Source organism: Pseudomonas extremorientalis (genome assembly GCF_001870465.1).
Classification (GTDB): Bacteria; Pseudomonadota; Gammaproteobacteria; order Pseudomonadales; family Pseudomonadaceae; genus Aquipseudomonas; species Aquipseudomonas extremorientalis.
On the sequence record NZ_MDGK01000017.1, the window covers coordinates 282,554 to 339,119 of the forward strand.

The following is a 56,566-nucleotide window of genomic DNA, read 5'->3' on the forward strand; positions in this document are numbered from 1 at the left end:
GCTCTGCCTGAGGGCGGGAGTCGGATTGAGCCGCCACGATGCTCTGCATGTGATGGATATGTTCGACCTGGAGTCGTTTGGTTTGGTGAGATGCTGCCAGAGGACGCTTGGAGTGCAGGAATCGCAGCAGCAGCGGAATGCGATGTCTTCCTGTCGATTGGTACGTCCGGGATTGTTTATCCGGCAGCAGAGCTTCCGCTACGCGCGTTGGGACGTGGCGCGACTGTTGTTCACATTAATCCTGCGCGGTTTGATATCAGCGGTCAGGAGCACTTTCTCGAAGGCCCTGCCTCTGTGATGATGCAGAGCCTGCTTCGCGAAGCCTTTGGCGACCATCCTGTCTCGTAGTCTATGACGATTGAAACTAAAAGAGCCGCGAACATAGAACTAATTCCGAACACGCTCACCCAAAATTGACATCCTGTAAACGTTGGCGAGGTATTGAGCATCGCTCGCGAATTGTCTCGCGTGCTTCTCCCAGCGTGGCTGGTCGGTGACTGTCAGAATTGAGGTGCCGTCGGGAAGATTATCACCAACGATTTGGCCTTGAACCCCATTAACGAACACCTTTAACGCGTCATAGAAGTCTTTCCCGGCCAAGAGAGAAGCTTTAATCTCTTCCGAGCCTTCCTGGTGTAACCAGCTTTTGATGTTGAAGCGGAGCGCGTCTTCTACTTGCTCGACGTCACGGTGAAGATCTCGAAATGCATCGAAAGCTAGCTCCGGGATCCATCCTAGGGTGAAGTCGTACTGCTCCAACCAATGCAGATCGGACACAGAGAGGCAGGTGGGGACGTAGCTGCGCAGCTTGGCGAGCGACACCATGTAGTCATCATTGGAGGGTGCTTGTGGGGTAACTGACAAACTGTAAGCGTTTGGGAAAATACGCTGCAGTACGTCTTGAGGTATGGACTTGAGATCATCCGCACTGTAATCGGCCCAGTGTTTCACATGAACGGAAAATGAGCTTCCGTCCGGACGCTTATGCCGATAGACAGAACCACTGTTTTGCTGATCCTGAATGGTGGTGTGCTTGTGAGCAGTCGTAAAAATCACGTAGCCTTGAATTTTTCCTGCATACCCATCAGTTTTTTCCAACTCATCCAGCACCTGCTTCCAAGTGAATGAGGTTTCGCGCAACTTGCATTGGCCGACCAGTGGAAAATCCGAGCTTTTGGGGACTAGATCAACCCCAAACTGGCTCTGACCTTTGTGACCGTAGCATTGGTATTTGATATGCGGGTCGTGCTTGTGGGCTATTTGCTCCATGAAGTAGCAGCAAAGTTCCTCCCAATGTTCCCAAATCTCAACCTTCAGTCCTAGCATTTCCAGCTCCCTTGGCGGCGGGAAGTTGTTGACGCGATGAGCGGGTGCAGCGGCCTAACGTTGGCAGGCATGATCATCGCACTAGAGGTCATGATATCGAGATCTGAAACGTAATGCGCCCAAGCTGAAGGCCGCGTAAGGTGATCGGCTTGAGGAGCTAATGAGCTCCATCTACATCGACTTGACCGAGACGACCTCCACGTACTTGTACTTTTTCCTAGCAGACTTCACAGCCTCCTGCTCAGCCAGCAGCGAGCTCAACGTGCCGGCTTCGTGAATTAGCTCGTACGTTTTTCCTTCGAATTCGTTTCCGACTCGGAGAGTGACCCTGAGCCTGGGCGTGAATGCTTTGCCCATTTTCTTCTTGGCTGCGGGAGCTGCTACCGGCTTCGTGAACACTACATCTGGCACTGGCTCCTGCAACGGAGCGGCGGGCAACTGATGTTCAGGCTGAGCCGTACCGAACAGGGCACGACGCATTTCTTCTTCAGTCAAATCAGCACTCATAAACATCTCAATGGGGTGGGGCAGTAAGCTTGAAAGCTACTGGGACAGCTACGGCAGGGGGCTGACTGCTGTATAAGTGAGGTCAGATGCCCAAGTCAATTTCGAGGCAGGAGCCTCTCCAGGATCGCGAAAGCTGCTGTTTCGGCAGTCGCGTAATGAGCCCGTCGGCAAGATCGCTCGCGTGACGAGCGTACAATGTTACGGCCCTGGAGCCGGCGTTCGACCAGGTACAAATGCCCCGACTCGCTCTTGGGCAATTTTCAGTATATTCAGGACTTGTTGGCTCTCAGATGCTCGACTAATCGCGTGGGTGGAGGAGACGCGCCTCCCCACAGCTCCACAACCAGCTCGAGTAGCCCATCATGGCCAAGATGCTGGAGGGCCATGTCCCATAGCTGTCCTTCCTGCGCCATATTTAGGCGGGCCCTAGTCATCACGGAGTTTTCGTAACATGAGGCTCTTTCTTGATTGCGAATTCACCGAGCTCTCAGCAGCAGCGAAGCTGATTTCGCTGGCACTGGTTGCCCCGGATGGTCGCGAATTCTACGTCGAAGTGATCGGCACGTGGCGAGAATACGACTGCAGTTATTTCGTGAAGGAGATCGTACTGCCACAGCTCTGGGCCGGTGAGTACGCCATGCCGATAATCGAGGCCAGGAAGGCACTCCTCCAGTTCTTGGCAACCTACGACGAAGAGCTCGAAGTTGTCACTGACGCCCCTGTCTACGACTGGGAGCTGTTTTGCGAGCTCGCCTATCACGATGGGAAATGGCCCAAGAACGTCAGAAACTTTCCCACTGATGCCACGACCCTGACAGCGATGAATGATGGGGAAGAACTGCCTCACCATGCCCTGCTAGACGCCAGGATCATCGCAAGCATGTTCACAGCTAGAGCGTAACCATCTCACGCTCGATGGATTGCCTGAGGTGTTCAGGCATGTCGTTGCTCACGTGAAAGTCGACCGGCACACCCACCAAGACCTGAAGCTCGTCTTCGAGGCCGGCGATGTCGAACAGGGAGATTTTGCCGACCATTGCTGGAGGAATGGTGGCGAGCAGATCGAGGTCACTCCCTTCGTGATCATCTCCTCGAGCGGCAGAGCCGAAGAGTCTGGGCTCAATGAAGCCATAGGTCTCGATCAGACGTCGAACCTCCCCTTCCTTTCCTCGTATCGCGTCAGTGGGCCTCATACCTTTCTCCTTGAGCCACAGGCGCTCATCGATGCCCCCGGCGAACCAGCATTTTGGTGCCCGTCTTTCCGGAGCTCAAGCGGCTCGTTAGACTCGGTATAACGCCTTCGGCGACCACTATCTTGATCAGGGACGACAGCACTATGCCTTCTATGCGGCCCTCGCAGTACGCCATGCAGCAGCGCACCGACGGAGGGCCTTTTCTTCGGTTTGATCTCGAAGACACTGGGGCTTTGAGCGAGGAAGAGCTCTCGGCCATCGAATCAGATGAGGGGTACGAGTCCATCGGTGAAGAGATATATGGGATTTCTAGGGTCTATTACAGCGACGTCGCGTTGGCAGAGCATGAGCCAGGTTGGCACCTTCTGCTGGAGGTTGCACCGTCTTACCTGACCATTTATCCCATCAACCCTAGAGCCGAACACCCCGAGTACGGTCAGCCCCGATATCACGGAATCAGGTCGATCATCATTACAAGACCTGTTTATACACCGTACTCCCATCCAGCCACTCCTTACGAAGTAGATGAATTGCTCGATGGGCTTCCGGAAGGGCTTTATACGGATTGGCGCTACGGCCTTGGCTTCAAGTACGAATACAGGTGCATCGTCCAGGCACTGAGCAGCCTAAAGGGGGTTGATACCATCGTGATACACGGTGGTACTGGTCACAACGATGCGAAACTCAAAGGCAACGAGTTTTACTTGGGCGTTGATCGTCTAGAGCAGCTGCGGAAATGCCTGGATCGGTTAACCCAGCGCCACCAGCGGGAGACGGCGTCTGACAAGAAACTTGCCTGCTATACAAGCCTGCTTCATGAAGCTGCGCCTGAGCTCTATCCTCCACGCGCCAGGAAGCTGCCTCCTGACCTTCTCGCTAACTTGGTTTCTCTAGGATCCCTGTCGCCCCGGCTTTCGCCTAAAGATCAACAGCAGGCAGCCAAGCTGACGGAGCAAAACGTTCCTGCGCTTGCTAAATCTGCGCCCAACTCACTGTTCAATCTCAAGGCAGAAATCGAGCTCGTTACACTCGGAGAACTCATTGAGATCTATCGAAAAATGATGGACAACAAGGTAAGCGAACCTAGATGGCAGCGGTTCTTAAGTGAACACCCCTTCGTGCTCGACATGGCATTTGGGTATCCGGTCAAGAAGATTGCAGACCAGCCATACATCGGCGGTAAAGGCTTCAGTGGCCGGGGCGGTCAGTTTTCGGATTTCCTGATGGCCGCCAGAGCAACCGGAAATCTTGCCCTCATCGAGATCAAGCATCCTCAGACTGAGCTGCTCGGTCAGTCATACCGGCAGACATTCGTGCCTTCCTATGAGCTAGGCGGTGCAGTCGGTCAGATCATTAGCCAACGCAGCGTGCTTCAACGGGAGGTTTTCGGTTTGTCCCAGGAGCTTGATGAGCGCGTTCACGCACACGCCATTGCGGCAATCGTCATCATTGGTCGAACTCCCAGGGATCTGGCTAAGCAGCGTGCCTTCGAGCAGTATCGAAGCGGCCTGAAGGATGTATTGGTGGTGACTTTTGATGAGCTCCAAGTACGACTAGAAAGCATCCACCAAGCCCTCACGCCCAAGCCGCCGGTGGAGCCAGAGCCAATCCGCGAGGAAGATCTACCATTCTGAGCCTAGGGCAATCAAATTTGCGCCCCGTGAGCGATGCGCACCAATAATTAATTTCTGCTGCTGGCCGTTCCAGAGCTCGAATCTGATAACCAGTGACGGCTTGAAAACGATGCTCGGCCATCAACCGCAGATGCTCTAACTCTATCCCCTCGCCCCCCATTCGCTTCGGCCTGATGGTAGACCTTCAGCGCTACCACAGCCTCTGTGTACAAGGGGGGGCGGGCATGAGCACCTTGCTCAAATCTCTTTACGCGGTCTCTTCCTTCCGCCATGGCTAGGCCTGCACGCGGGGAGCGGCCCCCTCTTGCAGACCTGCAGCTGCCTGCCTTAAATTTACCGTCCTTCATGCTGGGCGGGCAGGCTGCAAGCCCCGGACTCTGAGGTTAGGACACGAATGAGCTCCACGATTCAATGGGAAGTCGAGCTTACTAGCGGCATCCCCATGTACTTGCATCAGCTTTCTGGCGAGAACGATAACAACGGCCATTTTTGGGTATGGGGAGGCGTCGACGATTACCTCGACTGCAAAAATGACCATTTCAGCTTCAGCTCCTCGCATTTCGACGATATCGAAGATGACCCTGATGTGGCCTGGCAGGTAGCGCACGAGCTTCTTTCACTGTTCAACGGAGCTATGGCTTTGCTGTGGAAGCAGCGTCACCCTTTCCAGATTGCGCGCCTTTTGCGTGAAGGCCGGAGCGTTAACTACGTCGAAAAGCGCAATCTGCACGGCCTTCTCGGTTCTCTCCCAGCCTCAGCGAAGCGAGGCAGTGATCGGGAAGACAGTGCGATGGTTTTTCGCCTTGTATCGCTTGCTTGCGAGTACCAAGACGCTTACCACTTGGTCAAGCTGTTCGAACAAAAGGATGGTTGGACTACCTACTACAAGATTCTCGAAACGATTGAGTCCTACACGGCCAAGTACGGCTTGACCGTGCCGGTAGACAAGAAGATCCAAAAAAGTTTTGAGCTGACTGCTAACAATTTTTCGATCAGTGGTTTCGGATCGCGGCATGGCTTTAAGCAGCAGGCGAAGGAAATCAAGACCGCTTCGCTGACTATCGAAGAAGGCTATGCGTTCATCAGTGGGTACGCAAAGCGGTATCTGTCTAGGCGGTTCGGCCCTGCACTTCGGGAGAGACCAATCTGAGATAGTGACGTCAGCAAGTTGCTGGCCTTAAAGCTTTTCACCACAGCATGACGTCGCAAAGGGCACCGTTAAACAATGGTAGAGAATTTAATGCAGCCGACTCGGCGTTGGGATATACCGATCACCCGCAATACCCATGAACTCACGCAGGCTAAGCCGTTCGACGTCTAGCCTGAAAGTCGCTTCGACTCAACAGTATGGATGTCGTCCATGGCTACACACCCTCCGACGACGATGTTAAACCGGAGGTCTGAGAGCGGCGTCGGTACAGCTCCTTGACCCCGACCAAGGCATCAACATCAAGGTCACGCTGATGAGTATTGATGTACACATCACCGCTCTCGACCTGAAGAACGCAGATCGGCACCGCTACCTGGTTGAGTCCCATCGACAAAGACGTCAATTGCTCCATCTTCCAGCCCGAACCTTTGTTCATCCAGCCAGGTGTAACGACTTGGACGTCCTGAACAACCATGCTCTCATCCTGAGCAATGAGTAGCTCCACAAGGCGGGGCTCATCGCTGACCATCTCCTCAAAGGCTACAAATCGGCCCTCATGCCGGCGCTTGAGACTGACGTGATACCAATGCGTTGCGAGAGATCGTGAGACGGCGTGAAAGTGAGCTAGGCCATCGCCAAACATTCCAACGGGCCCAGCCTGATCTTGCATGCAAATCCTGAACATCTTGTTTCTCGTGTGAAGCAGGCCCATCAGGCGCACCTGCGGTTGACTTGAAGGGATCATTGTCTTGTCGCAAGCCGTTGCCTTGATGCCTTACCAAGCGCTCCAACGAAACTTATGATTCTGAGCTTCGTCGCATTGAGCTGCTGCGGACACCCTACCCAGCAGGGGCCGGCTGACGATCAGAAAAGGGAAAATATTGCGTCGATGGAAGACGACTTCCGGTGCCCAGGGCCGAGAAGAACGTAAACGGAGTTCCGCGTAGCGAACAGGAAGCCTTCTTTGAAGGTGGTGCCCATACTGGAGCGCACCCAGTTACCGGGTTCGAATCGTCTCTGTTCGTCGTGCACCACCTGGTGGGCAAACAGAAACATTGGCTGGCAGCCTGCGGCGATTACTTTTGCGCGCTCGGTGTCAGTGACTACGGCGTCCAGGATGATCCACTCTTCGACGACGCATAGTGGAAGGTGCTTATAGTGCCTTCTTGCCGCCTGCAGGGCGTCATCAAGGCAAAGCTCCGCGCCCATTAGGCTGACACCAGGATCGCCCAACAGACCGTCTTGAATGGGACTATCCACGTCCATATCTCCACCCTCAGGATTTATCATAAATTGTCAGGCCGTGGTCGCTGTCAGCTCCCCCCTGTTGGCGTCGGGCCTGAAGAGAGGGATTGGAGCCGCCCCGATCTTTACAATAATACCTCATATTGATGTTTATCGGAAACCCAATGGTATGGCTATATCCTGACTTTTGGCAGAGCCATGCATCTCAAAATCGCCTTAGCAGGCACCCTCAGGGCTCTACGCCTGAACAAACGCTTCCGGTATGAGAAGCTTTCGGATGCCAGCGCCAAGTCCAAGATCAGTGCTCTGGAGCGCGGTGAAACCAGCATCACGCTTGAGAAATTCGAAAGCCTGGCTGAAGCACTTGAGATAGATCCGCTCGCCCTTCTGGCCTTGTGCATGTCCGCACGGCTGGGGACGCCATATCCTGACCTCATGAAAAATGCACAAGAGCAGCTTCGAGCGTTTGAAGCTGGTGGGGGCATGGAGCTATTAGCAGAGCAATTTGCCGATGGGGCTTTAGTTCAGCGTACACGCGGAAAACCTCAGAACCCCGCAAGCCTCGACGCCGTTAGGAGGCTTAGAGCAACCGGCATGACACAGGCGCAGATCGCCCAGGAGTTGGGCTTGTCGCCGAGCCTAGTCAATCGTCATTGGAAGCGCATTCTCTCCGAAGACTCGAGTACGTGAAACAGGGCTCTTCCGTTGCGTCCAAGTTGGCATGGCACCGCACACTCATAAGAGGTTTTGATCTGAGTTGAAGCGAGGATAGTCTGTTTAGGCCTCATGCCGGCATCACTGCTGCCGCGATACGGCAGCGCGCTTTACGACCGTCCTTGCTTCAATCCGGATTTGAAGCGGGTCATGCCTATTGTTCTAGTTCAAGTATATCTAGGAGTTCCCAGCATACTTGATACCCTGACCCTATCGCCAAGTCCCGCAGACTCAGCGGCAAGGCGAATAGCTTGAGTGTCGTCAATAGACAGTTCTGGGCCAAGATAAATTCGATCTATAAGCAAGCAAACATCTACGGCCACTTTAATACCAGACTCAGGAACCTTTACGCCAAATTCCTCTGCCAAACGAAGTGATATCATCAGCCTGAATTCTTGCTCCCAGGAAAATGCCTTATGCTTGTACATAAAGCGCTCAAGCACATTAACCCTAAGTCTCTCTTTTAACAGATCGAGATACCGAACATTACCGCTCCAGAGAGTTTCGTCAGCGTAATCCTCCCTCAGTTTGAAGGGCTTAATCGCCTTGGCCAATCTCGCTGGACTTGTTCGAATAGCTACTCCTTTCCATGCTGCAGCATACAACTGCCACATCGCATCACTTTCATATGCAGCTCGATGCCAACAACATATTTTTGTTAGACGACGTAGCTGCTCGAAGGCTCTTTCGCCGCCCTCATTCTGCGGCAAAAACCGGGGATCATGAATTGATCCTGGTGGTAGTACAGCAGTAGCCCCCTCAAAAGGATCTTGAAACTGTCGGGCAGATGCAAAATAAAGACACCCTTGATTTATCATCTCTAAAAAACGATCAGGCCTAAAGTATCGCCACAAGTGTTCGTTCGCATCAATAGACTCATCAAACACAGTTCTCAACATTCACCTCTACCAATTACTTTCGGTTACCATCCCATGTCGGTAATAGAACTTGGCACCACCGAACATCCTCCTCGACCACTCTTTATTCGCCTGACTCCATTTCTTGAAAGGCAGCATGCAACGCTTCCGGATTTTGAAATGCCTTGTTATCAAGAAGACGATGTGCAGATCCGTATTCCAGCTGCTGGATGTTCATGAAGCATACGGGGCCACCTGATAAAAATCTAATAGCTTCCTTATGTGACGGAAGTTGGGGAGTGTCGGAGTTATAGTCTTCGATTGATTGTTCGCGCATTTCCCTCTCCCAGTGATAGGAGTCGTCAGCATCGATGTTCACTCCATGCTGCAGGGTACATCCTACGTCCTCTCTGACATAGGGTTTTTTGCCCTGCGCTGTGAGGCGTTTAGCGAACATGAATATGAGAGGCGAACGGTCGTTGTTGATTTCTGGGATGTGTACAACCAGAGCATCTAAACAAAACTGATATTTGGTTCGAATATCCACGGCATGGATCGTGAGGATATCGTCTTCTGCTAGGCTTACAATTTGTGCATGACCGGAGTTGTGCATATTTACAAAGTCACAACCATACCGGATTTCGCTTCCCTGTATTTGCTCCAGTATAGCGTAAGCCTTTTTTGGATCTTTGATTAGAAAAGTGCTCGGAGCGGTCACATTTTTAAGATTATTAGATTGCAGCACATCAATTAAACGTTCAACCGTCAATCCTTTAATTTTGTTATCCAGCTCGCCGTAGACCGCTTTTGTCAGCCTATAGGCTCGATCTAACTCTGTTCGTCCCTGCCCTTTTAGGTAGGGTTCTCCGATCAAAGGGCCAAAAAAATCATCCAGCTCTGTCAAAAATTTTATTAGGATTCTTGCTACTTCAATTTCCCTCAAAAGCACAGCGCTATGAGTAATGCTATTCCGCCATGCCTCAACCTTTTTTAGAGTCTTGACAAACCGTTCATCCATATGAATGCCGCAGATATCCTTTAGGCGCTCGATAGACTCCTTAAATGTTACGGTATGTAAGCCTTCGTACTCATAGAGCTCTTTAATGATTCCCTCTCGTCGGCTTTTATAAGCTTCTTTGAGTTTTGAAATGTCGGTAAAGAGCAGGATCTCATTTTTTTCTTTGAGAGAGTATTTGAATAAGATTTCAACACCATGTTGGATTGATAGGACTGAGTCTTTTAGTGCTGAGAATCTTTCTGTGTCGCCGGCCTTTTCGGCTAATAATTTCTCATATCTACCCAAGTGGACGTAACCTTTGCGAAGGGAGTCAAGCCCATTGTCTATCAACGAAATCTTCATGTGGCGTTCCTGATTTTCGATATTTTCAAACTACAAGCCTGTACAGCTTGAAGCAAGAAAGCAACCACAGCACGGAGGTGCAGGCGCATCCGGATGCGTTGTGGATGGAAGTCCAATCGGCCAACACTACAGGGGGGCATAGTTAATGACTGCCAGACCCGTGAGGCGCTCCCCAAAATTTTCAATGACTCATTACTCTCATTCAGCGTCTTACAACGGCTGTCTTCCTGACTAACCTGACTTCATCACCTATTGCGAGCTTAGCCAAGCTTCCACTTTTTGCAGCCTGTTCAATTCCGAAAGCTTGGGCTTGCCAAGATTCAGTATTCCAAGCAGCCGCTGCGTAGCCTCAGGGGAAGGGAACCATTCCGCGACTTCTACGTTGCAGTATCTTGAATCGCTCAACGACCATTTCACGATCATGTCTGCAGCAGCTCTGTAGTGGTCAGCCATGAAGAGCTTTTTGTCCACTATGGGCCATCCACGCTTCCTGAGCTGTTCGGTCACGTCAGTGATGCCCGTGTCACCAAAAAACGCATCGGTGTCTGGGTAGTGAATCCCTGCTAGCGACACTTTAGCAACGCCCGAATCTCGGTCGAAGTAAGACAGGAAATGCCAACCACCAGTGATACATCCTGGCTGGGGGAAATTGATTGCGGCCTTGCCAGTTATGTAGTGCCGACGAGAAACGCGTTTTAGGTCAAAATCAAAGAGCGGTTGCGTCATGTAGCATGCCTCTGTGCGCCAGTGCTACCAAAAGCAGTGCCTCGGTAAGCAAGAGCCTGACTGCTCATCTCAGGCGTTTGGTACAGCGGAGGCCCTGATGGCTTCCTCATCCTTGCGGAACCTTATTCCGGCATCCTTAACATAGACGCCGCATTCAATTAGCTCACTCACGTCCTCGTGCTTGCCAAGAAATGATGCTCGAATCCCCTTGAGCAAAACGTGGGCATATCGGGCATCTTCAATCATGGTGTCCATTTCGCCTGATATTGTTATCCCTCGTGAGCTCAAATTCTTCACAGCAGACAGAGTGAAAGGCTGCTGTGGCTCCTCCATTCGATACTGGTGGCGCTGCTTCAGCAGTTCGCTTAACTGATGCGCGTCACTCAACATCTGTTCTGATAGGCCACTGCGGTTACTTTGCCGAGCTGCGACCAGCACATTTGCCTGCATGGATTGAAGCCCAGGCAGGATAAAGTCGCGGAGGATAAAGTAGAACTCCAGCTGCCGGTTCATCGCATCGTCAGCAGGCTTGCGCAGCCGCTTCAGGCGTTCAGCGGACGCGTCAGAATTGTTTGGAATGCACAATGCCTTCTGGCTATCCCTGATGCCCTGTTCAAAAAAATCAGTCATCTGATTGGCTATCAATCCTTGTCGATAATCCTCTCGCAAAAGATCGAGCAGCACATCCAGCTGATTAATCGCAGCAATATCAATCTTCAAACTGGCGTGCTGCACCTGATGCTCCATTGCATTCAGAGTCCTTTCCACAGGAACGATGCAAAATTGCTGAAAAGAATATGAGAAGGCAAAGGTCTCTTTGTCCAGCATCCCTAGGCAACCCTCATAGATCTGAATCAACCGATCATTCAGATCCATATACTCAGTGAGGCCCTCGACAGTCGCTTGGTTCATCTGTGCTGTATCGGCTTGATAGGTAAGGTACTTATGAGTTCCCACGACGGCAGCTACGAAAAAGCAGCTAGCCAACCCGACCCTGAGGAACCAGCCACGAAAAGAAATCTTCGGTTTGTAGTCAGGATAAAATGACTCCTGGAGCGAGGCGTTCTCTTGAATCACAGCTTCAAGCGCCCCCCAGCCCCATACGTCCACTGTTCCCTTTCCAACGATAGCTCGCTCTTCCGTGAGCTCTAAGGCACGATTGGTCAGGTGCTTGTCATGCGGACTGGTGGTAAGGATGAAGAAGTGATCGATCTTGAACGGAAAGTCTTCTGTTTCGAGAACCGCCTGGTTTACCTGAGCCAGGGTCAGATTTTTGCCGAGGTTATCATTTCGTCCCTTGCACTGAACGGCGATGAGAGAACCATTTTTGAGGCGACAATACAGATCCACGCCATGCTGCCGTTGGCCTTCCCGACCGTACTGATCGAACCTGCTTTTAAAGACGCAACTCATCACTGCTAAAGACAGACGCTCGAATTGCTTCCAGTCTGCGGGACGTCGGTAGGTCGAGGCATGTGGTGCGGTCATAACCTTAAAATCAACTCCATTTGTCAGTGCTAATGCTATGAAGCCATGGTGTTGCAACACCTAGTGGCTAAGCAGCCCAAGTCTACACGTGGTCTCCAACGGGCTCCTTGAGGGCAGAGCCTATGGGCCGCAGGTTTCCATCGAGCCGAGCGTCTATGTTGACTTAGAATCACCGTCAACTGAATTGCTGAGCACAGCCACATGGATGAAGACCTGATCTGCCACAAATGCTTGAACGAAGCCTATCTCATTGGGTTGATCAGGCGAACCGGCATGACTGCGGAGTGCTCGTTCTGCCTAATAAAAAGGCGTAAGGCTATCCCATTCGACGCCCTGATCACCATGGTCGACGATGTCCTCCAGAAGTATTGCCATCCTGGAGCGATATACGATCATTACGATGACAATGGGAAACGCTCTGAAACAGAGCAGGCTGGCGACCCCCTTATTTTTCATGTCGCAGAATTACTTGGTTTGGATGAGGACGACCCCGTTGTCGAGCGTGTTCTCTGCGACCTCAACGAAAGCTCCCATTACGACATCATTCAGGGAGGTGAAGCGAGGTACAGCGATGATGAAAACTATGAGTGGAGAGTGATTCGACCAAGAGAAGCAGAAGCTCGATGGCTGAATTTTCAGAACGAAATGAAGCATGGAAATCGATTTTTTAGTCAGCATGCCAAGGATTTTCTGGACTGGCTGTTTCGAGGGCTCTCATCCTTCAAAAGCCCTGATGGCTCGATGTCCGTTATTAGAGAGCTTGTCGACGAACAGATCTTTCGTGCCAGGCGCTGTGATTCCCTTGCAGAATACGACTCTATCATTAGCAAGCCTGCTGCAGAACTAGGCCCTCCACCCAAGGAGGCCGCTGGTGCTGGCCGAATGAACCCTAAAGGCTTGGCTGCATTTTATGGAGCCTTTGATCGAAAAACATGTGTTGCCGAGCTTCGCCCGCCAGTAGGAGGACGAGTCGTTAGCGGCGAATTCAAGCTCACAAGGCCCGTTCGCGTCCTGGATTTCATCGCATTGGATGAAGCCTACGAAGCGAGGCCGTTGAGTGCCTTTGAAGCAAGCTATGAAGAGCAAATGGGTCGGCGCATCTTCCTGAAAACGCTCCACGCAAAAATCACCGTACCAGTGCTTCCGAACCAGGAACACGAATACTTGGCTACCCAAGTCATGGCGGAGTACCTAGCTACGCAGTTCGACCCGCCGCTCGACGGTGTACTGTTCGAATCCGCTCAAGTGCGGAAAGGCACTAACCTGACCCTTTTTAATCATGCGGTGGTGGCTTCACTCGAGCCTCGAACTGCTTTCACGAAACTAGATGATTTGCTCAGCAGCCCCCCATCGCAGACGCCTGCGATTGAGTACGTTCCTGACACGCTGGTCAGGCATAAGGTTTGTCGTGTCAGATTCATAACGGAAGACCTCCAGCGCGAGGATGGTCAGCCAGAGTCCGACGAGTATTATGACGACTGGGATGATTACTAAAGGCTATGTACGCTGACGTAGGTGTTAAAAGATGCGCGGCTGCGGCAGTCGTCGTGGCCGAAGAAAACCTACCGCTAGAGAGCCTTCAGCAGTTTCTCAAGGGTCACCATACAGCATTAAGAACAAGGGAATTAACATGGTAACCACCAAGCCAATCAACCCCCTCCTTAAAGGAGTTGCCAGTTGAAAATCAAGCATATCTCAGTGACTAACTATCGAGGTCTAGAGTGCTTTGATATGAGATTCGAAAAAGACATAACAATTATAGTTGGAGAGAATGGCAGCGGAAAGAGCTCCGTCGTTAGCGCAGTAAAACTATTACTGTGGGCATATGTTAAAAGCTATGGAAAGGATATCAGGCGAGGTGCTGTGCCTACAATTAAGGCGGAGGACGTTCTTTCTAAACATGGCCAACAACTATATCCTTGCTCGGTAAGAGCTGAACCTTGGTTTTCCGAAGATGGTGTTTTTCAGCGAGACTGGGATGACATTGATGAAATACACGACGCCGATGATTTTGATGTAGATGAATTCGCTCTCGATTGGTCTGAGATGTATCAGATAAGCTGCTCTCTAAATAATAGCGGAGGGAAGTGCAAATGGAAAAATGTTTCAATGGTAGCGTATCACGCAGCCTCGAAGAGCATGGATGCGATATGGGCAGACATACAAAAGCTAACCGGTCAAGAAAATGACACACCAAATCTTCCTGTAATTGCATTTTACGGGACGAATAGGCTATGGAAAAAAAATGCCGGTCGGCGTAGTATCCATAGGGAAATCCCTAGACTTGCTGGTTACGATGGAGCAGTCAATGTAACCACTAGCTTTATGGGGTTCAGCTATTTTGTCGGTAATCTTTTTTCTTCCGTATATGCAGGTCTTTTTGACAAGAACTATGCAACCATACTTTGGCTTGGTGTCAGAGATACAGTAAAAAATGTTACCGGCTGGAAATTAATACTGCCCCGTAAAGGTGAAAGCGAATTATATTTCGAGCAGAGTGGTGCAGGGAAGCTTAAACTTTCCCAGCTCGGGGATGGGGCTCGGGGATTGATTCAAATGGTGGGTGATTTGGCTTGCAGGTGCGCATTATTAAACCCCCACTTCGGTGCTAAGGCGGCGGAGAAGACGGATGGAATAGTTCTGATTGACGAGATTGACTTACATCTTCATCCAGCTTGGCAGCAAACAATTCTCAACGATCTTAAGCAAGCTTTCCCATGCATTCAATTTATAGTTACGACTCATAGCCCGCAGGTATTAAGCACGGTACGTCGCGACAATATACGCATCTTGGGACGAGACAGTACAAATCGGGTTGTAGCAGGAAAGCCATATGCGCAAAGTTATGGTGAGCCCGCCGGGGATGTACTCCAGGGAGTGATGCTGGTTGACCCGCTGCCTCCAGTTCCAGAGAGAGTAGAACTGCAGCACCTGACCTCATTAGTGGAACAAGGTTATTATGACAAACCTGAGGCCGTTCTGTTGATGACTAATCTGAGCCAGGTCTTGGGTGAAAAACACCCTCAGTTGCTCCGTCTCCAACGGAGTATTTTTCGTCAGCGGGCTCTTAGTCAATGAGATATATAGCTAAGTCTCAGCAAGGCTATCACCAACTTAAACACATTAATAATCCCCCTCCCGAATCCTCAAAGGAGGCAGGGCGCAGGTGGAGTGGATTCAAAAACAAATCCGCACTCCTTGATGCGTTACTGGAGGAGCAGTTTAAAATATGCTGCTATAGTGAGCTTAGGGCTGAAAATTATGGGTACGGCTATCATGTGGAGCATGTTTTAAATAAAAGCCAATACCCAAGGCTTACATTTGAATACGCAAATCTTGCAGCAAGCGCACTTAGTAGCAGTGATCTTTGCTCAATAAGCAACGCCTGTAGTAGAGCTGCATTTGGCGGGCATGCAATAGGCAAGTCACAAACCGTGGACAAGAAGCTTTTTATCACTCCGCACAAGCCAGGCTGTGAAAGATTTTTTTACTACTTGTCCAATGGCGAGGTAGTTCCTGCTATAGGGTTAAATACGCTTGACTCTGCTCGGGCAAAATACACTATCGAATGCCTAAACCTGAACAGCCAGTTTCTAGTTCGAGAACGCAAATCTTGGTGGAACGAACTAAACGATTTAATTATTGATGCGCTTCCGGATGGCTATGCAATCCAAAGGCTAGCCGACCTATATATTGGAAAATCTAGCGGAGCTATTTACTCATTCTACAGCATGAGCCTTCAAATGTTCGGGAAAGTTGGCAAAGGCGTGAAATGATCTAGTTGCAACGCAAATCAAATATAGAGAAATCACAACGCATCTCAAGGGGGGGTAAGATGTTTTAAGTTTTTAAATCACCACCCTCCTGGGGCTTAAGACTTTGATTTGTGCATTAGCTTCAGCTTTAAACTGTCGTCGACGCCCTGATGCCTTTGTAGATTAACCCCCTCATTAAAATAGCTATTTCTTCGACCTGGTTTTTTCTACAACCTTTGCTGCCGCCATACTTAAAGCGGGTCATGACACAATTGTATGCTCGCCTATTTTAGGTGTATGGCTGGGCAACTAGATAGCGACTTCTGGCTAGCCTGAATCGTCGATATCTGGCGAACTGCAGGCTCAGGTATTCCAGTATTTCTGGACGGTGCTCCTGGCAAGCCCGAGCCTTTCCGCAATTGTTTTCTTGTCGAGACCTTGTGCCTTCAGGGCCCGGACACTTTCAGCATTCAACGGCTGCTTGGGTTTTCCTTGGGAACGCTTAATCAGCTTACCGCCACTGAATTGCTCCTCGACCAACTGCCACCCACCTGTCGCCTCAAACTCTCGGACTCTCAAGGCCGTGCGCTGCAATACATTCGATGGAGGCTCATTCCCCTGAGCCGCTAAGGCTAACGTGACCATGGTTAGGAGGTCGAGCCCAAGGTACTCAGCGATCTCGTCGAGCTTTTCGAGCGTCGGATTCGCTCGTGCTTGCTCAAGCATTCCAACGTAAGTCCTGTGGGTTGCCCCTGCCAGTTCGTCGTAGCTCAAGCCTTGATGAGCACGTGCTCCACGCAACGCCGCCGCTAGCGCCTCTTTCAGTTGCATGAGCAGGATCCTCAAAACTGAGGATAGAGCCACGACGGGCACGTTTCGATAAACAGATCATAATGATATTATCGTGACATATCGGTAGCTAGGCGGCTGCTTGATCACGACGGCGCGATATTCGGCATAGCATCGCAAGGGACATCTCAAGGACGCCACGCTCGTCTGATGCGTCATTGAGTCATCGCTTATGAACCGCACAAGCCCGCTTGCGTTCAGCATCGATCAGTGTCTAGCCATGACTGGGATAATTTTTGTGAAGGCAGGGATAGGTAGTAATGAAGTTTGATTGCGTGAAATTTTCAGGAAAGGTTGACTACGTTCGATCTGTAAACCCCATAAGCGGTGGTCATAAAATCAAGATCAGCTTGGATGGCGCGGTGATTCCGAATCTCCAGGTCTCCAACAAGCTCTATGAAGAGCTAGAAGCAGGTGAAACTGCGACCCTCTATGGAATTTTCAACAGGAGTAAGAAAAAAGAGAAAAATCATGGAGTGCTCTACGGCCTGACCCAGCGCGGTGAGAAAATATTTGATACCAGTCAGCGGTTCAAAGTACCTGTCGCTCTTGCAGGATTTGCAGTCATCGCGTTTTGCCTGATGTTCGTAATTGGGTGGGTTCCGTCTTTGTTCGCTCTGGGACTCCTGTTTGGGCCTAACCCAGACGTGTTCTCCAACGCCACTGTGCTTGCGCTAGTGGAAGGCAGCTTGGCTGCGCTGTTTTTTCTTTGGCGCTCTCAGGTGATGCTCAGTGCAACGGCGAATCCAGAGGTTTGGGAAAGCATCGACCCTGCGACACTTTCGAGTCGCTTCAGTAAATTTCATAAGTAGCCAACCTGGCGGTACGCTGGGGTACCTGCAACATCGTGCCCCACTCGCTAGAAAGCGCAGCAGGAATTCCAGATTCGCAGCGTGATGCCCTCCATACCATGCGAGCATCTAGCAAGCGGAGCGCGCAGGCGTGCAGGATGAGCGCCCGGAGGGCCGAGACGCAGCTTGCTGTGGCTCGGTTCACACCAGCCATACGCCGTCAGGCGGCACGCCATTACCGCTGCTCAGCTCCGAGCCATCTCAGAGGAATCTGCAATGACCAGTAAGGAGCTCAGCGAGCTTGAGAGAGCAAGACGAAGGGCTCTCTGGGCACTTGCTAGCCTCCATCCTGGTGATTCAATGGCACTAGGTGTCTTAGCCATCCTTGACGATCTCGACGACCAGGAGCGAAGCAGCACAGCCTTCGTCCATGAGCCACTCGATCTCAACAAGATTCGTCATTCTGCCCCGGTGAAACGCCATCACTCCGGCACCGATATAGTCTTGGAGCAAGAAATCCCGCAGCCTTGGAGAGAGCGCTTTCTGCAAGCCAGCGTTGGATCAACGCGACTCCCCGAAGGCCCATACGCGCACGACTGGCAGAAATTTCTAGTTGAGTGGGAGCGTGAGATGCAGCATCTGCAAAATCACCGAGTAGCACAGACGCTAGCGGCTATAGCGATTGATCGGCATAGCTGAAAATCGCAGCCTTTCAACAGGAGCAGCAGGATGGAACGGCCTTCGTTCTTTATCGATTTCGAGGCCTCAGGGATAGCTCCTGATAGCTATCCTATCGAAGTCGCTGTCGTATCGAGTGAGGCCTCCTACAGCTCGCTGATCAGGCCGGCACGTTACTGGACGTACTGGTCGTTCGATGCGCAAGACATGCATGGTCTCAGTCAGGATCAACTGCGTGAGCAAGGTGATGCGCCGGTCGGCGTGGCGAGACGTATGAACCAGCTTTTTTCAGGTCAAATTCTCTGCAGCGACTCGCCACAAGATACTTTTTGGCTCGATGTCCTCTACGAAGCAGCAGAGCTGACTCCCACCTTCCAGTTGAAGCCTTTGGAATCGTTCGTGGGCCGGCAGGCTGCCAGTGACATTTACCGCCTGCTGCCCACAACCAGGATCCACCGAGCTCTCCCTGATGCGTCTGCTTTGATGCTTGCCTGCCGGGCTTTTTTCGAAGCTTGACTACTTTTGGGGACGGTTATCTGAAACCGTCCGGCCAAGTGATCTAGTCGAATATCTGGAATTGGCACGAGCGCTCGGTATTCTTGAGCGAGTCATCCTGCCCGTCAGTGAAGGACTGACGCCCATCAATTAATCGCTGGTGTGCGTGATGCCAGATTTGCCTGGGCCCACTGCTCAGCAGTCGTGACCTGAATCGACTGCTGCGCGTTGAAAGTCCCCGATTTAGGCCAGGCCACGCCTCTACCCTGGGCAAAGACAGCACGATACTTCTTGATGTGATGCGTTGGATCTTTCTCCAATTCCTCAAGCAAGTATGGAACAGTCCACACGTTTCGTTTGAACGGGCGGCCCAGCACACGTTCAAGGAGGCTGGCGACCTCTCCGTACGTCACAGTGTCTCCCGATAGATAAACGATTTCATTGCGAAACCGGGGTTCGAAGAAAACGATTTCCGCTGTCAATGCGCCGATGTCGTCTGGAGTCGTAAGGGTCACGCTGGTCTCAAGGCTGCCGAGTGCGTTCACGGTATCGTTTTCGAAATCAACCACCTCGAATACAGGCTCGAATAGGAAACTGGTAAACATTCCAGTCGAGATGATCACCCATTCAGTTTTGTCCTGTGCACGAAGCAATTCACGAACATCTAGCTGAGCATCGAACAGATCCTGGGGACTGCCCCGACCGATGACTTCAAAGTCGACGCCAAACTGCCATGGGAAGTAGCGCTTCACTCCGGACTTGAGCGCAGCGGTGGCCAGCTTCATCGGAGTTTCCCGGCCTGCAACCATGCCTGCACAGCCTATTACGGTATCGAAACGTGCGAAGACTTCAGCCAACTGATCAATTGAGTCATTCACGAGGTCTGCGGCCACCATCTGGATGCCAAGAGCCCGAAGCTCATCGATTTCGATCTTTTTCTCGGGCACCTCACTGTTGATGGTTGAATCTCTAAGCAGGACGCTGATTGTGGAACCGGGCGCGCGTTTTGCTAACCGCGCAAGATTTCGCAAAACCGGTAGCCCAAGCTCACCGGCGCCTAAAACCAGAATGGATTGGGATTGAAATGGGGTGACTTCGGTCATGATTTCTCCTGAGACCTCGTGCCTGTAAGATGAGCAAATGCTTGCACGATTAGGCAACGCTCGTAAGAAGGCACACCTGTGATACCAGACAAAGAAGTGACCGATGAGGAGGCTCTTAGCCAAGCAGAGACAATCTGCAGAACGCTAAGAGAGGACGATGATGGTGTCAGGCGGGAAGTGCTTGCTCACGCAGGCAGCCGCTGGTCGCTAGGTATCCTGCACGCCTTGGGGGTGTACGGCACCATGCGTCATGCCGAAATAAAAAGGCAGATGACTGGGGTGACTCAGCGGATGTTGACCAAGACGCTACGCTCGATGGAGCGGGATGGCCTGGTACTTCGGCGGGAGTTCGGTGTGGTTCCGCCACGTGTCGAGTATGAGCTGACCTCGCTGGGTATGGGGCTGCTGGTTCGTATGTCCCCTATCTGGACTTGGGTAGTCGAAAACGCTGAGGATTTCCGCAAGGCCCGGCAGATTTTCGACAGCCAGGATGACAAGAAACCTGCATGGCAAATACCTACCTCGATTCCACTAGATTCATAAGCGTCTGGCGAAAATGGCTGAGTAGCTAGACACTACGATCTCCTCTCCAGCGCCAAGAAGCCCTGGAGCAAATACCGCATCGCCTACCGCGCAATGGTAGTCAAACTCCGCGTCAGCTGCGTTGCCATACATCGCCCGAGCACAGCCGGAAACTACGAACGATTCCCGCTCGGTGGAATTTTGGACGGCAGCGATTGTCCCACTGAAAATTCTCACGAATCCTCATGCTATGGACTCTATTTTGGTGGTGGAGGATGAGCCTCTGATCCTGGAACTCATCACTGAAGCGCTTGAAATGTACGGCTACCGTGTACGTGCGTTTGAAAGCGCTGACTTCGCTTGGCAATTCATTCAGCAAAGCGGTTACCCCCCACGCTTGCTAATCACCGATCTACGGATGCCAGGCCACATAGATGGTCTCGAACTGGCCAAACGGCTGCGCGATGCTGATGCAGAGGTGCCGATAGTCGTTGCCTCGGGGTTTCATCCTGCAGCAAGAGAACTGCATTCGCTCAACGTGCACTGGTTGATCAAACCATTCGAGATCGAGCAGTTGCATACCATTTGTAGAAAACTTGCCCCTCCGCCTTGATAGCCGGTTGTACTCATGTCGCTCGCGCCCTGACCGCGAACTAACTTAAGTAAGGATCTTTATGCCGAACCGCTCTACACCCGTCAGCAACACTTCTACCGGCGATATTAGCGGTTCAGATCACAACGTCTTCTTTGCCGCAGTTGAAACTACGCGCATGCCAATGATCGTCACGGATCCCAAACGACCAGACAATCCGATCATTTTCGCGAACAACGCCTTTATCGACATGACTGGCTATGATCGAGAAGACATTGTTGGCCATAATTGCCGTTTCCTTCAGGGCCCGGAAACAGACCCGCTTGTTGTAATGCAGGTACGGGACGCCATTGAATCTGAAACAGAGGTGGCGGTAGAGCTGGTGAATTACAAGAAGGACGGATCCTCCTTCTGGAACGCCCTTTTCATTTCCCCGGTATACAACGAAGCTGGCGAACTGATCTATTTCTTCGCGTCGCAACTGGATGTCAGCCGACGCCGGGACGCCGAGGATGGTTTGCGGCAGGCGCAGAAGATGGAAGCTCTCGGTCAGCTAACAGGAGGTATCGCGCACGATTTCAACAATCTGCTGCAGGTCATGATCGGCTACTTGGACATGATTCAGCGCACCGCCGACAAGCCTAATTACGATCAACAACGTATTCTGCGCAGCGCGGCAAATGCCCGTGATGCGGCTGAGAGGGCTAAAACCTTGACGCAGCAATTGCTGGCGTTCTCTCGCAAACAGAAACTACAGGGACGTGTAGTCAACCTGAACAACATCGTCGGCTCCTCCCAGGAAATGGCTGAACGTACTCTTGTCGACACCGAGCTTAGGTTGGCGTTGCAGGGAGATCTGTGGAACTGCCGCGTCGATACAACGCAGACCGAAGTGGCCTTACTGAACATTTTCATCAATGCCCGAGACGCGATGGACTCTCGTTCTGCGCGCAGGCTGACGGTTGAGACGAAGAACGTAACTATCCAAGATTTAGGATCAACCTCTTATGACGGCCTGATGCCGGGCCGCTACGTCAGCATCGCCATAACCGACAACGGTATTGGGATGCCTGCTGCGATTGTTGATAGAGTGATGGATCCATTTTTCACCACCAAGGACGAAGGTAAAGGCTCAGGCTTGGGCTTATCCATGGTGTACGGTTTCGTAAAGCAATCCGGTGGGACTGCGCGCATTTATTCGGAAGAAGGCATCGGAACAACAATCCGCATGTATTTCCCGGCTGACGATAGCCAACTCCATGCATTGGGCCCAGCAGAGCACGTTAATGATCAGTTAGGAAATGAGCGGATCCTGATTGTGGAAGACCGACCTGATGTTGCTGAGCTTGCGAGAATGGTGCTGGAGGAGTACGGCTACTCTTGTGCGTTGGCTTACAATGGCAAGGAAGCGCTGGGTCTTCTAAAAACCGATCATTTCGACTTGCTGTTCACAGACCTGATCATGCCAGGCGGTATGAACGGAGTGATGCTGGCCCGTGAGGCAAAACGGCTGTACCCCAGTCTGAAAGTATTACTTACTACCGGCTACTCCGAAAACTCTCTGGAGCGAACGGACGCAGGTGGAAAGGATCTCGATGTCATTTCCAAGCCCTACATACCAACCGATTTGGCGAAGAAGGTGCGTCAGGTTCTGATAGGGCCGAACGGCGTCAGTTGAAGATATTTCTCGTGTATGGGCAGCGTTGTAACTGGGTCATTGTATGACCTAGTAGCTCAGCGACTAGCGAAGATAGAGGTGTCACCGGAGAGCGTCCTTCGGTCGAATCAGGGCTCCATACCCATTTCCGTACTCCCCTTACCGCGCAACCAATAACGCGGATGGCACTGTAGTTTGTAAGCAAATACGAGCGCGTGAGGATGGAAGCCCGAAGGGCCAAGACGCCTGCTGGCGGCTTGGTTCACGACAGCCGTGCCCCAGGCCACGCCCAACTGTTGTAGCACTCAATGCTCTAACCTAGGTAAGAACTGATAATCGATGGGGCAGGGCGCAAGCCTTCAATCCAAGGAAGGGAGATGTATGGGAATTCTGGATAGATTATTCGGCGGCCGCTTCACTCAACCACCTCCTGATGAGCCACCGTTGAGTGACGCCGCAATCATGCGAGAGCTTCATCCTTACCGCGCTGAGCTCAAGGCTTTCACTCAGAGCCTGCTGACACGTCTCCCTGAGAAGGAGCAGGAGCTTCTCGTTCGACGAGTCATGCGTTTCTATGGCCAGGGAGAGGAGCCATCCAGCGCGCTGACAGAGGGCTTGCTGGATCCTGACAAAGGGCAATCAATCGAGCACCTCATTCTGCTCGCCATAGATTGGAAAGGATTCGATGGTTTCGAACATCTGGCCCCATACCTGACCAACGCCTGTGGCATCCAAGAACCATATCCGTACGAGCTACGCGAAGGGATGACCGTTGTACAGGTGCTGGCCGAGTTTGATGAGTGGCTGACCAGGTTCGGCAAACGCTATCTGCACCTGAATACCGGCGGTGACGAGTACGTAGGCTTCATCGTAGATATCGACCGCGTCGACATCATGATTGCTATGGCCAGTGACGCCGGCATTCAGGCGAGGCTTGAGGCCTTCTAACGCAAGGCGAGTGGCCGATTGCCGAATCGCCTCTATCCAGGCTGCACTTTCCGGTTCCAGCCGAGGCTACTGGCGCAGGGCGTCAACCACTGGCGTAGCTGTGGATTAGAGGCCAAGGTCTCAGGCTCTAACAGGCGTGCGCCTATATCTGCATGCGGCAAGAAACTTACCTGAAGGGTGCGCTCCAACGATCCGATCAATTGCGGAAAATCCATGACGCTCAGCAGGCGTGGCCACTCCACAAGCTTTAGATATCGCAGTTGCTGAGACTCAACTCTTAGATCGTCGCCGAGACGCCATTGAGTCTGGAACAGCTTGTCATGCCGTGCCAGGTCGACCCGCCAGCCCCCCGTAGAAGGGACAAGCAACTCGAGCTTCAGACTCTCAGGTCTCAATCTATTGCGCTTGTAAAACCAGTGCTCGATGGGCTCGTTGCTGAGCGTAATGGAGATGACGCTGTAGTGGGGAACATCGCCCAGGCCGAGCATTGCGAACCATTGGGCAGTCTCTGACGGGGTTTGCGTTTCGGGCATGCTGGATCATCCTTGATGAGTAATTCGGAGTACCGAGTAGTGTGTGAAGGCCGCTCTACGTGGGCAAGCGGAGCGCGCAGGCTTGCGGGATGGAAGCCCGTAGGGTCGGGCCGAAGGATCGGTGCACGACAGCCCATCCCAAAGGGGCACGCCCCAACGCCAGGTCGATAAGCGAGAAGCGAAGACCATCCTACGAGGATTTTCGATGGGAATGACAGACGATGACGACACAGTCTACTGCGACATCCAAATGCCATTGGCTCAAGGCCGAGAGCTATTGCTCTTGGTGACAACATTGAGAGAGTCAAACGCCCATCCAACGCTCAACAGGGTCTTCGAGCGCATGCAGTACGAGCTCAGCACCTCAATAGACATCATCGAGGATCCCCCTTCTTGGGGCTTCTCGTGCCCAACCCATCACTGACAACAGGCGCTGGCAGCATGACGTCCAGAATCGCGCCGTCAATCTTGGAGCTGAGCCCCTCAGGAAGATCAGGTGCGCTTCTCGCAGTAATGGAAAGCGGAGTAGTCAGTGAAAATGCGGATGCTGAGCCAGAAGATTCTTGCGAATGAACTCATAGAGTAGTGGCATACTGCCTTTATTTAAACGAAAGGAATCGTCGATGAGCACCCAGCTAACGCAGTCTCAGGCAGATCAGATCGACTCAGCACTCGGTAATATCTACCCGAGGCTGGGAGGAGGAGAGCTTACGCAGTTGGCGAAGCTGTTCGGCTCTCGGGGACTTTTAAATGCGCTGCGTACAACTCTTCGACCGCCAAAACCTGCTCAACCGTCTAGAGGGAATCCCCCCAAAGTAACCGTAACAGTTCAATTGGCATGGATCGACAAAAGACCATATGCGCTGATGAATGGTGAGAAACACAAGGTTGAAATTGCTGATGTCGCTGTTTTTCATTTCAACACAAATAGATGGAACACAGGAAGTAGCACGACAGCTAGATGCCTGCTATTACAGGCCAAAGCAGTCAAGACCCCAGACCAACTATCAGCACCAAAAGTATGTTTAAACCCTCCCACGCCCAAATCAAATACAACCACTCAGCGGGAGCTTTTGCTTTTGTCAAAATGGCCTAAATTTGACATGTATTTAGGCTCTAACAGCAAAACTCCCCTTGCCACCAACATACAGATTCCTTTCTCAACCAGTCCTCCACCGATGGGGTGGTTCATTGGAACCCCGATGATCAGACCTTCCAGTTCACAAATGGGCGCCTGGGTTAGCCCATGGATGTGTGCTCCTGCGAAGCAGGATCACGCGTGCGACGAAACATTGGGAAGTTTGCTGTGTAGGCATTTCTCCGGAGGCCAGTCATCGCAGATAGCCAAGAGGCCAACAGATGCGGGAGCTCCCTTCAGCTACAACCCCACTTCGCATGGCCAGGGGAACCCCACCTCTTCCGATTGGGATCGGCTATGCATCGAAATGATGGGAGCTGTAGGGGGCCAGATAATCCCACCCCATTTGACCAACGGTACGCCTCAAGACCGGTTGCAGGCGGGCGTGATGTACTCGATACCCGTGTGGCCTGCGCTCAGAGTGCTCGTGGCTACAGTGGTCAACATCTTGATGCGATTTAGCAAGAAGCGTATGCCGATTTTGGTAGTTTCGCGAGTATTTGACGAGAGAATCATGTCGTAATTTTATTAAATTCACCGGTAGCGTGTGGGTGACCCGACTTACCTGCAACTTTGTTACCGAGACATACAGGGCTCATCTGGCTTAGCTGAGCCTTGGCGGGACTACTGATAGGGAACGTTCGTATACCACGCTGCATCTTTCACACGATCAAGATCTCCTGCGCTCGTTTTTGACGAGAGCTTTAGCTGCATTGACCAACACCTGCAATGCCTCGGGCAGCGCGAATAACGGCAAGAGTCTGAGTGAAAACCCAAACAAGTTACTCACAAGCCTCAGAATCTGATTCGGAGCCGGCTTCCCGTGACTGCCAGTCCTACCAACCCATTGAGCTATCAGAACTCCGCATCCCACGCATTCATTGCCCCACCCACAGTCGTGAACCACCTGAGCTCGCCATCCTGTAGAGCATTTGCTACCTGCCTGTTGATATTGCCATCGACCCACGTAGGAAGGCTCTCCAAAGCTCCCGAAAAGAGACTGGCCGCCGCTACAGCGTATCGACCTGTACTTAGGCACTGGAGGCACGTGTAGCGCACAACTGCGCCGCTGGGAAGTCGACGCCAAGCCACAACCTCTATGGAGTCCTGCAGCTCCTCAGAAGAAGGCTCAGCCTCCTGGGCCACCTCGGTAGCTGAGACTGCTTGGCACGGCTCACTACGCGTTCCAGGGTTGTGCACGAGGTGCTTCAACTGCTCGCGTGCGGAGACAATCTGTTCACGGAGCTCTTCTGGATCGATGGACATGCCACCCCGGTCAGTTACCGAGAGGGTTTTCAATGAGTTCGCCGCCAGGATGAACTCGCGCTCACGCTTCTGCTCCCAGTCGGGACGACGGTCAGGAAACAGCCAGCTTATTAAGCGATGGAGGTTGATCATGTGGCGCTCCGATTACGCGGATGGTAAGGCATCCAGTAGGCTATCACCCAAAACCTCCTTGCTTGAACGATGACGCCTTAAATAGCCGGCAGATGCCACGGGTTGTTCGTAAAGAACGTGATCCGGCAGGACAAGCGCACAAAGGCTATCCACCGCGTGATTGCACTGATTAGAGTGAAAGCCGTGGCAACAATTGTGCTGTCAGGTTCGTGTCGTGTTGCCTGAATCTTCCCCGACTCATACTTGACCCATCCGAACAGCCACTGAAACAGGGGTAATGAGATGAGCAGCTTCGACAACGTTGAAACCCGCGTGCTGAACAAAGATGAACTTGGCCAAGTGATCAGGTATCTGCGCGAACTCCGCCAGTGGTCTCAGGAGACACTGGCAGCCCTCGCCAGGGCTACGCCCAGAACCATTCAGAGGGTTGAAGCAGGGGCCGGCGCCAGCCTTAATACGCTTCGCTCACTCGCCTCTGCTTTTGAGTTTCAGGACATCGACGCATTCACGAAACCGATGGCAATTCCGACCGATGAGCAACTGCGCTCGGCTCGTGAGCAGTTTCATCAGAAATATTTCATGACCAAGGCACTGAAGCCCGAATCAGGCAGGGCCTTAGCCAAACTCGCAGCTGAAAGCATCGGGGATTATATCGAGCCCGCATTCGAACCCTCTAAAGACCAGGCACTGGCGTTCGCGGAGCTCACTGATTACCTCCGGGAATACCGCGACTGCGCCGAGTTCTACTCCAGCACAGGGCTCTTGGAAGTTTTTGAAGAACTCCAAGCAATAATCGAGCGCCTGAATGAACAGGGCGTTACGCTGCGCTATGCAACCTGCCCAGTAATCCAGAACACAAGCTCGGATTCGGAGGTGGGAGCAAGCCCAATTGGGGACGTACTTTATTTGATTGGATTCAAGGCAGGTGAAGCGCCGGAAGAATTGGGCCTGCGCCGGAAAATGGGTATCTAATAGCCTGCTTAACCAGGGGTACGATGTAGCTAGGCATTTTTTGCCAGCTACGCCCACGTCAACTCAGTAACAGGCATTGGGGCGCTGAGGACTGTTATGACGTCCTCCCCAAATAATCCAAGCCTCGCACTCTCCCGGCCAACCTGTTCGGGGCTAACGGCCCATACTGACTTGATCTAGAGCACCGCAGGAATCACAGACCAGGAGGGTCGTAGGCATGAGGATAGAAGCCCGCAGGGCCAAGACCTGGCTTAGACAGGGCTTGGTTAACGACAGCCGTCCCTGCAGGGGCATGCCACTGTAACTATTGCGTGGCTCATTGCTAGAAGGTGCGCAGGACAGATGATCAAGCTACACCCTCTAGGGGAACGTGCCATCCGCACTGTGACTGGTGTGCGAATCTGGTTGATCTCCGTTGGGAAAGAACTCCGTCAGACGCGAGACTTGTCAGTGCGTGAGGACGGCACAAGTTCAACCACGTTGCGCTCCCTCAACTGAGTCTTGAGCTTCTGATTCTCATCCATCAATACCTCATTGATGGATGCGATCTTGGCGAGCTTGGCCTCGAGCTCCTCAATCTCTTGACGGTAGCCCTTAGACTTCTGACGCTCAGCAATCAGATCCTGATGTTTGACATCCCGCATGGCACGACTAGACCGCCCCTGGATCTGTCGTATCTCCTCAGCGATTGATGGGTAATGATTATGGATGAGCGCCGTCGATACTCCCGCCTCACGGGCAACAGCGGCGATAGTCACTTTGGTTTCACCGCTTTGAGCTCGTCCTTTTTGAATGGCGTAGATGGCTAGCTTCAGATCCTTCGCTCGATCCATCGCAGGCTTGTAGTTGGATGTTTTGTCCTTCCTCTTCATGCGCTGAGATCCTCAGGAGGCATACCCAACCGTACCAACACATCTCGGCAACGTTTGAGGTCGCGCTCGACGCGTTGGCGACCACCTTCACCGATGTCCTTACAGTGCAGAAGCTCTTTAAGTTCATCGTAAAGCCGCTGATACATAGGTGCATGGATGCTCCCAATCACTGAGTGCTCGCAGCCAGTGCAGCGGGTGCGTTCAAGGGTATTGCCGACACAGCCGTCATTGTCCGCTGTACACCAGGCGTGGCCGTTGCTGCGGATGAATGTGCTCCCAGAGATGGACTTCAGCATTGAGGCACGATCTTTGAAGATCAGCAGGTTTTCCGGCTCTCGTTTCCATCCCTTGATGGCGCCCCCATAGCCTCCTGCCAACGATTCATCACCCATCCAGCCGTCGACGACGCCAAGTTTGATGTCTTCCAGCTCATCTTGAATCTCCGAATACAGTTCTAGATCCAGATGCTGGCCCCAGCTTTCGTCCATGGCGTAACCTAAAGTCATATCCATAGACCAGTGAGCGTAATGCTCCTTGAGGTAACGCAGGTCGCCAAACCTGCTGTGCGCAGCGTAGTTGGCGAATTTGCGCCTGAATTGATGGCTGGCGAGCTTCCAGCTCAATGCGCAATTTTTGGCGAACGATTTCAGCGCCGCATCCCAACTTGCGATGGAGAGCGTGCGGACTTGGTTGCCTTGGGTCGTGTCCATGCCGAGGAAAAGCGAATTGCGATGTTTTTGCGCCTCTGCGATTTGAGGATCCTGCGGGTCGATGCGCCGTCGCTGAATAATCTCGTCGGCAATCATGGCTTGGTAGGGCATGGCCCAGCGCTCCATAACCCTAAGGGCTCGCACAGCTGCCTCTGGAATCATCCAGTCATGGACTCCTTCATCGGTCTTTTCGGACACAGACCGCATCCAATGATAGATCGTACCGTCATCATCTTCTGTGCGGTGATGGGCGCCCGAGTGCAAATTAGTCAATTCGTGATTACGGCAGCCTGAGGTGCTGGCTAGTACGACATAGCAGGCCGTGCGGAGTGCTGTCAGTGACTTGTTGAATATGCTTAAACCGCCGTCCCAGCCCGAGAGAGCCAAATGGCGGTTTTTCTGCCAGATTAATCCCTCGACACTGTATCCCTTAAATTTCGCTGTGATTGCACTAAGATCATCCCGCAGATCAAGTAATTGCTTTCCGCGCTCTACTTGGCTATGGGCTTCTTCGAACAGTGTACAAAACACCTCATCTGGGATCAGTGGCGTTTTCCCTCTGAGGATGTCGCCATTACTTCCTGCCATGGCCATTGCGGATGTTTCGATCCATGGATGCTGCTGCATCCGGTCGTCGGTAAAATGGCTCAGTGCATAGAGCGCCTCTACAGTGCCGTAACGAGAACGTAACGTTTCTGGCGACAGCGGCTTGTCAGATCTCGCTACTTTGTGGGCTTTGCAAGCTGCCACGTATGTTGCTGCGATAATCGGTGTTACAGCTCTTAAATACTCAATCTTAAGTGCTTCAAGGTGCCTAAGGAACGGCAACGCGTCATGAAATAAAGTGATAATAGACCTTCCTTTAGGCCGATCCGATCCGCTGAGACCGCGCCTCATATACCTATAGATCACTGCTTTCATTGTTGCGCGAAACGCTGATGGTACGATGGAGAAGTTGATCTGCCTCCCGCTGGCCGGAACGTTACTAGGCAAACCATGAAGCTGCCAGATATCTTCAACGTACCTACTGAGGATAACCCAATGCCCATCGACGTTCGCAGCGGTGATGATTAGCTTGTCCCGCTCTGAGTCAGATAGCCGACGCACATCGCCAGGTTGAGCGGCAATGTCTGCAAAAGGCAGCCCCCCTAGGTTGTCGTCAATCATAAGGAGACCTCCAGACTGGCAATGAGATCGACTGACCAGAACGAGTGGGGCTCGGTACGGGCATGCTCACGTGCGGCCTCTACGGTCTCAGCCTTGAATGTGCCACGGCGTAGGCCTTCGGCAACGATGTAATGGTCAATCAGACGAGGGATATGGGCGTACTCGCGTGCCCACCGTCTCTTGTCCATACGGGAACGTTCACTCAGCACTCGAAAGTAGAAGCTAAACAGTTTGTACAAGTCTTCGGCGGTCACTGCGTAGTGCCTACAGCGCAGGCAGTTCATGAAGTTCATACAGGTTTCGCCTTCGCGTTTCGGGGCAAACTGACCATTGACTGGATCCGCACAACGACCCAAAGGACTTTTCTTGTAGGTTGCGCCAATAGTCTCTGCCAGTAGCTCATCCACAAGCATTTCCCCCATAAACCGCCAGTTTCGACGTGCGTCCCCGCTAGGCGCCAAGTAGTTTTGGTCGGCTACTCGTGCGGTGTTGCCGAGAGCAGATGCAGTGGTCGCCAGGTCTCCATCGGTTAGCTCAAAGATGCGATTTGCAAAAGTCTTACGCAGACGAGAGATGTTGATACGCAAAGGCTTTCCGTCGCTGTCCTTCAGATCATATTTGGCTACAAGCCGCTCAATACTTTTATCTAACCTTTGCACTTGCAATGCCGTGACATGACCTGCAGTGTTATGAGCCCGACTGCGGTACAACCACACACGTCCCTTGAAGTCATCGGGAGCTTCAGAGTCTAAGGGTTCAGTCAACACCATTACTCTACGGATCAAACGTTCTACGCTGGGTCTGATGCTAGGCATTGCCTCCAGCACACGCTCGGAGTCCGAGTCGACCCGCAAAGCCACCTTACTGGTGTTGTAGCCACGGCGCTTCCATAGCACGAGGAAGACGGTGTTGTCTTTGGGATGAGGGCGCAGACAATTGCGGCCCATTTCCAGCAATGGGATGGTATTGCGCCCGGTGTGAAGTGCTACTACCAGTAACGCGTAAACCAGGAGTTCGCTAGTCACCATTGTGTCATCGCTCCATATGGGCTTAATCGCCTGCCGCAGCGCCGCAGCAAACTCTTGACGCTCACGTTTCGAAAGCGCTGTCTCGCCCTTGACCTTGCGGTTGGAGTTTGGGAATGGGTTACGTGGAAATGTGGCCGCATCGCCAGAGATGATCAAAGGGAAAATGCCGCGCTTTCCGAGGGCAACGAGCACCGCTTTAGCTTTCGAGTAATAGTTTTTCTGGGCGTTGGTTGCTGTACCCTTTTCACGGAGATGAGCTAGAAAGCCGTCGATAAGACCACGATCCAAATCATTCAGCGTCAACCTACGCTCGTAAGCCACCGCTTGGAGCAGGCAATAGTCAAGAAAATGGTTCAATCCAGTGTCGCAATAGCTTGCAACAGTGGTAGCCGAGAGAGTGCCCTCTTGCCCCGCTAGGAAACGCTCAACCTGACGCTGACAGGCGTAAGTTAAGTCATCAATCTCCGAACCATACCATCTCGCAAAATCGAAATTGCGGCGGGTTGAGGAGTTTCGCCCGAACGAAACTATAGTGTTCGCTGGAGGGACGACATCGGGCCAGATGACCACACAGCCAGTTGCGTCGATGCAATGCTCGACTTGGGGAACGCTGAGATCAGTCTTGGTAAATACCTTTCGCTTCCCCATCACATTGCTCCGGCCATTTCATTCAGCTCGTCGTCGTACGCCAACACGGCTTCATCGGCCATTTCGTTAACAAGGTGCAGGTAGATCATGGTGGTTTGGATTGAGCTGTGACCAAGCTGCCGCCGGAGGAACACCAAGGGGTCAAGGCCTTGTTGTGGGTAGCGCTGAAGGTTTACCAGGGTGTGGGTCGCGTAGGTGTGTCGCAGCATGTGTGCATGGACTTCAATGCCAGCGCGTTTTCCTGTCTCGACGATGATCCGATTCAGGCTCTTGCCGTTGCTTCCATAGGGCTCTCCGAGGTGGTTGAGGAAGAGAGCCTTTTGATCCTTGCTCAGAGATGCTCGCTCTCCTCGCAGTTTCGTCACGTAGCGGTAGAGCTCAGCCATGAATTTGCGACTGACCAAGATATCCCGCGCCTTATTACCCTTGGTCTCCATCCCACTGCCGTCAAAAGGATCAAGGCAAATACGCAGGTTACGTTCGGTTCCTCCAGTCTTGTCAGGGTCGACAACATAAGCCATCGGGAAGGTAGCCAGTTCGTTACGACGTAGGCCTGTTCGCAGGGCCAACTGAATCATGATCCGGTGATGTGGATTGCCCGCCATGGACAGAAGAGACTTCGTCTGGGACATGCTCAGGTATTTAGGTAGGGGCTTGTCACTACGCGGCATCACATTGTTCACCAGCGCCTTACCACCGCTAGCGTCGACATGTTCAAGGAAACCTGTTTCGCGTGGCACAATTCGTTCTTCATGACCGAAAGGCAGGCGCCTTACCCAACCTTTCCCCAGGGCGAACTCGTAGAACTTGCAGATGTACGTCAGTCGCTGGCGGGTAGTGTTGCGTGCCAATCCGCACGTAACCAGACAGTAGTCCCGATAGGCAGCAACAAGACTCTTGGCCTCACCACGATCTACGTCCCGCCAGTCAAGGTCATGCGCTTGTAGGAAGCTGAAGAAGTCGTACAGCGCTCGTCCGGTATTCGGCCAGGATTCCTTCGAGCCGATCTCCCCACGAAGGAGGTAATGACGGAAGAATAGATTGGCCTGAGTGCAGCTCTCCATCGAGTCCCACAGCAGAATCGGAAACCCTTGATAAGGTTGCCCTGCGATCACGAAATCCTTGCTGCCCCACACAAGCTCCATCGTTCATCCCGTCGTCGGCCAATCACTATGTCACTCTGTCTGCTTGGGCTGTGTGATGGTTACTGCTGTGACCCTTCACTCCCCGTGGACAGAGATATGATTTTAATATCACATAGATCTAACGACCGCAACGCTCCAGTTCATAAGGCATTCCTGAGGGTTTGCAGGCACGCCACCTGTCGGCTGAAATCGGCGCTGGAAAGCCGTTTTGCCGGGAGTGGGCCAAGGGCCTGGTTGATGACGTGAGAGGGTTGGCGCGTCAGGTGTTCAAGCACGTGGCGCTGTTCTGCGTTGTCGAGGCGTTCAAAACCGGGGTGGCGGCGTCGGGCCGCACGCAAGATATCGCGTTGCAAGGCCTGCAGCAGGGTGCCCTGGCCGCTGCGCCGCAGCAGGAAATCGGCACTGGCTTTCAGGTGTTCCTGCAATTGGCGACGCGCGGGGGATGCAGGGGTCCGAATCGGGCCTTGACGCACGCCGGCCCGCCAAAGTCCCAAGGCGACGAGGGCAGTGAGTGCCACCAGGGCTTGGGGGAAATACCGCATCAGCAAGGTGAACAGGTCGTCGAAGTCGCTGTTGAACAGCAAAGTCACGGCGGTGCCCTGGTTCAGGTACCACAGCAGCCAGGCGTTGTCGTGCTTGCCGATGTTCGGGGTTTTCCACAGGTCGCTGTCCGTGATCACTGTGACGCTGCCTTCCCCAAGGTCGAGCTGCATCAGGTGGCTGGCCCTTGCGCTGTTGGCGGAGAATTGAGCCAGGTGCTTGGGGTCGGTCAGGTTGAAATCTGTGTCGAAACTGAAATAAGCCGGTGCGGTTTCATTGTCGACATAGAGTTTGGTCAGGTCCCGGGCTTTCTTGCTTGAGGGCTTTTTGAGGGAAGTGGCAGGTTCTTCAGGTTCGTCACTCAGTGTCTGGTGAATCTGGAGGCGATCGAGCAGCAGGTCACCGCTTTTGCCAGTCTCTTCATCCCACAGCGCCTCGGCGACCAGCAACAGATGGCCGCCTGACCTGGCCCACTCCAGCAACTGTTCTACCTGGCGTGGCGACATATTACTGCGCTCGCCGAGCAGCAGTAGGCTGTTGCCCTTGGAGGGCAAGGTGTCCAGCTGTTTCAGGTTATACGCATGCTCTACGGTCAGGCCTTGTTGGCGCAGAAAGTGTTCGGCTGCCAGGTAAGGATTGGCCAGCGCCTCTGGCGAAGGACCACGATCTACCACTTCGTCATAGGGAGTCGCCTTGCTCCATACGTAGTAACCGCCCGCGCCAAGCAGGCACGCCAGTAATAACCCCACCCATCGTAATGGTCGATTCATGAATTGCTCCCTGGGCTGAACAGGGCGCGCCAATCACTGCATAGTTTCTGCTGGGCAGGCAGCGGAGGCAGGCGGTGACCATAAGCGAGGTTTTGCCAATGCCGGGTCAGTTCATCACTGAAGGCCAGCAGCTGTGGTTGCTGCAACTGGTGTACACGTGCCAGGACCTGGCCTTCGGTATCAGCGCTTTTCAATGGCAGGTTGAAATCATGCAATAACCGGCTGAGCAGGCCTCGATACAGCAGGGCGAGGGCTACCCTGGGTTGGGTGGCCCATAGCTGTTCGGCGGCGCCGGCAACGTCGTCGGGCAAGGTCTCGGTACCCAGTTCAAGACCGAACAATTGCGTGGGCAGCGGTTTGGCAACCTCTGTCTCACGCGGCCCGCGCCGGCTGACGAAGGTGTGCAACCAGTCTCGGTAACGCCACGCGAGCATGATCAGGCTGCCGATGAAAACGCCCCACAGTAGAACTTCCAAGCCTTGGGCGATGTGCTTGAAGGTATCGCTGTTGAGGTTGTCCAGCAGCGCCTTCAGCCAATCGGGAAGTCTGCCGTCACTGTGTGTTTTGTTTTTACCGGCTGGCTTTTCTTCGCCAAACCGATAACGGGTTACGGTTTCCGGGTTCTTGAAGGGCGGTTTGTCCAGCAGCGATTTGATGGATTGGCTCGCGCTCGGGGTACTCAGCGGTTTGGAGGGACTGGAAGCTTCGGCCATGACAGGAGGGCTGAGAGGCAGCAGCATCAGTCCGATCATCAATAACAACAGCGGGGCCACATTGCTCAGGCGCTGACGAAGGCGTCGGAAGACCAGCTCCAGGTCCCAGGCTTCCAATACGGTGCGACGATTAAGGTAGAGGCTGAAGCCGCAGGCGACATAGATGGGTTCCCAAAATATCAGCAGCAAGACATAGAATGCGTTGCCCAGGTGCTCCAGCCATAACCCTTCCGAACTTGTCGCCAATAACAGGCGCTGCCAGTCCCAATCCATCTCGAGGTTTTGTGGGATGAACAGATAGAACAGTGCCATGCAGCCGAACCACAGGCCTATTTCCAGGTGCATTCCGATGATGGTGAGCCAGCGCGCGGCTCCGGCATTGCGTTGCTGCAACACGCCCAGGCGTTTCTGGCGTGCCGGGCCGTCCAGGCCTTCGAGTTGGCTCACCGGCATTACAAAGCTGCGGCTCAGGCTCAGCCGTCGCCAGGTCAGGCTGGCCAGCAGTTGACCCTTGAGGAGGAGCGGCCACTGGCGTACAGCGTGCTTGATAGTGGGCGTTTCACCAAACAGGGCCTTGGACAAAATGTACAGCGGCAAGCGGTCGAAGGCCGGCTTGAGCCACCAGAACAGAAATATGGCGGTGGACGGATACTGCCACAGCAGGGCTGTAAGCAAGGCGAACACAGGTACGGTGACCAATGCCCAACTGCCCATCAATAGCACGCGATGCTCCCGTGCCATCAAGGCGCCAAGATCCATGGCTTCCCAGGCAGTACGCGGCCGGATGACCACGCTGGCATCAGTCAGGCGCATGGCGATTCCTTCCCGCAAAGCCTAGGTAAGTGCCCACCAGCAGCCACAGAACAGCGCCCACCAGGTATTTGACCCACGGGGTTATCACGGTGGTGGATGACCAATAAGCCTCGATGAACGCTGCGATCAGCAGGAAAATCATGACACCGCAGAGCATTTGCACGCTCTTGCGTGCAGCCAGCCGCAATGATTCACCACGGGTCAATTGTCCCGGAGCGATCAGTGCCCACCCCAACTGCAAGCCTGCGGCCCCGGCGAGGGCGATCGCGGTCAGTTCGAATGCGCCATGGCCGATGACGAATGACCAGAAGGTCTGGCCATAGCCGATCTCGGTCAGGTGACCGGAGACCGCACCGATGATGAGGCCGTTGAAAATCAGAAAGAACACGCTGCCCAGGCCGAACACTAAACCGGCGGCAAACGTCTGGAACGCGATACCGATGTTGTGCATCACGTAGTAGCCGAACATCATCCAGTCTTCGCTCGATGCTCGCTCGGCGGCGCGGCCCAGGCGGCTGGCATCAGGGTCGTACATGCCCTGCATCTCGGCCACCTGTTGCGGGCTGACGATGCTGTAGATCAGGTCGGGAAACAGGTAGACCAGCAGGGCAATACCCACCAGGCTGCCAAAGAACAGCAGGCTGGCGATCAGCACAAAACGCCACTGCTCCCGTACCAGCCGAGGAAAATCGGCGAGTACAAAGCTCAGCGCATTCGCCGCCAGTTGGCTGCGATGACGGTAGAGTTGTTGGTGGCCGCGCAGGGCCAGTTGTTGCAATGGGTCTACCAGATAGCTGCTGTAGCCGCGTTCCTGGGCCAGGGCCAAATGCTGGCACAGGCGTCGATATTGATGAGGGAAATCGGCCACGTCACCGGCCTTGGCCTGGCCTTGCTCCAGCTGTGTGAGCTGCTCGGCGAAGGCTTGCCATTGGCGCTGGTGACGGCTTTCGAAAAGGCTCTGTTTCATGCTGGCCCCAGCAGGCCACGGGCCACGCCATTGAGTTGTTCCGCAGCGCGGGCGGGGGATACCTGCAAGGGGGCGGCAAGAATCGAGGCCAATTCGTGAACGCGCTCGGTGGACAGTTCCCCCTGGCGTTCCGCGAAACCAAGGATCGCCCGTTGTTCGCTCAAATCCAGGGCGAAGGGCAGGCGCAGGGCCGTCGCTTGAGGAATCCGAGGGCGTACCAGCGGCTGTTCACGGTAGATCACCAGAGTCCCGGCGGCCAGGTCGCCCAGGCGCTTGAAATGGGGGTGCTGCAGGCAACTGATCGCGCCGAGGCAGTAGCCGAACGGCAGCATGTCGACAAACCGCAGCAGGTTGCGGATCAGTGATGCGGACCAGCCAATCGGAGTGCCGTCATCTTGTACGACACGCAACCCCATGACCTGCTTGCCGGGTGAGCAACCCTGGTTGAGCACCTCGAACAGCACCATGTACCACCAACTGATCAGGAACAGCAGCAGCGCTCCCAGGCCGATACCGACGTTGCCAAGCAAGGCCAATGGCACCAGCAGAACGCCCATGACCACCGCGCGTACGCCCAGGTCGAAGGCAAAGGCGAGCATGCGCGGCACCAGGCCGGCCGGGCGCAGGGGCAGGTCGATGCCCTCCGGGGTCTCGATCTGGTAGCGGGTGTCCAATGGGGCTGACGGCATCGCGATCCTTGGCAGTGCAGAGTGGCTGGAAGACACGGATGCTAGCAGTGTCGGGGATGGAAGCAACCACTCAAGATTTTGCTGGATGTTTGTACAGTGTATTTGGTGCTGGTCGCGGACGCCTTCCAGCGCCTAGACTTTGTCGATCTTCAGTACAGGAACAGCCCGTGACCTCCATTTTCTGGTACGACTATGAAACCACCGGCATCAACCCGCGCAGCGATCGCCCTCTTCAGGTAGCCGGAATTCGTACCGACCTTGAACTCAACGAGATCGGCGCGCCGGTCAATCTCTATTGCCAGCCCAGCGACGATATCCTGCCGCACCCCATCGCCTGTGCGATCACTGGAATCACGCCCGCAATACTCGCGGAAAAAGGCTTGGCCGAGGCTGACTTCATGACTCGGGTGCACACTGAACTGGCCGTCCCGGGTACATGCGGCGCCGGTTACAACACGCTGCGGTTTGATGACGAGATGACGCGCTACAGCCTCTATCGAAATTTTTTCGACCCCTACGCACGAGAATGGCAGGGGGGTAACAGTCGCTGGGATTTGATCGACGTGGTTCGCACCGCCTACGCCCTGCGCCCGGAGGGCATCGAGTGGCCGCAGCAGGATGGGCGTGTCACGCTCAAGCTGGAGCGGCTGACCGAAGCCAATGGTATCGACCATGGCCAGGCACACGATGCGTTATCCGATGTGCGTGCCACGATTGCATTGGCTCGGCTGGTACGTGAGAAACAGCCCAAGTTGTATGAATGGCTGTTTCAACTGCGCAGCAAGCAACGGGTGATGGACCAGGTGCGTCTGCTGCAGCCGATGGTGCATATTTCCGGGCGTTTTTCTGCCGAACGTCATTACCTGGGGGTGGTGCTGCCGCTTGCATGGCACCCGCGTAATCGCAATGCATTGATTGTCTGTGACCTTGGACTCGACCCGCAGGGGCTGCTGGACCTTGATGCCGATACCTTGCGCCGGCGTCTCTACACCCGCCGTGACGATCTGGCCGACGGTGAACTGCCGGTCCCCCTCAAATTGGTGCATATCAATCGCTGCCCCGTGGTGGCGCCCATGAATGTGCTGCGCGCAGAAGATCGTGAGCGTCTGCACTTGGACATGAGTATTTATCAGGAGCGGGCGCTGCGGCTAACTGACGCACAGGAACTTTGGCGCGATAAGTTGGCGGCCATTTACGCGCACGAAGACTTCACGCCGAGTTCGGACCCTGAGCAACAGCTTTACGACGGTTTTATCGGAGACCGTGACCGGCGTTTATGTGAACAAGTCCGAACGGCTGAGCCTGCGCAATTAGCGCGCCAGCAGTGGCCTTTTGATGACGAGCGTTTGCCTGAATTATTGTTCCGCTACCGAGCGCGCAACTTCCCCGATACGTTGAACAGCGAGGAGCAACTGCGCTGGAAACTTTTCTGTCAGCAACGTTTGTCGAGCCCGGAATGGGGCGCACCGAATACCCTTGAGGCGTTTGAACAGGCTCGGCGTGAGTTCGCTATAAGTGCTACACCGTTGCAGTCCCAGGTGCTGGAGCAATGGCAGGAGTATGCGGACTCTCTAGCAACCAGAATGAATCTGTAGTCGGTTTTGCAGACTATGCAGACAATAAAAAACGCCAGCAAGCTGGCGTTTTTTATGTGTAACGGCTCAGGCGCAAGCCTGGTGAGGCTTAGCCCAGCAGGGTAGCCCAACCTTCAACTACGTCACCGCCCCACTTGGCTTTCCACTCTTTCAGCGTTTTGTGGTTGCCACCTTTTGTTTCAATCACTTCGCCGTTGTGCGGGTTTTTGTACTGTTTGACTTTGCGGGCACGCTTGGTACCGGTAGTTTTTACGGCGCCGCGTGGAGCCTTAACTTTCGACTCTGGATCCAGCAGCGCAATGATGTCACGCAGGGATTTGGAGTATTCACCCATCAGGGCGCGCAATTTACCTTCGAATTCCAGCTCGGTTTGCAGTTTGTCGTCTTGGGACAGGTTCTTCAAACGGGCTTGCAGCTCTTTGATAGCTTCTTCGGTGGCACGGTATTCGTTGATCAGAGACATGTGGACTACCTTATGTAGAGCGCTGATTGACAGGGATAGTGGCCCAATAATAGTCAGGCGGTTTGCCCAAGTAAACATTTAAGGTCGCATTTATGTGAATTACTTTGAATGTTTGTAGCAATGCTATGCATTCGAGTTAATTACCAGGGCGTAGACCCTAAGATAAATCTGCTTGAAAAGCGGGAGCAGCCCTGGCGTGGCGCAACAGCCTCATATATGGAGTGGTAAAACCATAGGCTATTAAGGGACAAGGCTGTGGGCGATGATCAGAATAAACGTTAACGAGTACTGCAGTTTTCCTGCGCAATCGCTAGAATGGCGGCCTTTGCGAAGTTCTGGAGTTTTCCCCTAATGCGCACTTTTCGGCTGGTGATTGCTTGCCCGGACCGGGTCGGCATCGTTGCCAAAGTCAGTAACTTTCTGGCCTCCCACAACGGCTGGATCACCGAGGCGAGTCATCACTCGGACAATCTCAGCGGTTGGTTCTTCATGCGTCACGAGATTCGTGCCGATTCGCTGCCTTTTGGTCTTGATGCCTTCCGCGAAGCGTTTGCGCCGATCGCCGAAGAGTTTTCGATGACCTGGCACATCACCGACACCGAGCAGAAAAAACGCGTGGTGTTGATGGCCAGCCGCGAATCCCACTGCCTGGCCGATTTGCTGCACCGCTGGCACAGTGATGAACTGGACTGCGAGATCGCTTGCGTGATTTCCAACCACGACGACCTGCGCAGCATGGTCGAGTGGCATGGCATTCCGTATTACCACGTGCCGGTAAACCCGCAGGACAAGGAGCCGGCGTTCGCCGAGGTTTCCCGCCTGGTCAAGCAGCACGAGGCTGACGTTGTGGTGCTGGCGCGCTACATGCAGATCCTGCCGCCGGAACTGTGCCGCGAATACGCCGGCAAGGTGATCAACATTCACCACAGCTTCCTGCCGTCGTTCGTAGGGGCCAAGCCTTACCACCAGGCTTCCCTGCGGGGCGTGAAGTTGATCGGCGCGACTTGCCACTACGTCACCGAGGAGCTGGACGCCGGTCCGATCATCGAGCAGGACGTGGTGCGTGTCAGCCACAGCGACAGCATTGAAGACATGGTGCGTTTCGGTCGTGACGTCGAGAAGATGGTCCTGGCCCGAGGCCTGCGCTACCACCTGGAAGACCGCGTGCTGGTGCACGGCAACAAGACAGTGGTGTTCTGACCGACCTGTTGTGATTGAAGAATGAAGGGCCTGGGCGTTAAATCGTTCCAGGCCCTTTTTGTTTGCGCGCCTTTGAGGATTGAGCGATGAGTGATCCGTTGGACAAAGCCACGTCAAAAGCCCCCGCTACGTTGGGGGAGGGGTGTTTGAGTCGATATGACCCGGATGACCTGGACAGCGAGGACGGCACCGAATTTCCCGGTGCCGCCGAGTTGTGGGAGCAAGAGCAGGCCAGGTCCGAGCCTGAGGACTGCTGATCAAATCCGGAAACTACCGACCAATTGCTTCAACCGTGCCGCTTGTTGCTCAAGGTCGGCACATGCTCGCAGCGTGGATTGCAAGTTTTCCACCCCTTCCTGATTGAGGGTGTTGATCTCGGTAATGTCCATGTTGATCGACTCCACCACTGAAGTCTGTTCCTCAGTCGCGGTGGCGACCGACTGGTTCATGCCGTCGATCTCGCCGATGCGCTGGGTCACGCTGTTCAGGCGTTCGCCTGCCAGGTTGGCGATGTCCACGCTGTCGAGGCTATGGCGCTGACTATCACTCATGGTACTGACCGAATCCCGGGCGCCGACTTGCAGTTCCTCGATCATCTTCTGCACTTGCTGCGCAGATTCCTGCGTGCGATGCGCCAGGTTGCGCACTTCATCGGCAACCACCGCAAACCCACGGCCCGCTTCCCCGGCACGTGCCGCTTCAATGGCAGCGTTTAACGCCAGCAGGTTGGTTTGCTGGGAAATACTGGTAATGACTTCGAGAATCTGGCCAATATTCACCGTCTTGCTGTTAAGCGCTTCGATATTGCTGCTGGAAGCGCTGATCATCGCTGACAGCTGATTCATCGCCTTGATATTGCGCTCGACCACTTGCTGGCCGTCCTCAGCCAGATGCCGCGCATCGCTGGCCTGATGGGACGCTTGCGCGGCATTGCGCGCAATTTCCTGGGCGGCTGCGCCCAATTCATTGATGGCGGCGGCGACACTGTTGGTACGGTTGGCCTGCTCGTCGGAGTTGACCATCGACGAGTTGGACGCGCTGACCACCCGCAGTGCTACCTCATTCACAAGTTCGGTGGCTGAGGACACCTCGCGGATCGACGTATGAATACGCTCCACGAAGCGGTTGAACGCGTTACCCAGTGTGCCGAACTCATCATGATTCTGGATGGTCAGGCGACGGGTCAAATCGCCTTCGCCATCGGCAATATCCTGCATGGCGCGGGTCATCACATGCAGCGGTTGCATCAATACGCGGATAAGCATGCCGAGCAGGGCAATGATGATCACCACGGCGATAACCGTGGCTATTACCGCCGAAGTGCGGAATTCGCTGAGCATGGTGAAGGATTTGTCTTTATCTACTGAAATACCGACGTACCAGTTCACCGAGGGCAGGCCCTTGATCGGTGTAAAGGTCACGATGTTGTCCTTGCCGTTGGCCTCGACTTCGCTGAAGTCAGGACTGATCTTCGGTGTATTTTTTGGATAAACGTCAGCCAGGGTTTTCATCACCAGGTTTTTGTCCGGGTGTACCAGTACCTTGCCATCGGCGCTGACCAGAAACGCGTAGCCCATGCCGCCGAAGTCCAGCGCGCCAATGTTATCCACCAGGGTTTGCAGGCTCAGGTCGCCACCCACTACGCCGATGCTCTGAGCGCCTCGAGTGCTGGGGGTAGCCACGGAGATGATCAATTTGCCGGTGGCCGCATCGATATAGGGTTCGGTCAGGGTTGAGCCGTTGCTGCTTTGGGCGCCCTTGTACCAGGGCCGCACACGCGGGTCGAAACCATCCGGCATCTTGGTGTCGGGGCGGATGGTAAAGGCGCCCTGACTGTCGCCGACGTAGGTCGCCATAAATGAGGACGTCAGGGTTTTCTGTTCCAACAGGCCGGCAACCGCAGACGGCTCGGGGTTGATGGCGATGTTTTGTGCGGCGTTTTCCACCAGCGCAATACGCCCGCTCAGCCAGGTTTGAATGTTGCTGGCGGTGACGTCGCCCATTTCATGCAGGTAGTTGTTGAGGTCGTCGCGAATGGCGTTGCGTTGCAGGTAGTCGTTGTAGAGGGTAAACAGCGCGAAAGCCGCGATGACGATAAGGGAGGCTGCAAGCAGGATTTTGTGGCTGAAGCGCAGATTTTTATTCATGGCTTGTAGGGTCCGCTAAGGTCTTAATATCCAAGACGCGTCCTTGTGGGATGCGCAAAATGACAGCGTCAAAAAAGGTGTGATACTTCTTGTAGTAGCTCTGGTGGTCCAAGTAGGAACTATCTGACCTATTTTTAGACTTTGTGGGTCTCACATCTGCCTGTATCGACCTGGCGACACTAAAGATTAACCATGGGTGACGAAATGCCTGACTCCTCGCAACTGCTTATCGGTGCCGATCTTTCCGGCCAGCCCATCGCCCAGGCCATGCGGTTGGCCAATCGCCACGGGTTGATCGCCGGTGCCACCGGCACGGGCAAGACCGTTACATTGCAACGCCTGGCGGAAGCCTTCAGTGACGCCGGCGTGGCGGTGTTTGCCGCGGACATCAAAGGGGACCTTTGCGGCCTGGGCGCCGCAGCGAACCCGCAAGGCAAGGTCGCCGAGCGCATCGCCGGCATGCCTTTCCTGAACTACACGGCCAAGGCTTATCCGGTCACGCTGTGGGATATCCACGGGCAGTCCGGTCATCCATTGCGCACCACCATCAGCGAGATGGGCCCGTTGTTGCTCGGTAGTCTCCTGGAGCTCACTGACAGCCAACAGTCGGCGCTTTACGCAGCGTTCAAGGTGGCGGATCGTGAAGGCTTGCTGTTGCTGGACCTCAAGGACCTCAAGGCACTGCTTAATCACTTGCGCTATCACCCGGAATTACTGGGTGAAGACGCGGCGCTGATGACCACCGGATCCAGCCAGGCCCTCTTGCGGCGCCTGGCGGTGCTGGAGCAACAGGGCGCTGAAGCCTTGTTTGGCGAACCGGCCCTGCAGTTGGAAGACATCCTGCAACCCACCAGCGATGGGCGCGGGCGCATCCATCTGCTGGACGCCAGCCGCCTGGTGCACGAGGCGCCGAAGGTGTATGCGACGTTCCTGCTGTGGCTGTTGGCGGAGCTATTCGAGCAACTGCCCGAGCGTGGCGATGCAGACAAGCCGCTGCTTGCACTGTTTTTTGATGAAGCTCATTTGTTGTTCACCGATACGCCCAAGGCCTTGCAGGAGCGCCTGGAACAGGTGGTGCGGCTGATTCGCTCCAAAGGCGTCGGTGTGTATTTCGTCACTCAATCGCCAGGCGACCTGCCGGATAGCGTGTTGGCCCAACTCGGCCTGCGCATCCAGCATGGCTTGCGGGCGTTCACCACCAAGGAACAGAAATCCCTGCGCGCCGTAGCGGATGGGTTTCGGCCAAACCCTGCATTTGATGCCTTGTCGGTATTGACGGAACTGGGCACAGGTGAGGCCTTGGTGGGCACCTTGCAGGAAAAAGGCACGCCGGAAGTCGTCCAGCGCGTTTTGGTGGCACCGCCGCAATCACGGATAGGGCCGCTCAGCGAAGCCGAACGCGCCGCGTTGGTAGCCAGCTCGCCGCTGCAGGGGCGTTATGACAAGCCGATCGACCGGGAGTCCGCTTACGAAGTGCTGATGTCACGCAAGGCGCTTGGCCCGACCGAAGAAACCAGGCCGACCAACGACGAGCCGAGTTTCACCGACAGGGCCGGTGCATTTCTGGGCACCACGGCAGGCAAGGCGCTGAAATCGGCGATGCAGCAGGCCGCCAATCAGATGGGACGGCAACTGGTGCGTGGTTTGTTGGGATCGTTGCTAGGCGGCAGCAAGCGCAAATAGAGATTCAGGGTTTGGGCCTGGCGTGGGCTGCCAGCCGCTCAAGTGCAGCGCGCAAGGCGGGGTTACTGATCCCGTCGGCTGTTGCCTGAATGGTTTCGGCGGCATTCGTCGACAGGTCGTGAGTATGCTCCACCACGGCGGGCAGGGTGGTGGGCGGTTGTACCTTGAACTGGATGCGCGTCAGGCCGGCGAATTCATCAAAGGCCATCAATTGACGTTGCAGGCGTTTTTGCTGATAACGCAGACGTGTCGCCCAATGGCCATCTGTGACAATTAGCAGCAGGTTGCCTTCGCGCCAGGACGCTACGCGGCAGTGTTCGCGCGCGGCCGGTTGCAGCTGGCTTTCAAGCAGGCGTTGCAGGCGGCCCAGGCGTTGCGCATGGCCGAAGATGGCTTTCAGCGGCTTGGCATCACGAAGCAACACCGCAGGCGCGCGGGCTGGTGAGGGGCGAAATGCCATTATTGGACACCTTAAGTAACAGAGCTGCCATCTTAGCAGAAAGCCCCCGTACGCCCCAGGCGCTGCATCCATGGGTTTTGTTCGTGAAATCAATCGGTAACTTCTGCGCTCCATGGGTTGAAGTTCCGGTAAAAGCCCTTATTTTAAACAAGCCCTCTCACCGCCCCATGCCAGCATCGGGGAACAACGCCACTTTCCTCACCCACGATTCCGGGTAGAATGCGCGTTCGCATGCGGCCGTGAGGGCTGCTCGGGCCACTCACGGTGCGCCCTCCATCCCTATGTGTGGAAGAACCTGCCGATATGTTTGCGCCTTTGTTAAAGAAACTTTTTGGAAGCAAGAATGAGCGCGAAGTCAAACGCATGCTCAAGACGGTGCAGCTGGTCAATGCCCTCGAAGAGCAGATGGTTGCCCTTTCGGACGAGCAATTGCGCGCCAAGACCCAAGAGTTCAAGGCCCGCATAGCCAAAGGTGAAACCCTCGACAAACTGCTTCCCGAAGCCTTTGCGGTCGCCCGTGAAGCCGGTAAGCGTGTCATGGGCATGCGCCACTTCGACGTCCAGTTGATCGGCGGCATGACCTTGCATGAAGGCATGATTGCCGAAATGCGCACCGGTGAAGGCAAGACCCTGGTGGCGACCCTGGGCGTTTACCTCAACGCACTGTCCGGCAAGGGCGTGCACGTGGTGACGGTGAACGACTACCTGGCTCGCCGCGACGCCAACTGGATGCGCCCGCTCTATGAATTCCTCGGCCTGACCGTCGGCGTGGTAACGCCGTTCCAGCCGCCGGAAGAGAAGCGCGCTGCCTATGCCGCCGACATCACCTACGGCACCAACAACGAATTCGGTTTCGACTACCTGCGCGACAACATGGCGTTCAGCATGGAAGAAAAATTCCAGCGCGAACTCAACTTTGCCGTGATCGACGAAGTCGACTCCATCCTCATCGACGAAGCCCGTACCCCGCTGATCATCTCCGGCCAGGCCGAAGACAGCTCGCGCCTGTATACCGAGATCAACAAGTTGATCCCGCGCCTGGAGCAGCACATCGAGGAAGTGGAAGGCGTGGTGACCAAAGAAGGCCACTTCACCATCGACGAGAAGACCCGCCAGGTCGAACTCAACGAAGCCGGTCACCAGTTCGTCGAAGAAATGCTGACCCAGATCGGCGAGCTGGCCGAGGGTGAAAGCCTGTACTCGGCGCACAACCTGGGCCTGTTGACCCATGTGTATGCCGGCCTGCGTGCCCACAAGCTGTTCCATCGCAACGTCGAGTACATCGTGCAGGACGGCCAGGTCGTGCTGGTCGACGAGCACACCGGCCGTACCATGCCGGGTCGCCGTCTGTCCGAAGGCCTGCACCAGGCCATCGAAGCGAAGGAACACCTCAACATCCAGGCTGAAAGCCAGACGTTGGCGTCCACCACCTTCCAGAACTACTTCCGTCTTTACAACAAACTGTCCGGCATGACCGGTACGGCCGACACCGAAGCGTTCGAATTCCACCAGATCTACGGTCTGTCGGTGGTGGTTATCCCGCCGAACAAGCCACTGGCGCGTAAGGACTACAACGACCTGGTGTTCCTGACCGCCGAAGAGAAGTACGCGGCGATCATCAACGACATCAAGGACGGCATGGCCAAGGGCCGTCCGATCCTGGTGGGTACCGCCACCATCGAGACTTCCGAGCATGTGTCCAACCTGCTCAACAAGGAAGGCATCGAGCACAAGGTCCTCAACGCCAAGTTCCACGAAAAAGAAGCCGAGATCATCGCCCAGGCCGGTCGTCCGGGCGCACTGACCATCGCCACCAACATGGCGGGTCGTGGTACCGACATCCTGTTGGGCGGCAACTGGGAAGTGGAAGTCGCGGCCCTGGACAACCCGAGCCCCGAGCAGATCGCCCAGATCAAGGCCGACTGGCAGAAGCGCCACCAGGCCGTGCTGGAATCCGGCGGCCTGCAGGTGATCGCTTCCGAGCGTCACGAATCGCGCCGTATCGACAACCAACTGCGTGGCCGTGCCGGTCGCCAGGGTGACGCCGGTTCCAGCCGCTTCTACCTGTCCCTGGAAGACAGCCTGATGCGCATCTTCGCCTCGGACCGCGTGAAAAACTTCATGAAGGCCCTGGGCATGCAGTCCGGTGAAGCGATCGAGCACCGCATGGTGACCAACGCCATCGAGAAGGCGCAGCGCAAGGTTGAAGGCCGCAACTTCGATATTCGTAAGCAACTGCTCGAGTTCGATGACGTCAACAACGAACAGCGTAAAGTGATCTATCACATGCGTAACACGTTGCTGGCCGCCGACAACATTGGCGAGACCATCGCCGATTTCCGCCAGGACGTGCTCAACGCCACCGTCAGCGCACACATCCCGCCACAATCCCTGCCTGAGCAGTGGGATGTTGCCGGCCTGGAAGCAGCGTTGAAGAGCGACTTCGGTGTCGACTTGCCGGTCCAGCAGTGGTTGGACGAAGACGACCATCTTTACGAAGAAACCCTGCGCGAAAAACTGATGGCCGAATTGCTGGCCGCGTACAACGAGAAAGAAGAGCAGGCGAGTGCCGAAGCACTGCGCACCTTCGAGAAGCAAATCGTTCTGCGAGTGCTGGACGACCTGTGGAAAGACCACCTGTCGACCATGGACCACCTGCGTCACGGCATTCACCTGCGCGGTTACGCCCAGAAGAACCCGAAGCAGGAGTACAAGCGCGAGTCGTACACGCTGTTCTCCGAACTGCTGGATTCGATCAAGCGCGATTCCATCCGTGTGCTCTCCCACGTTCAGGTGCGTCGCGAAGACCCGATCGAGGAAGAAGCCCGCCTGCGTCAGGAAGCCGAGGCACTGGCTGCGCGCATGCAGTTCCAGCACGACGAAGCACCGGGCCTGGAAGCCCCTGAGGTATTGGGCGAAGAGATCGATGTGGCCCTGGCTCAAAGCCCGGTGCGCAACGAACAGAAGCTGGGTCGCAACGAGCTGTGCTGGTGCGGCTCGGGCAAGAAGTTCAAACACTGCCACGGCCAGATCGAATAAGATTTCCGCCTGACGCTGCAACACCCTGCGCCGCGACCGGCTCCTGCCGTCGCGGCGTTTTGCCATTAATTTCACCGTCGCTCACGACGGCACAGACATCACCCATTTTTAAGGAGCGCATTCATGGCTGTTGGTCTTGGTCCTTTGCCCACGTTGCACCCGGTTGCCGGTTTTGAACTCGGTATCGCTTCGGCCGGCATCAAGCGCCCGGGGCGCAAGGATGTGGTCGTGATGCGTTGCGCCGAAGGCTCGACCGTTGCTGGTGTGTTCACCCTCAACGCGTTCTGCGCCGCGCCGGTGATCCTGGCCAAGCAACGCGTGGCCGGTACCATCCGCTACCTGCTGACCAACACCGGTAATGCCAACGCTGGCACCGGCGAGCCAGGTCTGGTAGCGGCGGCGCGTACCTGCGCCAAGCTGGCCCAACTGACCGGCGTGGACGCCAGCCAAGTGCTGCCGTATTCCACCGGCGTGATCGGTGAGCCATTGCCCGTCGAAAAAATCGAAGGCGCGCTGCAAGCCGCATTGGACGACCTGTCTGTGGATAACTGGGCAGCCGCCGCCACCGGCATCATGACCACCGACACCCTGCCAAAAGGCGCCAGCCGCCAGTTCGTGCACGACGGCGTGACCGTCACCGTGACCGGCATCAGCAAGGGCGCGGGCATGATCCGTCCAAACATGGCCACCATGCTCGGCTACATCGCCACCGACGCCAAAGTCTCCCGCGACGTGCTGCACAGCCTGATCCTGGACGGCGCCAACAAGTCGTTCAACCGCATCACCATCGATGGCGACACTTCGACCAACGACTGCTGCATGCTGATCGCCACCGGCCAGGCCAACCTGCCGGAGATCACCGAGGCCAGCGGCCCGCTGTTCGCCGCGTTGAAGCAGGCGGTGTTTGAAGTGTGCATGGACGTGGCGCAGGCCATCGTGCGGGATGGCGAGGGCGCGACCAAGTTCGTGACGGTTGAAGTCAACGGCGGCGCTAACCACCAGGAATGCCTGGACGTGGGTTACACCGTGGCTCACTCGCCACTGATCAAGACCGCGCTGTTCGCCTCTGACCCGAACTGGGGCCGTATCCTGGCGGCCGTCGGCCGCGCCGGTGTGCCGGACCTGGACGTGAGCAAGATCGATGTGTTCCTGGGCGATGTGTGCATTGCCAGCCGTGGCGCCCGTGCTGAAACCTACACCGAAGCCCAGGGTTCGGCGGTGATGCAGCAGGAAGAAATCACCATCCGCATCGAGTTGGGTCGCGGCGAATGCAGCGAAACCATCTGGACCACCGACCTGTCCCACGAGTACGTGAAGATCAACGCGGAATACCGTACCTAAGAGGATAAGCGCGGTGAAACGAGTGCATGTAGCAGCAGCGGTGATCCGCGGTGTCGACGGCAAAATCCTGCTGGCGCGCCGCGCCGATACCCAGCATCAGGGCGGCCTCTGGGAGTTTCCCGGCGGCAAGGTGGAAGCCAATGAATCGGTAGCCGGCGCACTGTCCCGCGAATTGCAGGAAGAGCTGGGCATCCAGGTCACCACGGCGCGACCGCTGATCAAGGTGCAGCATGACTACCCGGACAAGCAGGTGTTACTGGATGTCTGGGAAGTCTCGGCTTTTACCGGTGAGCCCCATGGCGCCGAAGGGCAACCGCTGGAGTGGGTGGCGCCCCGGGATCTGCTCAACTACGAGTTCCCGGCGGCCAATGCACCGATCGTTGCGGCTGCGCGTTTACCTGCCGAGTACCTGATCACCCCGGGCGAACTGGAAACCCCGACGTTACTGCGGGGTATTCAGAAAGCCATTGCTGGCGGCATCAAGCTGGTGCAACTGCGCGCGCCCAACGGCTACGACCCCAAATACCGCGACCTTGCGGTGGATGCGGTGGGCCTGTGTGCGGGCAAGGCCCAGTTGATGCTCAAGGGGCCGTTTGAATGGCTGGGGGATTTTCCTGCGGCCGGTTGGCACATGACCTCGGCGCAATTGCGCAAATACGCCAGCAAGGGGCGCCCGTTGCCGAAGGATCGCTGGCTGGCTGCTTCCTGCCATAACGCTGAGGAATTGGCTCTGGCAGAAATGATGGACGTGGATTTTGTCACGCTGTCGCCGGTGCAACCGACCCAGACCCATCCTGATGCGCAGCCGTTGGGTTGGGAGCAGGCCGCAGAGCTGATCCGTGGGTTCAGCAAACCGGTGTTTCTGTTGGGCGGGGTTGGACCCGCCGAGCGGGAGAAGGCTTGGGAGGCCGGGGCCCAAGGTGTCGCAGGGATTCGCGCGTTCTGGCCTGAGATTTGAGGCTGTTCTGACCGGCCTTATCGGGGAGGCAAGCCCCCTCCCACATTCGACCGAGTTCTACCGTTGGAATGCGGTCAAATGTGGGAGCGGGCTTGCTTGCGAAGGCGTCAGATCAGGCGCTGGATAATCAGTGGGGTTTAGCGGCAGCCTGCCATAAAACCTCGGCCACGCCCTGGCGCCTTGCAATCACCCGCGCCGCCACAAACAGCAAATCCGACAATCGATTGATGTACGCCAACCCCACCCCTTCCAACGGCTCGATCGCATTCAACTGCTGACACCGCCGCTCCGCACTGCGCGCCAGGCTGCGGCACATATGGGCCTGGGCGATCAACGCCGAGCCTCCGGGCAGGATGAAGTTCTCCAGCGGTCCCACTTCTTCATTCCAGCGGTCAATCGCCGCTTCCAGCCGGTCCACTTCCGCCGCATTCAACGCCTTGTACACCGGCATCGCCAACTCGCCCCCCAAGTCGAACAAGCGATGCTGGCAAGGCGTAAGCACCTCGATCACATCCTTCAGTTCCGGATGTTTGCCACTCTGTTCTTCCAGGCTGGCCAGTAACAAGCCCAACTGGCTGTTCAACGTATCAACCTCGCCAATGGCCTCCACCCGTGGGTGATCCTTGGGCACGCGGCGGCCGTCGCCCAGGCCGGTTTCGCCCTTGTCGCCGGTGCGGGTGTAGATTTTCGACAGGCGAAAGCCCATGTTCATTGCTCCAGTTGGGTGAGTTCGTAAGGCGGCAGCTGGCTGCCGGCCAGGGGTAAGCGCAAGGTAAAGCAGGTGCCCTGACCGAGGGTGGAGTGCACTTCCATCTGACCTTTGTGGTTGTTGGTGATGATGAAATACGACACCGACAGTCCAAGCCCGGTGCCCTGGCCGATTTCCTTGGTGGTGAAGAACGGCTCGAAGGTGCGTTTGCGCACGTTTTCGCTCATGCCGATGCCATTGTCTTCCACCTGGATCTCCGCCCACGGCGGGTTGAGGCGGGTGCGCAGGATGATGCGCCCCGGTTCGCTGTCGTCTTCACGCAGGTGGATGGCCTGGGCTGCGTTTTTCAGCAGGTTGAGCAGGACCTGTTCGAGTTCGTTGGCGGTGCCGGGCACCGGACCCAATTGGGGATCGAACTGGCGGATGATCGCCTGGCCCTTGAAGTCAAAGCCGATGGCCAGGTCGAAATCGTTACCGGCGATCTCCACCGCCTGGTCGATCAATGCTGGCAAGTCGCAAGGCGCCATCTGCCGATTGCTGCGGCGACTGAAACTGAGCATATGGGTGACGATCTTCGCCGCCCGCGCCCCGGCCTGCTGGATGCCGTCGAGCAACTGCGGCACTTCGCGGCTTTGCAGGTAGCGGTTGACGGTCTCCAGCTCGATACCCACCTGTTCCGCGTGTTCCAGGTTCTTCGGCAAGTCGGGGGACAAGCGGCGGCGGATGTTCTGCACGTTATGCAGGATCGCGCCCAGCGGGTTGTTGATCTCGTGGGCCATGCCGGCGGCCAGGCCGCCGACGGAGAGCATTTTCTCTGACTGCACCATCATTTCTTCCAGAGACAGGCGCTGGGTGATGTCATCGATGCGGATCACCACGCCACGTCCGGCACCGCCCATCAGCGGGTAAAACGTGAGGGCATAGTGCTTGGCTTCGTCGTCCTTGAACCAGGTGACGCGTTCGATGCGCTCCACCGTGTGTTGCTCGACCGCCGCCCTGATCTGCGGCAAGTAAGGCTTGAGCGGCTGGAAGGCCAGGTAGATCGGCTGATTCAGGGCTTCATCCAGGCGCGTGCCGGAGAGGGCGCTGGCTTCCTGGTTCCATTGGGTGACGTAGAGCTGTTCATCCAGGGCGATCAAGGCCGAGGGCATCGAGTCGATGATGCTGTTCAGGTAATTCTGGAAACCGGTGAGCTTTTTCTCGATCTTGCTGCGGACCTGGACTTCCAGCTCCAGCTTGCGGTTGGTGTGGCGCGTCTCCTCGGCCAAGCCTTGGGCCTGGTCGTACGCCGCCTGGGAGTCGTCCCGTGCACGCTTGAGCTGCTGCTCTCGGGCTTCGATGCGCGACAGCATGGTGTTGAAGGCTTCGGCCAGGCTGCCGATTTCATCGCGGTTACCGCGACCGGCACGCAGGGCGTAGTTCTCTTCGCGGGTGACCTGGCGCGACAGTTCTTCCAGCTCGTGGATCGGCCGGGTGATCAGGCGTTTGATCTGGCGGGCGATGACCAGCCACAACAGTACGCTGAAAATCAGGATGCCCAGGCTGGCTGTCAGCGTGCCGGTGTAGAACGCCACTGGCAGCTCGCTGCTGGCCACCAGCAGCAAATGCCCGGACGGTTGGCCGGCGCGAGGCAGGGTGATGACTTGGTTGCTGCGAAACTCGGTGACACGCCAGGCCTCGATATGCCGGTAGTTATCGGGAAGGTGCAGGCGGTCACCGTGTTGCATCTGCGCTAAACGGTTGCCGTCGCCGTCATACAGGGCGGCGGCGCGCAGCGGCGAATAGCTGGTCAGTTCATTGAGCAATGCGTCGGCCTTGGCCGGCGATTCGAGGGCCTCGGCGGCGAGCGCCGGGTTGGACACCAGGCGGCCGATGGCCTGCAAGGCCTGGGGCGCCATGCTTTCCTGGGAAATCCAGTAGGCGGCGCTGATAAAGGTCAGGTTGGCCACCAGCAGTACGGTGGTCAATAGCACCAGCAGGGCGGCCAGCAGTTTCTGCCCGACCGGTAGGTTTTCAAGACGCTGGCGCAGCGGCATCAGGGTTTTCCCAGGTGATAGACAGGCGGGCAGGGTAGCGCGTGCTTCAGTCGCGGGGCAATCCGCGTGCAAGCAACTGCTCGACCAGGCGCACTTGCAACTGTTGAAGGTGCGGCAGGTTCAGTTGGTGACGGGCAGCCGCCTGGCAAGCATAGCCCAATAGGTAGCTGATTTCGGTGCGGCGGCCGGCGGCCACGTCCTGGTACATGGAGGAGTAGTTCGCGGCGGTGGCCTGGATCACCCGTTCCACCTCGTGTTGCAGGTCCAGCGCGGCGTCGGGCTGGCCGCAGCATTCCAGCAGTTCGCCGAGTTCGGCGCACAGGGTGGCGACTTCGCACTGGTGGGCCTGTAGCTCGCCATTGCGGCACTGATACAGCACGGTCAGCGGGTTGATGGCGCAATTGAGCGCCAGTTTGCGCCAGAGCCGCGTGAGGATGTCGGTGCTCCAATCGTGGGGGATGCCGGCGGCGTGCAAGTCGTCGAGCCACAGCGGCGGGGTAGGGTGGCCCGCATCGCCCAGCCAGGTGTAGCCATGGCCGGCGAACACCACGCGCCAGTCGCCGTCGCGAAACGCGCCTTCGGTGCTGGAGGCGAAGATGCAGCGGGCCTGGGGCAGTTGCGCGGCGACGGCATCCTGGCTGCCCAGGCCGTTCTGTAACAGGATTAGTTCGGCGTCCAGTGCAAGGCGGTGTTGCAACTGTGCGACGGCGGCTTGAGCGTCGTAGGCTTTGCATGCCACCAGCAGGCGATGAATCGGCCCCGGACTGTCAGCTGTTTCGCCGATCACCGGGTAGGTGTGTGCTACACCTTGTTCCACCAGGGTCAGCCCCTTGGCTGCCTGATAACTGGCCAAGCGCGCTTCATCGCGCAGGATCAACCGTACGGGCACGCCAGCGCGCGCCAGGCGAGTGGCCCAAAGGGTGCCCAGGCTGCCGGCGCCGAGAATATGCCAGGTGGTCGACATCAGTTTTTGCTCCGTAGGGTCGCCCGCAGCGAACGGGACGAAAGAACCGCTATAATGCCCCGGCATTTTAGCTTGGGCGCGCTCCATCTCTACTGAGCCCGCCCCTTATATTGGAGATATGACATGCCTTCGTTCGACGTGGTATCCGAACTGGACAAACACGAAGTCACCAACGCCGTCGAGAACGCCGTCAAGGAGCTGGATCGCCGCTATGACTTGAAAGGCAAGGGCAGCTTCGAATTCAAGGAAAAAGAGCTGACCGTCAACCTGACCGCTGAAGCCGATTTCCAGCTGGAAGCGATGATCGAGATCCTCAAGCTGTCGCTGGTCAAGCGCAAGATCGATGTGCAGTGCCTTGAAGTCAAGGACGCCTACGCCTCCGGCAAACTGATGAAGCAGGAAGCCGTGCTCAAGGAAGGCATCGACAAGGAGCTGGCGAAGAAGATCGTCGCCCACATCAAGGACGCCAAGCTGAAAGTCCAGGCCGCGATCCAGGGTGAACAGGTACGCGTTACCGGCAAGAAGCGTGACGACCTGCAAGAAGCCATCGCGGCCCTGCGCGCCAAGACCTTCGACATGCCGCTGCAGTTCAATAACTTCCGCGACTGATGGCACATTGGGGAACCTGTGGGCGTTTTTGACGTCCCACGCCCCACAACCTGCGCCTACTATTGAGCCCTCCTGGGCTCAATTGCATTTATGGCCACTCGATACGCCGAACATCCGGTAACCAGGAGAATGTAGATGGATTTCAATGCTGAAGTGGATCACCTGATCAAGACCTCAGAGTCGTGGCTGCCGATGATCATGGAATACGGCAGCCGGTTTTTGCTGGCGGTGGTCACCCTGGCCATCGGTTGGTGGCTGATCAACGTGTTGACCCACCGCGTGGGACGTTTGCTGGCAATGCGCAATGCCGACCTGGCCCTGCAACACTTCATTACCAGCCTGGCGAACATTGCGCTCAAAGTCATGCTGGTGGTCAACGTGGCCTCGATGATCGGCGTGGCAACCACCTCGTTCGTAGCCGCGATTGGTGCCGCCACCCTGGCCATCGGCCTGGCCTTGCAAGGCAGCCTGGCGAACTTTGCCGGCGGCGTGCTGATTCTGCTGTTCCGCCCGTTCCGCATTGGTGACTGGATCGAAGCCCAAGGCACCTCGGGTACCGTCGACAGCATCCAGATCTTCCACACCGTGCTGCGCACCGGCGACAACAAGACCGTGATCATCCCTAACGGCAGTCTGTCCAACGGCCTGATCACCAACACCAACCGCCAGCCGACCCGCAAGGTGGTGTTTGATGTGGGTGTGGACTATGAAGCCGACCTGCAGAAAGCCCGTGAAGTGCTGCTGGAGCTGGCGAAGGATCCGCGCGTACTGGCCGATCCGGCCGCCGTGGCGGTGGTTTCGACTTTGGGCGACAGTTCGATCACCGTGTCCCTGCGTTGCTGGACCAAGACGGCGGATTATTGGGATGTGATGTTCATGTTGAATGAACTGGCGCGTGACCGTTTGAAAGCGGCGGGGATTGATATTCCATTTCCGCAGCGGGTTATTCGTGTGATGCAGGAAAGTGTTACGAAGTAACTAAGGACAATGGCGTTGAACTTGGCCAAAAGGTCAGGTTCAAGGTCGACGGGTTAATCTCGTTAGTTAGCTTGCTAGTTATTTTTCGATTGAAATTAAACGGCAATAAAAAAAGCCGCCTCCTTGTCTGCAAGGGGGCGGCTTTTTATTTAAGGCTGAAGCCCTAAGCCATCGTTGTAATCAAACGATCAATTACAAGATGTTCAGCGGGTAGTTCGCGATCAGGCGCAGTTCGTCGATCGAAGGCGAACCGTAGTAAACGCCATCACCCGAACGATAGGTGGCTTGACGCAGACGCAGGCTCAGGTCCTTGGCGGGACCACTTTGGATCACGTACTTGGCTTCGATATCGCGTTCCCACTCTTTACCGTTGGAGGTTGTGGCGGTTTGAGCGCCGCTACCGGTTACGTAACGAGTCATGAAGCTCAGACCAGGAATGCCGAAGGTCGCCATGTTGATGTCATAACGCGCCTGATAGGACTTCTCGCCTTCGGCGTTGAAGTCGGAACGGGCAATGGAGTTGGCCAGGAATACAGAGCCGCCGCCATCTACGCCGTAGCCGTAGTCGCCATCACCGGTGACTTTCTGAGCTGCCAGGGTGAAGGTGTGAGCGCCAATGGTGTACGCACCCTGCAAGCTGAATGCACGGTTATCGAGCTTGACGGAGTTGTCGTAGTAAGCGCGTTGCTTG

Annotated in this window: 54 protein-coding genes and 1 pseudogene (2 of these 55 cut by a window edge); 26 read left to right on the forward strand and 29 right to left on the reverse strand. The window is 55.3% G+C overall.

Annotated features, from left to right (window positions below):
- Positions 1-348: the end of an SIR2 family NAD-dependent protein deacylase gene (locus BFN10_RS28695; RefSeq protein WP_027981122.1), read on the forward strand. It extends 420 nt beyond the left edge of the window; 348 of the gene's 768 nt are visible here — the last part of the coding sequence; its start codon lies off the left edge, out of view; its stop codon occupies positions 346-348.
- A gap of 39 nt (positions 349-387) precedes the next feature.
- On the opposite strand, the gene BFN10_RS08775 is transcribed toward BFN10_RS28695, so the two are convergent.
- Both BFN10_RS08775 and BFN10_RS08780 read right to left on the reverse strand, forming a co-directional pair.
- The gene (locus BFN10_RS08775) at positions 388-1,326 is read right to left on the reverse strand and encodes a hypothetical protein (RefSeq protein ID WP_071489341.1); all 939 of its coding nucleotides are present in this window, start codon (positions 1,324-1,326) and stop codon (positions 388-390) included.
- 171 nt (positions 1,327-1,497) lie between these two features.
- Positions 1,498-1,833: a hypothetical protein gene (locus tag BFN10_RS08780; RefSeq protein WP_071489342.1), complete on the reverse strand. Its 336-nt coding sequence runs from the start codon at positions 1,831-1,833 to the stop codon at positions 1,498-1,500.
- 451 nt (positions 1,834-2,284) lie between these two features.
- Here BFN10_RS08780 and BFN10_RS08785 point away from each other — a divergent pair, with 451 nt between their 5' ends.
- Positions 2,285-2,734: a 3'-5' exoribonuclease gene (locus BFN10_RS08785; RefSeq protein ID WP_071489343.1), complete on the forward strand. Its 450-nt coding sequence runs from the start codon at positions 2,285-2,287 to the stop codon at positions 2,732-2,734.
- On the opposite strand, the gene BFN10_RS08790 is transcribed toward BFN10_RS08785, so the two are convergent.
- Positions 2,724-3,026 (reverse strand): nucleotidyltransferase family protein, encoded by a 303-nt coding sequence (locus tag BFN10_RS08790; RefSeq protein WP_071489344.1) that lies wholly within the window; start codon positions 3,024-3,026, stop codon positions 2,724-2,726. The genes BFN10_RS08785 and BFN10_RS08790 overlap by 11 nt on opposite strands.
- 173 nt (positions 3,027-3,199) lie before the next feature.
- Between BFN10_RS08790 and BFN10_RS08795 the strand changes: the two genes are divergently transcribed.
- Together BFN10_RS08795 and BFN10_RS08800 are read left to right on the forward strand one after the other, a co-directional pair.
- Positions 3,200-4,660, forward strand: a complete 1,461-nt coding sequence (locus tag BFN10_RS08795; protein ID WP_156792151.1) for a Shedu anti-phage system protein SduA domain-containing protein — start codon at positions 3,200-3,202, stop codon at positions 4,658-4,660.
- A 394-nt stretch (positions 4,661-5,054) separates the two neighbouring features.
- A complete protein-coding gene (locus BFN10_RS08800) occupies positions 5,055-5,810 on the forward strand; it encodes a hypothetical protein (protein ID WP_071489345.1) in 756 nt (251 codons plus the stop codon).
- A 214-nt stretch (positions 5,811-6,024) separates the two neighbouring features.
- On the opposite strand, the gene BFN10_RS08805 is transcribed toward BFN10_RS08800, so the two are convergent.
- Complete coding sequence (locus BFN10_RS08805; RefSeq protein ID WP_071489521.1) at positions 6,025-6,495, reverse strand: hypothetical protein; 471 nt, start codon at positions 6,493-6,495, stop codon at positions 6,025-6,027.
- A 179-nt stretch (positions 6,496-6,674) separates the two neighbouring features.
- Positions 6,675-7,070: a DUF6957 family protein gene (locus BFN10_RS08810; protein ID WP_093125490.1), complete on the reverse strand. Its 396-nt coding sequence runs from the start codon at positions 7,068-7,070 to the stop codon at positions 6,675-6,677.
- 183 nt (positions 7,071-7,253) lie between these two features.
- On the opposite strand from BFN10_RS08810, the gene BFN10_RS08815 reads away from it, so the two are divergent.
- Positions 7,254-7,745 (forward strand): transcriptional regulator, encoded by a 492-nt coding sequence (locus BFN10_RS08815; RefSeq protein ID WP_071489347.1) that lies wholly within the window; start codon positions 7,254-7,256, stop codon positions 7,743-7,745.
- 191 nt (positions 7,746-7,936) lie between these two features.
- On the opposite strand, the gene BFN10_RS08820 is transcribed toward BFN10_RS08815, so the two are convergent.
- The 4 genes from BFN10_RS08820 to BFN10_RS08835 form a co-directional block, all read right to left on the reverse strand.
- The gene (locus BFN10_RS08820) at positions 7,937-8,668 is read right to left on the reverse strand and encodes a DUF2971 domain-containing protein (RefSeq protein ID WP_071489348.1); all 732 of its coding nucleotides are present in this window, start codon (positions 8,666-8,668) and stop codon (positions 7,937-7,939) included.
- Positions 8,669-8,750: 82 nt separating this feature from the next.
- The gene (locus BFN10_RS08825; RefSeq protein WP_071489349.1) at positions 8,751-9,986 is read right to left on the reverse strand and encodes a hypothetical protein; all 1,236 of its coding nucleotides are present in this window, start codon (positions 9,984-9,986) and stop codon (positions 8,751-8,753) included.
- A gap of 249 nt (positions 9,987-10,235) precedes the next feature.
- Positions 10,236-10,712 carry a hypothetical protein gene (locus BFN10_RS08830; RefSeq protein ID WP_071489350.1) on the reverse strand — a complete coding sequence of 159 codons (477 nt, stop codon included), beginning with the start codon at positions 10,710-10,712 and terminating at the stop codon, positions 10,236-10,238.
- A gap of 69 nt (positions 10,713-10,781) precedes the next feature.
- Positions 10,782-12,200, reverse strand: coding sequence for a PDDEXK family nuclease (locus BFN10_RS08835; protein WP_130898125.1), 1,419 nt, complete (start codon positions 12,198-12,200; stop codon positions 10,782-10,784).
- A gap of 201 nt (positions 12,201-12,401) precedes the next feature.
- Here BFN10_RS08835 and BFN10_RS08840 point away from each other — a divergent pair, with 201 nt between their 5' ends.
- From BFN10_RS08840 to BFN10_RS28715, 3 genes are all read left to right on the forward strand, one after another.
- Complete coding sequence (locus tag BFN10_RS08840) at positions 12,402-13,694, forward strand: RES family NAD+ phosphorylase (RefSeq protein ID WP_071489352.1); 1,293 nt, start codon at positions 12,402-12,404, stop codon at positions 13,692-13,694.
- A gap of 183 nt (positions 13,695-13,877) precedes the next feature.
- Positions 13,878-15,278, forward strand: a complete 1,401-nt coding sequence (locus BFN10_RS28710) for an AAA family ATPase (RefSeq protein WP_083351502.1) — start codon at positions 13,878-13,880, stop codon at positions 15,276-15,278.
- The gene (locus tag BFN10_RS28715) at positions 15,275-15,976 is read left to right on the forward strand and encodes a retron system putative HNH endonuclease (RefSeq protein ID WP_083351501.1); all 702 of its coding nucleotides are present in this window, start codon (positions 15,275-15,277) and stop codon (positions 15,974-15,976) included. Before BFN10_RS28710 ends, BFN10_RS28715 begins: the two co-directional genes overlap by 4 nt.
- Positions 15,977-16,318: 342 nt before the next feature.
- On the opposite strand, the gene BFN10_RS08850 is transcribed toward BFN10_RS28715, so the two are convergent.
- Positions 16,319-16,786: a helix-turn-helix domain-containing protein gene (locus BFN10_RS08850; protein WP_071489354.1), complete on the reverse strand. Its 468-nt coding sequence runs from the start codon at positions 16,784-16,786 to the stop codon at positions 16,319-16,321.
- Between the two features lie 278 nt (positions 16,787-17,064).
- Here BFN10_RS08850 and BFN10_RS08855 point away from each other — a divergent pair, with 278 nt between their 5' ends.
- Both BFN10_RS08855 and BFN10_RS08865 read left to right on the forward strand, forming a co-directional pair.
- The gene (locus BFN10_RS08855) at positions 17,065-17,616 is read left to right on the forward strand and encodes a hypothetical protein (RefSeq protein ID WP_071489355.1); all 552 of its coding nucleotides are present in this window, start codon (positions 17,065-17,067) and stop codon (positions 17,614-17,616) included.
- Positions 17,617-18,324: 708 nt separating this feature from the next.
- Positions 18,325-18,789 (forward strand): 3'-5' exonuclease family protein, encoded by a 465-nt coding sequence (locus BFN10_RS08865; protein ID WP_071489357.1) that lies wholly within the window; start codon positions 18,325-18,327, stop codon positions 18,787-18,789.
- Between the two features lie 125 nt (positions 18,790-18,914).
- Here the strand turns inward: BFN10_RS08865 and BFN10_RS08870 are convergent, their stop codons facing one another.
- On the reverse strand, positions 18,915-19,871 hold the full coding sequence (locus tag BFN10_RS08870) for an aromatic alcohol reductase (protein ID WP_071489358.1): 957 nt from the start codon (positions 19,869-19,871) through the stop codon (positions 18,915-18,917).
- Between the two features lie 96 nt (positions 19,872-19,967).
- Here BFN10_RS08870 and BFN10_RS08875 point away from each other — a divergent pair, with 96 nt between their 5' ends.
- The 4 genes from BFN10_RS08875 (at position 19,968) to BFN10_RS08890 (ending at position 23,590) form a co-directional block, all read left to right on the forward strand.
- On the forward strand, positions 19,968-20,414 hold the full coding sequence (locus BFN10_RS08875) for a winged helix-turn-helix transcriptional regulator (RefSeq protein ID WP_071489522.1): 447 nt from the start codon (positions 19,968-19,970) through the stop codon (positions 20,412-20,414).
- Positions 20,415-20,586: 172 nt separating this feature from the next.
- Complete coding sequence (locus BFN10_RS08880) at positions 20,587-21,006, forward strand: response regulator (protein WP_231999526.1); 420 nt, start codon at positions 20,587-20,589, stop codon at positions 21,004-21,006.
- Positions 21,007-21,067: 61 nt separating this feature from the next.
- Complete coding sequence (locus BFN10_RS08885; RefSeq protein WP_071489360.1) at positions 21,068-22,663, forward strand: histidine kinase famiy protein; 1,596 nt, start codon at positions 21,068-21,070, stop codon at positions 22,661-22,663.
- A gap of 360 nt (positions 22,664-23,023) precedes the next feature.
- Positions 23,024-23,590, forward strand: a complete 567-nt coding sequence (locus BFN10_RS08890; protein ID WP_071489361.1) for a DUF6630 family protein — start codon at positions 23,024-23,026, stop codon at positions 23,588-23,590.
- A gap of 32 nt (positions 23,591-23,622) precedes the next feature.
- Here the strand turns inward: BFN10_RS08890 and BFN10_RS08895 are convergent, their stop codons facing one another.
- The gene (locus BFN10_RS08895) at positions 23,623-24,123 is read right to left on the reverse strand and encodes a hypothetical protein (protein ID WP_071489362.1); all 501 of its coding nucleotides are present in this window, start codon (positions 24,121-24,123) and stop codon (positions 23,623-23,625) included.
- A 205-nt stretch (positions 24,124-24,328) separates the two neighbouring features.
- Between BFN10_RS08895 and BFN10_RS29705 the strand changes: the two genes are divergently transcribed.
- The gene (locus tag BFN10_RS29705) at positions 24,329-24,547 is read left to right on the forward strand and encodes a hypothetical protein (protein WP_071489363.1); all 219 of its coding nucleotides are present in this window, start codon (positions 24,329-24,331) and stop codon (positions 24,545-24,547) included.
- A gap of 199 nt (positions 24,548-24,746) precedes the next feature.
- Positions 24,747-25,784: a hypothetical protein gene (locus BFN10_RS29205; RefSeq protein WP_130898124.1), complete on the forward strand. Its 1,038-nt coding sequence runs from the start codon at positions 24,747-24,749 to the stop codon at positions 25,782-25,784.
- 332 nt (positions 25,785-26,116) lie between these two features.
- Here the strand turns inward: BFN10_RS29205 and BFN10_RS08910 are convergent, their stop codons facing one another.
- Positions 26,117-26,659, reverse strand: coding sequence for a hypothetical protein (locus BFN10_RS08910; RefSeq protein ID WP_071489365.1), 543 nt, complete (start codon positions 26,657-26,659; stop codon positions 26,117-26,119).
- Between the two features lie 282 nt (positions 26,660-26,941).
- Here BFN10_RS08910 and BFN10_RS08915 point away from each other — a divergent pair, with 282 nt between their 5' ends.
- A complete protein-coding gene (locus BFN10_RS08915) occupies positions 26,942-27,631 on the forward strand; it encodes a helix-turn-helix domain-containing protein (protein ID WP_071489366.1) in 690 nt (229 codons plus the stop codon).
- Positions 27,632-28,062: 431 nt separating this feature from the next.
- Here the strand turns inward: BFN10_RS08915 and BFN10_RS08920 are convergent, their stop codons facing one another.
- From BFN10_RS08920 to BFN10_RS08955, 8 genes are all read right to left on the reverse strand, one after another.
- Entirely contained in the window at positions 28,063-28,503 is a 441-nt protein-coding gene (locus BFN10_RS08920; protein ID WP_071489367.1) for a TetR family transcriptional regulator, read from the reverse strand.
- Entirely contained in the window at positions 28,500-30,380 is a 1,881-nt protein-coding gene (locus BFN10_RS08925; RefSeq protein WP_071489368.1) for a site-specific integrase, read from the reverse strand. The genes BFN10_RS08920 and BFN10_RS08925 overlap by 4 nt, the downstream gene beginning before the upstream one ends.
- Complete coding sequence (locus BFN10_RS08930; RefSeq protein WP_071489369.1) at positions 30,377-32,056, reverse strand: site-specific integrase; 1,680 nt, start codon at positions 32,054-32,056, stop codon at positions 30,377-30,379. Before BFN10_RS08930 ends, BFN10_RS08925 begins: the two co-directional genes overlap by 4 nt.
- Positions 32,056-33,201 carry a tyrosine-type recombinase/integrase gene (locus BFN10_RS08935; protein ID WP_071489370.1) on the reverse strand — a complete coding sequence of 382 codons (1,146 nt, stop codon included), beginning with the start codon at positions 33,199-33,201 and terminating at the stop codon, positions 32,056-32,058. Before BFN10_RS08935 ends, BFN10_RS08930 begins: the two co-directional genes overlap by 1 nt.
- 140 nt (positions 33,202-33,341) lie before the next feature.
- Positions 33,342-34,511 carry a DUF4350 domain-containing protein gene (locus tag BFN10_RS08940; protein WP_071489371.1) on the reverse strand — a complete coding sequence of 390 codons (1,170 nt, stop codon included), beginning with the start codon at positions 34,509-34,511 and terminating at the stop codon, positions 33,342-33,344.
- Positions 34,508-36,037: a DUF4129 domain-containing protein gene (locus tag BFN10_RS08945; RefSeq protein WP_071489372.1), complete on the reverse strand. Its 1,530-nt coding sequence runs from the start codon at positions 36,035-36,037 to the stop codon at positions 34,508-34,510. Before BFN10_RS08945 ends, BFN10_RS08940 begins: the two co-directional genes overlap by 4 nt.
- The gene (locus BFN10_RS08950; protein ID WP_071489373.1) at positions 36,024-37,004 is read right to left on the reverse strand and encodes a stage II sporulation protein M; all 981 of its coding nucleotides are present in this window, start codon (positions 37,002-37,004) and stop codon (positions 36,024-36,026) included. The genes BFN10_RS08945 and BFN10_RS08950 overlap by 14 nt, the downstream gene beginning before the upstream one ends.
- Complete coding sequence (locus tag BFN10_RS08955) at positions 37,001-37,693, reverse strand: RDD family protein (protein WP_071489374.1); 693 nt, start codon at positions 37,691-37,693, stop codon at positions 37,001-37,003. Before BFN10_RS08955 ends, BFN10_RS08950 begins: the two co-directional genes overlap by 4 nt.
- Before the next feature lie 167 nt (positions 37,694-37,860).
- Here BFN10_RS08955 and sbcB point away from each other — a divergent pair, with 167 nt between their 5' ends.
- Entirely contained in the window at positions 37,861-39,288 is a 1,428-nt protein-coding gene (gene sbcB / locus BFN10_RS08960) for an exodeoxyribonuclease I (protein WP_071489375.1), read from the forward strand.
- 88 nt (positions 39,289-39,376) lie between these two features.
- Here the strand turns inward: sbcB and mvaT are convergent, their stop codons facing one another.
- A complete protein-coding gene (gene mvaT / locus BFN10_RS08965; protein WP_016970296.1) occupies positions 39,377-39,751 on the reverse strand; it encodes a histone-like nucleoid-structuring protein MvaT in 375 nt (124 codons plus the stop codon).
- Positions 39,752-40,102: 351 nt separating this feature from the next.
- Here mvaT and purU point away from each other — a divergent pair, with 351 nt between their 5' ends.
- Positions 40,103-40,951 carry a formyltetrahydrofolate deformylase gene (purU, locus tag BFN10_RS08970; RefSeq protein WP_071489376.1) on the forward strand — a complete coding sequence of 283 codons (849 nt, stop codon included), beginning with the start codon at positions 40,103-40,105 and terminating at the stop codon, positions 40,949-40,951.
- 86 nt (positions 40,952-41,037) lie between these two features.
- Entirely contained in the window at positions 41,038-41,208 is a 171-nt protein-coding gene (locus BFN10_RS29430) for a hypothetical protein (protein ID WP_165447918.1), read from the forward strand.
- Here BFN10_RS29430 and BFN10_RS30060 read toward each other — a convergent pair whose 3' ends face one another.
- Together BFN10_RS30060 and BFN10_RS30065 are read right to left on the reverse strand one after the other, a co-directional pair.
- The gene (locus BFN10_RS30060) at positions 41,209-41,973 is read right to left on the reverse strand and encodes a methyl-accepting chemotaxis protein (protein WP_371322068.1); all 765 of its coding nucleotides are present in this window, start codon (positions 41,971-41,973) and stop codon (positions 41,209-41,211) included.
- A gap of 93 nt (positions 41,974-42,066) precedes the next feature.
- Positions 42,067-43,098, reverse strand: a pseudogene (locus BFN10_RS30065) (HAMP domain-containing protein); the annotation flags it as partial.
- 204 nt (positions 43,099-43,302) lie between these two features.
- Here BFN10_RS30065 and BFN10_RS08980 point away from each other — a divergent pair.
- Positions 43,303-44,781 (forward strand): helicase HerA-like domain-containing protein, encoded by a 1,479-nt coding sequence (locus BFN10_RS08980; protein ID WP_071489523.1) that lies wholly within the window; start codon positions 43,303-43,305, stop codon positions 44,779-44,781.
- Positions 44,782-44,785: 4 nt separating this feature from the next.
- On the opposite strand, the gene BFN10_RS08985 is transcribed toward BFN10_RS08980, so the two are convergent.
- Positions 44,786-45,241 carry a DUF721 domain-containing protein gene (locus BFN10_RS08985; RefSeq protein ID WP_071489378.1) on the reverse strand — a complete coding sequence of 152 codons (456 nt, stop codon included), beginning with the start codon at positions 45,239-45,241 and terminating at the stop codon, positions 44,786-44,788.
- A 303-nt stretch (positions 45,242-45,544) separates the two neighbouring features.
- Between BFN10_RS08985 and secA the strand changes: the two genes are divergently transcribed.
- The 3 genes from secA to BFN10_RS09000 all read left to right on the forward strand — a co-directional run bounded on the left by secA (position 45,545) and on the right by BFN10_RS09000 (position 50,579).
- Positions 45,545-48,280 carry a preprotein translocase subunit SecA gene (secA, locus tag BFN10_RS08990; RefSeq protein WP_071489379.1) on the forward strand — a complete coding sequence of 912 codons (2,736 nt, stop codon included), beginning with the start codon at positions 45,545-45,547 and terminating at the stop codon, positions 48,278-48,280.
- A gap of 123 nt (positions 48,281-48,403) precedes the next feature.
- A complete protein-coding gene (gene argJ / locus BFN10_RS08995; protein ID WP_071489380.1) occupies positions 48,404-49,621 on the forward strand; it encodes a bifunctional glutamate N-acetyltransferase/amino-acid acetyltransferase ArgJ in 1,218 nt (405 codons plus the stop codon).
- A 13-nt stretch (positions 49,622-49,634) separates the two neighbouring features.
- Positions 49,635-50,579 carry a Nudix family hydrolase gene (locus BFN10_RS09000; protein WP_071489381.1) on the forward strand — a complete coding sequence of 315 codons (945 nt, stop codon included), beginning with the start codon at positions 49,635-49,637 and terminating at the stop codon, positions 50,577-50,579.
- A gap of 127 nt (positions 50,580-50,706) precedes the next feature.
- Here the strand turns inward: BFN10_RS09000 and BFN10_RS09005 are convergent, their stop codons facing one another.
- Genes BFN10_RS09005 through BFN10_RS09015 form a run of 3 tightly spaced genes read right to left on the reverse strand, consistent with a single transcriptional unit; the run spans position 50,707 to position 54,288 of the window.
- Complete coding sequence (locus BFN10_RS09005; protein WP_071489382.1) at positions 50,707-51,285, reverse strand: cob(I)yrinic acid a,c-diamide adenosyltransferase; 579 nt, start codon at positions 51,283-51,285, stop codon at positions 50,707-50,709.
- Between the two features lie 2 nt (positions 51,286-51,287).
- Positions 51,288-53,324: a sensor histidine kinase gene (locus BFN10_RS09010; RefSeq protein WP_071489383.1), complete on the reverse strand. Its 2,037-nt coding sequence runs from the start codon at positions 53,322-53,324 to the stop codon at positions 51,288-51,290.
- A gap of 46 nt (positions 53,325-53,370) precedes the next feature.
- The gene (locus BFN10_RS09015; protein WP_071489384.1) at positions 53,371-54,288 is read right to left on the reverse strand and encodes a putative 2-dehydropantoate 2-reductase; all 918 of its coding nucleotides are present in this window, start codon (positions 54,286-54,288) and stop codon (positions 53,371-53,373) included.
- Positions 54,289-54,411: 123 nt separating this feature from the next.
- Here BFN10_RS09015 and BFN10_RS09020 point away from each other — a divergent pair, with 123 nt between their 5' ends.
- The gene (locus BFN10_RS09020; RefSeq protein ID WP_071489385.1) at positions 54,412-54,897 is read left to right on the forward strand and encodes a YajQ family cyclic di-GMP-binding protein; all 486 of its coding nucleotides are present in this window, start codon (positions 54,412-54,414) and stop codon (positions 54,895-54,897) included.
- 135 nt (positions 54,898-55,032) lie between these two features.
- Positions 55,033-55,875 (forward strand): mechanosensitive ion channel family protein, encoded by an 843-nt coding sequence (locus tag BFN10_RS09025; protein ID WP_071489386.1) that lies wholly within the window; start codon positions 55,033-55,035, stop codon positions 55,873-55,875.
- A gap of 192 nt (positions 55,876-56,067) precedes the next feature.
- Here the strand turns inward: BFN10_RS09025 and BFN10_RS09030 are convergent, their stop codons facing one another.
- A protein-coding gene (locus BFN10_RS09030) for an OprD family porin (RefSeq protein WP_071489387.1) crosses the window boundary here: on the reverse strand, positions 56,068-56,566 show its end. Its footprint extends 800 nt past the window's final position; 499 of the gene's 1,299 nt are visible here — the last part of the coding sequence; its start codon lies beyond the right edge, outside the window; it ends in the stop codon at positions 56,068-56,070.

Excerpts from the sequence above, each read along its gene's own strand:
- BFN10_RS08775 (WP_071489341.1), bottom strand. The coding sequence starts at position 1,326 with ATGCTAGGACTGAAGGTTGAGATTTGGGAACATTGGGAGGAACTTTGC.
- BFN10_RS08780 (WP_071489342.1), bottom strand. The coding sequence starts at position 1,833 with ATGAGTGCTGATTTGACTGAAGAAGAAATGCGTCGTGCCCTGTTCGGT.
- BFN10_RS08785 (WP_071489343.1), top strand. The coding sequence starts at position 2,285 with ATGAGGCTCTTTCTTGATTGCGAATTCACCGAGCTCTCAGCAGCAGCG.
- BFN10_RS08790 (WP_071489344.1), bottom strand. The coding sequence starts at position 3,026 with ATGAGGCCCACTGACGCGATACGAGGAAAGGAAGGGGAGGTTCGACGT.
- BFN10_RS08795 (WP_156792151.1), top strand. The coding sequence starts at position 3,200 with ATGCAGCAGCGCACCGACGGAGGGCCTTTTCTTCGGTTTGATCTCGAA.
- BFN10_RS08800 (WP_071489345.1), top strand. The coding sequence starts at position 5,055 with ATGAGCTCCACGATTCAATGGGAAGTCGAGCTTACTAGCGGCATCCCC.
- BFN10_RS08805 (WP_071489521.1), bottom strand. The coding sequence starts at position 6,495 with ATGTTCAGGATTTGCATGCAAGATCAGGCTGGGCCCGTTGGAATGTTT.
- BFN10_RS08815 (WP_071489347.1), top strand. The coding sequence starts at position 7,254 with ATGCATCTCAAAATCGCCTTAGCAGGCACCCTCAGGGCTCTACGCCTG.
- BFN10_RS08820 (WP_071489348.1), bottom strand. The coding sequence starts at position 8,668 with ATGTTGAGAACTGTGTTTGATGAGTCTATTGATGCGAACGAACACTTG.
- BFN10_RS08825 (WP_071489349.1), bottom strand. The coding sequence starts at position 9,986 with ATGAAGATTTCGTTGATAGACAATGGGCTTGACTCCCTTCGCAAAGGT.
- BFN10_RS08830 (WP_071489350.1), bottom strand. The coding sequence starts at position 10,712 with ATGACGCAACCGCTCTTTGATTTTGACCTAAAACGCGTTTCTCGTCGG.
- BFN10_RS08835 (WP_130898125.1), bottom strand. The coding sequence starts at position 12,200 with ATGACCGCACCACATGCCTCGACCTACCGACGTCCCGCAGACTGGAAG.
- BFN10_RS08840 (WP_071489352.1), top strand. The coding sequence starts at position 12,402 with ATGGATGAAGACCTGATCTGCCACAAATGCTTGAACGAAGCCTATCTC.
- BFN10_RS28715 (WP_083351501.1), top strand. The coding sequence starts at position 15,275 with ATGAGATATATAGCTAAGTCTCAGCAAGGCTATCACCAACTTAAACAC.
- BFN10_RS08850 (WP_071489354.1), bottom strand. The coding sequence starts at position 16,786 with ATGCAACTGAAAGAGGCGCTAGCGGCGGCGTTGCGTGGAGCACGTGCT.
- BFN10_RS08855 (WP_071489355.1), top strand. The coding sequence starts at position 17,065 with ATGAAGTTTGATTGCGTGAAATTTTCAGGAAAGGTTGACTACGTTCGA.
- BFN10_RS08865 (WP_071489357.1), top strand. The coding sequence starts at position 18,325 with ATGGAACGGCCTTCGTTCTTTATCGATTTCGAGGCCTCAGGGATAGCT.
- BFN10_RS08870 (WP_071489358.1), bottom strand. The coding sequence starts at position 19,871 with ATGACCGAAGTCACCCCATTTCAATCCCAATCCATTCTGGTTTTAGGC.
- BFN10_RS08885 (WP_071489360.1), top strand. The coding sequence starts at position 21,068 with ATGCCGAACCGCTCTACACCCGTCAGCAACACTTCTACCGGCGATATT.
- BFN10_RS08890 (WP_071489361.1), top strand. The coding sequence starts at position 23,024 with ATGGGAATTCTGGATAGATTATTCGGCGGCCGCTTCACTCAACCACCT.
- BFN10_RS08895 (WP_071489362.1), bottom strand. The coding sequence starts at position 24,123 with ATGCCCGAAACGCAAACCCCGTCAGAGACTGCCCAATGGTTCGCAATG.
- BFN10_RS29705 (WP_071489363.1), top strand. The coding sequence starts at position 24,329 with ATGGGAATGACAGACGATGACGACACAGTCTACTGCGACATCCAAATG.
- BFN10_RS29205 (WP_130898124.1), top strand. The coding sequence starts at position 24,747 with ATGAGCACCCAGCTAACGCAGTCTCAGGCAGATCAGATCGACTCAGCA.
- BFN10_RS08910 (WP_071489365.1), bottom strand. The coding sequence starts at position 26,659 with ATGATCAACCTCCATCGCTTAATAAGCTGGCTGTTTCCTGACCGTCGT.
- BFN10_RS08915 (WP_071489366.1), top strand. The coding sequence starts at position 26,942 with ATGAGCAGCTTCGACAACGTTGAAACCCGCGTGCTGAACAAAGATGAA.
- BFN10_RS08920 (WP_071489367.1), bottom strand. The coding sequence starts at position 28,503 with ATGAAGAGGAAGGACAAAACATCCAACTACAAGCCTGCGATGGATCGA.
- BFN10_RS08925 (WP_071489368.1), bottom strand. The coding sequence starts at position 30,380 with ATGATTGACGACAACCTAGGGGGGCTGCCTTTTGCAGACATTGCCGCT.
- BFN10_RS08930 (WP_071489369.1), bottom strand. The coding sequence starts at position 32,056 with ATGGGGAAGCGAAAGGTATTTACCAAGACTGATCTCAGCGTTCCCCAA.
- BFN10_RS08935 (WP_071489370.1), bottom strand. The coding sequence starts at position 33,201 with ATGGAGCTTGTGTGGGGCAGCAAGGATTTCGTGATCGCAGGGCAACCT.
- BFN10_RS08940 (WP_071489371.1), bottom strand. The coding sequence starts at position 34,511 with ATGAATCGACCATTACGATGGGTGGGGTTATTACTGGCGTGCCTGCTT.
- BFN10_RS08945 (WP_071489372.1), bottom strand. The coding sequence starts at position 36,037 with ATGCGCCTGACTGATGCCAGCGTGGTCATCCGGCCGCGTACTGCCTGG.
- BFN10_RS08950 (WP_071489373.1), bottom strand. The coding sequence starts at position 37,004 with ATGAAACAGAGCCTTTTCGAAAGCCGTCACCAGCGCCAATGGCAAGCC.
- BFN10_RS08955 (WP_071489374.1), bottom strand. The coding sequence starts at position 37,693 with ATGCCGTCAGCCCCATTGGACACCCGCTACCAGATCGAGACCCCGGAG.
- mvaT (WP_016970296.1), bottom strand. The coding sequence starts at position 39,751 with ATGTCTCTGATCAACGAATACCGTGCCACCGAAGAAGCTATCAAAGAG.
- purU (WP_071489376.1), top strand. The coding sequence starts at position 40,103 with ATGCGCACTTTTCGGCTGGTGATTGCTTGCCCGGACCGGGTCGGCATC.
- BFN10_RS29430 (WP_165447918.1), top strand. The coding sequence starts at position 41,038 with ATGAGTGATCCGTTGGACAAAGCCACGTCAAAAGCCCCCGCTACGTTG.
- BFN10_RS30060 (WP_371322068.1), bottom strand. The coding sequence starts at position 41,973 with ATGGTCAACTCCGACGAGCAGGCCAACCGTACCAACAGTGTCGCCGCC.
- BFN10_RS08980 (WP_071489523.1), top strand. The coding sequence starts at position 43,303 with ATGCCTGACTCCTCGCAACTGCTTATCGGTGCCGATCTTTCCGGCCAG.
- BFN10_RS08985 (WP_071489378.1), bottom strand. The coding sequence starts at position 45,241 with ATGGCATTTCGCCCCTCACCAGCCCGCGCGCCTGCGGTGTTGCTTCGT.
- secA (WP_071489379.1), top strand. The coding sequence starts at position 45,545 with ATGTTTGCGCCTTTGTTAAAGAAACTTTTTGGAAGCAAGAATGAGCGC.
- argJ (WP_071489380.1), top strand. The coding sequence starts at position 48,404 with ATGGCTGTTGGTCTTGGTCCTTTGCCCACGTTGCACCCGGTTGCCGGT.
- BFN10_RS09005 (WP_071489382.1), bottom strand. The coding sequence starts at position 51,285 with ATGGGCTTTCGCCTGTCGAAAATCTACACCCGCACCGGCGACAAGGGC.
- BFN10_RS09010 (WP_071489383.1), bottom strand. The coding sequence starts at position 53,324 with ATGCCGCTGCGCCAGCGTCTTGAAAACCTACCGGTCGGGCAGAAACTG.
- BFN10_RS09015 (WP_071489384.1), bottom strand. The coding sequence starts at position 54,288 with ATGTCGACCACCTGGCATATTCTCGGCGCCGGCAGCCTGGGCACCCTT.
- BFN10_RS09020 (WP_071489385.1), top strand. The coding sequence starts at position 54,412 with ATGCCTTCGTTCGACGTGGTATCCGAACTGGACAAACACGAAGTCACC.
- BFN10_RS09025 (WP_071489386.1), top strand. The coding sequence starts at position 55,033 with ATGGATTTCAATGCTGAAGTGGATCACCTGATCAAGACCTCAGAGTCG.